The 57,671-nt window shown below is 35.7% G+C and carries 47 protein-coding genes and 5 tRNA genes (1 of these 52 running past the window's edge); 40 read left to right on the forward strand and 12 right to left on the reverse strand.

The window, feature by feature from the left end; genetic code table 11:
* The coding region (locus tag ACFFU9_RS00840) for a beta-galactosidase small subunit-related protein (protein ID WP_512699410.1) at positions 1-435 on the forward strand (435 nt) is incomplete at its 5' end.
* 742 nt (positions 436-1,177) lie between these two features.
* Here ACFFU9_RS00840 and rho read toward each other — a convergent pair.
* Entirely contained in the window at positions 1,178-2,857 is a 1,680-nt protein-coding gene (gene rho, locus ACFFU9_RS00845) for a transcription termination factor Rho (RefSeq protein ID WP_379859465.1), read from the reverse strand.
* Positions 2,858-3,041: 184 nt separating this feature from the next.
* Between rho and ACFFU9_RS00850 the strand changes: the two genes are divergently transcribed.
* On the forward strand, positions 3,042-3,452 hold the full coding sequence (locus ACFFU9_RS00850; protein ID WP_379859466.1) for a DUF4293 domain-containing protein: 411 nt from the start codon (positions 3,042-3,044) through the stop codon (positions 3,450-3,452).
* Between the two features lie 124 nt (positions 3,453-3,576).
* Here ACFFU9_RS00850 and ACFFU9_RS00855 read toward each other — a convergent pair whose 3' ends face one another.
* Together ACFFU9_RS00855 and purU are read right to left on the reverse strand one after the other, a co-directional pair.
* Positions 3,577-4,284 (reverse strand): DUF4197 domain-containing protein, encoded by a 708-nt coding sequence (locus ACFFU9_RS00855; RefSeq protein ID WP_379859467.1) that lies wholly within the window; start codon positions 4,282-4,284, stop codon positions 3,577-3,579.
* A gap of 158 nt (positions 4,285-4,442) precedes the next feature.
* A complete protein-coding gene (gene purU, locus ACFFU9_RS00860; protein ID WP_379859468.1) occupies positions 4,443-5,297 on the reverse strand; it encodes a formyltetrahydrofolate deformylase in 855 nt (284 codons plus the stop codon).
* Positions 5,298-5,809: 512 nt separating this feature from the next.
* Between purU and ACFFU9_RS00865 the strand changes: the two genes are divergently transcribed.
* The gene (locus ACFFU9_RS00865) at positions 5,810-7,498 is read left to right on the forward strand and encodes a histidinol-phosphatase HisJ family protein (protein WP_379859469.1); all 1,689 of its coding nucleotides are present in this window, start codon (positions 5,810-5,812) and stop codon (positions 7,496-7,498) included.
* A 113-nt stretch (positions 7,499-7,611) separates the two neighbouring features.
* Here ACFFU9_RS00865 and ACFFU9_RS00870 read toward each other — a convergent pair whose 3' ends face one another.
* Positions 7,612-7,764, reverse strand: a complete 153-nt coding sequence (locus ACFFU9_RS00870) for an SsrA-binding protein (protein WP_379859470.1) — start codon at positions 7,762-7,764, stop codon at positions 7,612-7,614.
* A gap of 390 nt (positions 7,765-8,154) precedes the next feature.
* On the opposite strand from ACFFU9_RS00870, the gene ACFFU9_RS00875 reads away from it, so the two are divergent.
* Positions 8,155-9,105 carry a calcium/sodium antiporter gene (locus ACFFU9_RS00875; protein WP_379859471.1) on the forward strand — a complete coding sequence of 317 codons (951 nt, stop codon included), beginning with the start codon at positions 8,155-8,157 and terminating at the stop codon, positions 9,103-9,105.
* Between the two features lie 80 nt (positions 9,106-9,185).
* Here ACFFU9_RS00875 and ACFFU9_RS00880 read toward each other — a convergent pair whose 3' ends face one another.
* The gene (locus ACFFU9_RS00880) at positions 9,186-10,208 is read right to left on the reverse strand and encodes a glutamine synthetase beta-grasp domain-containing protein (RefSeq protein WP_379859472.1); all 1,023 of its coding nucleotides are present in this window, start codon (positions 10,206-10,208) and stop codon (positions 9,186-9,188) included.
* A gap of 257 nt (positions 10,209-10,465) precedes the next feature.
* On the opposite strand from ACFFU9_RS00880, the gene ACFFU9_RS00885 reads away from it, so the two are divergent.
* From ACFFU9_RS00885 to ACFFU9_RS00905, 5 genes are all read left to right on the forward strand, one after another.
* Positions 10,466-12,652, forward strand: coding sequence for a glutamine synthetase III family protein (locus ACFFU9_RS00885; protein ID WP_379859473.1), 2,187 nt, complete (start codon positions 10,466-10,468; stop codon positions 12,650-12,652).
* Positions 12,653-12,733: 81 nt separating this feature from the next.
* On the forward strand, positions 12,734-13,912 hold the full coding sequence (locus tag ACFFU9_RS00890) for an AIR synthase related protein (RefSeq protein ID WP_379859474.1): 1,179 nt from the start codon (positions 12,734-12,736) through the stop codon (positions 13,910-13,912).
* Between the two features lie 67 nt (positions 13,913-13,979).
* On the forward strand, positions 13,980-14,945 hold the full coding sequence (locus ACFFU9_RS00895) for a DUF3078 domain-containing protein (RefSeq protein WP_379859475.1): 966 nt from the start codon (positions 13,980-13,982) through the stop codon (positions 14,943-14,945).
* 121 nt (positions 14,946-15,066) lie between these two features.
* A complete protein-coding gene (locus ACFFU9_RS00900; protein ID WP_379859476.1) occupies positions 15,067-17,337 on the forward strand; it encodes a TonB-dependent receptor in 2,271 nt (756 codons plus the stop codon).
* A gap of 12 nt (positions 17,338-17,349) precedes the next feature.
* Entirely contained in the window at positions 17,350-18,189 is an 840-nt protein-coding gene (locus tag ACFFU9_RS00905; RefSeq protein WP_379859477.1) for a DUF4249 family protein, read from the forward strand.
* 86 nt (positions 18,190-18,275) lie between these two features.
* On the opposite strand, the gene ACFFU9_RS00910 is transcribed toward ACFFU9_RS00905, so the two are convergent.
* Complete coding sequence (locus ACFFU9_RS00910) at positions 18,276-19,499, reverse strand: hypothetical protein (protein ID WP_379859478.1); 1,224 nt, start codon at positions 19,497-19,499, stop codon at positions 18,276-18,278.
* A 427-nt stretch (positions 19,500-19,926) separates the two neighbouring features.
* Here ACFFU9_RS00910 and ACFFU9_RS00915 point away from each other — a divergent pair, with 427 nt between their 5' ends.
* The 4 genes from ACFFU9_RS00915 to ACFFU9_RS00930 all read left to right on the forward strand — a co-directional run bounded on the left by ACFFU9_RS00915 (position 19,927) and on the right by ACFFU9_RS00930 (position 25,191).
* Positions 19,927-22,482 (forward strand): adenosylcobalamin-dependent ribonucleoside-diphosphate reductase, encoded by a 2,556-nt coding sequence (locus ACFFU9_RS00915; RefSeq protein WP_379859479.1) that lies wholly within the window; start codon positions 19,927-19,929, stop codon positions 22,480-22,482.
* Positions 22,483-22,632: 150 nt separating this feature from the next.
* Positions 22,633-23,709, forward strand: coding sequence for a peptide chain release factor 1 (gene prfA, locus ACFFU9_RS00920; RefSeq protein ID WP_379859480.1), 1,077 nt, complete (start codon positions 22,633-22,635; stop codon positions 23,707-23,709).
* Between the two features lie 112 nt (positions 23,710-23,821).
* On the forward strand, positions 23,822-24,637 hold the full coding sequence (pyrF, locus tag ACFFU9_RS00925; protein WP_379859481.1) for an orotidine-5'-phosphate decarboxylase: 816 nt from the start codon (positions 23,822-23,824) through the stop codon (positions 24,635-24,637).
* A 338-nt stretch (positions 24,638-24,975) separates the two neighbouring features.
* Entirely contained in the window at positions 24,976-25,191 is a 216-nt protein-coding gene (locus ACFFU9_RS00930) for a hypothetical protein (protein ID WP_379859482.1), read from the forward strand.
* A gap of 95 nt (positions 25,192-25,286) precedes the next feature.
* On the opposite strand, the gene secA is transcribed toward ACFFU9_RS00930, so the two are convergent.
* The 3 genes from secA to ACFFU9_RS00945 form a co-directional block, all read right to left on the reverse strand.
* Positions 25,287-28,643, reverse strand: a complete 3,357-nt coding sequence (gene secA, locus ACFFU9_RS00935) for a preprotein translocase subunit SecA (protein ID WP_379859483.1) — start codon at positions 28,641-28,643, stop codon at positions 25,287-25,289.
* A gap of 148 nt (positions 28,644-28,791) precedes the next feature.
* Positions 28,792-29,013, reverse strand: a complete 222-nt coding sequence (locus ACFFU9_RS00940) for a DUF2795 domain-containing protein (protein WP_019387375.1) — start codon at positions 29,011-29,013, stop codon at positions 28,792-28,794.
* A 183-nt stretch (positions 29,014-29,196) separates the two neighbouring features.
* Positions 29,197-29,769: a cob(I)yrinic acid a,c-diamide adenosyltransferase gene (locus ACFFU9_RS00945; protein ID WP_379859484.1), complete on the reverse strand. Its 573-nt coding sequence runs from the start codon at positions 29,767-29,769 to the stop codon at positions 29,197-29,199.
* 444 nt (positions 29,770-30,213) lie between these two features.
* On the opposite strand from ACFFU9_RS00945, the gene ACFFU9_RS00950 reads away from it, so the two are divergent.
* The 4 genes from ACFFU9_RS00950 (at position 30,214) to ACFFU9_RS00965 (ending at position 34,316) form a co-directional block, all read left to right on the forward strand.
* A complete protein-coding gene (locus tag ACFFU9_RS00950; RefSeq protein WP_379859485.1) occupies positions 30,214-32,322 on the forward strand; it encodes a DUF5723 family protein in 2,109 nt (702 codons plus the stop codon).
* A 200-nt stretch (positions 32,323-32,522) separates the two neighbouring features.
* Positions 32,523-32,858, forward strand: a complete 336-nt coding sequence (locus ACFFU9_RS00955; protein WP_379859486.1) for an ArsR/SmtB family transcription factor — start codon at positions 32,523-32,525, stop codon at positions 32,856-32,858.
* A 98-nt stretch (positions 32,859-32,956) separates the two neighbouring features.
* Positions 32,957-33,964, forward strand: a complete 1,008-nt coding sequence (locus tag ACFFU9_RS00960; protein ID WP_379859487.1) for a permease — start codon at positions 32,957-32,959, stop codon at positions 33,962-33,964.
* A gap of 10 nt (positions 33,965-33,974) precedes the next feature.
* The gene (locus ACFFU9_RS00965) at positions 33,975-34,316 is read left to right on the forward strand and encodes a hypothetical protein (protein WP_379859488.1); all 342 of its coding nucleotides are present in this window, start codon (positions 33,975-33,977) and stop codon (positions 34,314-34,316) included.
* A 133-nt stretch (positions 34,317-34,449) separates the two neighbouring features.
* On the opposite strand, the gene ACFFU9_RS00970 is transcribed toward ACFFU9_RS00965, so the two are convergent.
* Positions 34,450-34,632, reverse strand: a complete 183-nt coding sequence (locus tag ACFFU9_RS00970; RefSeq protein WP_379859489.1) for a hypothetical protein — start codon at positions 34,630-34,632, stop codon at positions 34,450-34,452.
* A 309-nt stretch (positions 34,633-34,941) separates the two neighbouring features.
* Between ACFFU9_RS00970 and ACFFU9_RS00975 the strand changes: the two genes are divergently transcribed.
* Positions 34,942-35,412 (forward strand): Hsp20/alpha crystallin family protein, encoded by a 471-nt coding sequence (locus tag ACFFU9_RS00975; protein ID WP_379859490.1) that lies wholly within the window; start codon positions 34,942-34,944, stop codon positions 35,410-35,412.
* A gap of 67 nt (positions 35,413-35,479) precedes the next feature.
* Here ACFFU9_RS00975 and ACFFU9_RS00980 read toward each other — a convergent pair whose 3' ends face one another.
* Both ACFFU9_RS00980 and ACFFU9_RS00985 read right to left on the reverse strand, forming a co-directional pair.
* Complete coding sequence (locus tag ACFFU9_RS00980) at positions 35,480-37,588, reverse strand: M3 family metallopeptidase (RefSeq protein WP_379859491.1); 2,109 nt, start codon at positions 37,586-37,588, stop codon at positions 35,480-35,482.
* Positions 37,589-37,787: 199 nt separating this feature from the next.
* Complete coding sequence (locus ACFFU9_RS00985) at positions 37,788-38,183, reverse strand: DUF2721 domain-containing protein (protein ID WP_379859492.1); 396 nt, start codon at positions 38,181-38,183, stop codon at positions 37,788-37,790.
* 99 nt (positions 38,184-38,282) lie between these two features.
* On the opposite strand from ACFFU9_RS00985, the gene ACFFU9_RS00990 reads away from it, so the two are divergent.
* The 22 genes from ACFFU9_RS00990 to rpoC all read left to right on the forward strand — a co-directional run.
* The gene (locus ACFFU9_RS00990; RefSeq protein ID WP_379859493.1) at positions 38,283-39,554 is read left to right on the forward strand and encodes a DUF2851 family protein; all 1,272 of its coding nucleotides are present in this window, start codon (positions 38,283-38,285) and stop codon (positions 39,552-39,554) included.
* 15 nt (positions 39,555-39,569) lie between these two features.
* Positions 39,570-39,797, forward strand: coding sequence for a PspC domain-containing protein (locus tag ACFFU9_RS00995; protein WP_379859494.1), 228 nt, complete (start codon positions 39,570-39,572; stop codon positions 39,795-39,797).
* 416 nt (positions 39,798-40,213) lie between these two features.
* Complete coding sequence (locus ACFFU9_RS01000) at positions 40,214-41,836, forward strand: alanine/glycine:cation symporter family protein (protein ID WP_379859495.1); 1,623 nt, start codon at positions 40,214-40,216, stop codon at positions 41,834-41,836.
* Between the two features lie 23 nt (positions 41,837-41,859).
* Positions 41,860-42,729 (forward strand): ComEA family DNA-binding protein, encoded by an 870-nt coding sequence (locus ACFFU9_RS01005; protein ID WP_379859496.1) that lies wholly within the window; start codon positions 41,860-41,862, stop codon positions 42,727-42,729.
* 13 nt (positions 42,730-42,742) lie between these two features.
* The gene (locus ACFFU9_RS01010; protein ID WP_379859497.1) at positions 42,743-43,909 is read left to right on the forward strand and encodes an acyl-CoA dehydrogenase family protein; all 1,167 of its coding nucleotides are present in this window, start codon (positions 42,743-42,745) and stop codon (positions 43,907-43,909) included.
* An 84-nt stretch (positions 43,910-43,993) separates the two neighbouring features.
* Positions 43,994-44,188: a 30S ribosomal protein S21 gene (gene rpsU, locus ACFFU9_RS01015; protein ID WP_379859498.1), complete on the forward strand. Its 195-nt coding sequence runs from the start codon at positions 43,994-43,996 to the stop codon at positions 44,186-44,188.
* 116 nt (positions 44,189-44,304) lie between these two features.
* Positions 44,305-45,195, forward strand: coding sequence for a tyrosine-type recombinase/integrase (locus tag ACFFU9_RS01020; RefSeq protein ID WP_379859499.1), 891 nt, complete (start codon positions 44,305-44,307; stop codon positions 45,193-45,195).
* 39 nt (positions 45,196-45,234) lie between these two features.
* On the forward strand, positions 45,235-45,537 hold the full coding sequence (gene hpf, locus ACFFU9_RS01025) for a ribosome hibernation-promoting factor, HPF/YfiA family (RefSeq protein ID WP_379859500.1): 303 nt from the start codon (positions 45,235-45,237) through the stop codon (positions 45,535-45,537).
* Between the two features lie 101 nt (positions 45,538-45,638).
* Positions 45,639-45,712, forward strand: a tRNA-Thr gene (locus tag ACFFU9_RS01030).
* Between the two features lie 61 nt (positions 45,713-45,773).
* A tRNA-Tyr gene (locus tag ACFFU9_RS01035) sits at positions 45,774-45,855 on the forward strand.
* A gap of 123 nt (positions 45,856-45,978) precedes the next feature.
* Positions 45,979-46,051: transfer RNA gene (locus tag ACFFU9_RS01040), tRNA-Gly, on the forward strand.
* A 69-nt stretch (positions 46,052-46,120) separates the two neighbouring features.
* Positions 46,121-46,192: transfer RNA gene (locus tag ACFFU9_RS01045), tRNA-Thr, on the forward strand.
* Positions 46,193-46,258: 66 nt separating this feature from the next.
* Positions 46,259-47,446, forward strand: coding sequence for an elongation factor Tu (tuf, locus tag ACFFU9_RS01050; protein WP_379859501.1), 1,188 nt, complete (start codon positions 46,259-46,261; stop codon positions 47,444-47,446).
* Between the two features lie 77 nt (positions 47,447-47,523).
* A tRNA-Trp gene (locus ACFFU9_RS01055) sits at positions 47,524-47,596 on the forward strand.
* A 56-nt stretch (positions 47,597-47,652) separates the two neighbouring features.
* Positions 47,653-47,850, forward strand: a complete 198-nt coding sequence (gene secE / locus ACFFU9_RS01060) for a preprotein translocase subunit SecE (RefSeq protein ID WP_379859502.1) — start codon at positions 47,653-47,655, stop codon at positions 47,848-47,850.
* 11 nt (positions 47,851-47,861) lie between these two features.
* Complete coding sequence (gene nusG / locus ACFFU9_RS01065; RefSeq protein WP_379859503.1) at positions 47,862-48,416, forward strand: transcription termination/antitermination protein NusG; 555 nt, start codon at positions 47,862-47,864, stop codon at positions 48,414-48,416.
* Between the two features lie 71 nt (positions 48,417-48,487).
* Positions 48,488-48,925 (forward strand): 50S ribosomal protein L11, encoded by a 438-nt coding sequence (gene rplK, locus ACFFU9_RS01070; RefSeq protein WP_379859504.1) that lies wholly within the window; start codon positions 48,488-48,490, stop codon positions 48,923-48,925.
* A 20-nt stretch (positions 48,926-48,945) separates the two neighbouring features.
* A complete protein-coding gene (rplA, locus tag ACFFU9_RS01075; RefSeq protein WP_379859505.1) occupies positions 48,946-49,635 on the forward strand; it encodes a 50S ribosomal protein L1 in 690 nt (229 codons plus the stop codon).
* 19 nt (positions 49,636-49,654) lie between these two features.
* Positions 49,655-50,176, forward strand: coding sequence for a 50S ribosomal protein L10 (gene rplJ, locus ACFFU9_RS01080; RefSeq protein ID WP_379859506.1), 522 nt, complete (start codon positions 49,655-49,657; stop codon positions 50,174-50,176).
* 66 nt (positions 50,177-50,242) lie between these two features.
* Complete coding sequence (gene rplL, locus ACFFU9_RS01085; RefSeq protein WP_379859507.1) at positions 50,243-50,620, forward strand: 50S ribosomal protein L7/L12; 378 nt, start codon at positions 50,243-50,245, stop codon at positions 50,618-50,620.
* Between the two features lie 193 nt (positions 50,621-50,813).
* Complete coding sequence (gene rpoB, locus ACFFU9_RS01090) at positions 50,814-54,626, forward strand: DNA-directed RNA polymerase subunit beta (protein ID WP_379859508.1); 3,813 nt, start codon at positions 50,814-50,816, stop codon at positions 54,624-54,626.
* Between the two features lie 79 nt (positions 54,627-54,705).
* A protein-coding gene (gene rpoC / locus ACFFU9_RS01095; protein ID WP_379859509.1) for a DNA-directed RNA polymerase subunit beta' crosses the window boundary here: on the forward strand, positions 54,706-57,671 show its 5' portion. The gene runs 1,336 nt beyond the window's last position; the window shows 2,966 of its 4,302 coding nt (coding positions 1-2,966); its start codon is at positions 54,706-54,708; its stop codon lies beyond the right edge, outside the window.

A 57,671-nucleotide genomic window follows, 5' to 3' on the forward strand; every position in this document is an offset into this window, starting at 1 on the left:
GTAAACTGGTTTGGTAGAGGCCCTCATGAAAACTATCAAGATAGAAATACGGCGGCTCTGGTAGGAGATTATAAAGCATCGGTTGAAGAATTGTATTTCCCTTACATCCGTCCACAAGAAAATGGCTACAAAACAGATACACGTTGGGTAACATTTACCAACACAACTGGAAATGGTATAAAAGTAACAGCTACCGATTTAATATCATTTAGTGCTCACCATCAATATAATGATGATTTTGATGCAGGCGACAAAAAACAACAACGTCACACTACCGATATTAAAAAACGTGATTTTGTAAATATTAATATCGATTACAAACAAATGGGTGTTGGTGGCGATAACAGTTGGGGAAGAATGCCTCATGAAACATATCAAATTAAAGCTAATAATTTAAGTTATAGTTACGTCATTGAGGCTGTAACTAATGAATAAGCAATTTCTAATTAAGGTTTAACATATCGAAACCTGATATCAACTGGAAATTTATTCCAAAGGTATAGCGTTCTCCATGAAGCATAATAAAATGTTTCTGGAGAACGCTTAATTTATTATACGATTGGAGTATAGAAGGCAATTAAATAAAAATAATGCCATGAAAGACCAAAAAGACTATTTGATAGTTTTTTTGGAAGGTCTTGAAAAGGTCATAAAAATTTTTAAAAAATAAAAGCACATATGTTCTTGATTTTGATGCAAACACATATCTATATCTCGGTTTTGATAACGATAGGAAGGGGGCATAATAGATGTTGAGTTTATCGATACAAATCGTCCAAGGGTTTTTAAAACTCCTTGTTGTTGAGGTTAGTAAGAGTTTGTGGTTAAGGATTCATTTATTCCTTTTTTAAATAGATGAATTTTCAGAATTTGATTCCCGATTCCCACGTTATGTCTATAATGTTGTTAATATAAAAAGGCCTTTCATGAATAAGAAGAGGTGTTTCAAGTTTAAACTTTTAAAGAGTTTTGAATTCTTTGATTTTGAAATTAAAATATTCTGAAAGTGCATTAATATACTTCAAAATAGGACAATATCTAATGTTAGGGTATAAAGATTGAAGTGGATAACCCTTGTTTTTCAGTTAAAAAAACAGAACACAGCATCCTCTATTTGTTTTCATAAAAAAGCCCCTACAGAAATGTAGAGGCCTAAGTGTATCATTAATTTAGAGTTTTATCCGTTCATGGAGATTAAAAACTCTTCATTATTTCTAGTTTGTCTAAAACGGTCGTTTATAAATTCCATAGCTTCTACAGGGTTCATGTCTGCAAGGTATTTACGCATCACCCACATACGTTGTATGGTGTTCTCATCCAATAATAAGTCATCACGACGCGTGCTTGAAGAAGTAAGGTCGATAGCAGGGAATATTCTACGGTTGGAAATTTTTCTATCCAATTGCAGCTCCATGTTACCAGTTCCTTTAAATTCCTCAAAAATAACCTCGTCCATTTTAGAGCCGGTTTCCGTTAGTGCTGTTGCAATAATGGTTAAAGAGCCTCCATTTTCAATATTTCTTGCTGCACCAAAAAAGCGTTTTGGTTTATGTAGCGCATTGGCATCTACACCACCACTTAATATTTTTCCAGATGCTGGTTGTACGGTATTGTAAGCTCTTGCTAAACGTGTAATAGAGTCTAGAAGAATCACGACATCATGGCCACATTCTACCAAGCGCTTTGCTTTTTCCAATACGATATCTGCAATTTTCACGTGTTCATGTGCTTCTTTATCGAAGGTTGAAGAAATAACCTCGCCACGTACATTACGTTGCATGTCTGTTACCTCTTCAGGACGTTCGTCAATTAAAAGAATCATTAAATAAACTTCAGGATGATTTGCAGCAATAGCATTGGCCACATCCTTTAACAACATGGTTTTACCTGTTTTAGGCTGTGAAACGATCATGCCACGTTGTCCTTTTCCTATAGGAGAAAACAAATCCATAATTCGCGTAGATATGGTGCTTTGTTTTTCTGCAAGGTTAAATTTTTCTGTTGGGAACAACGGTGTTAAGTGTTCGAAGGATACACGATCTCTTACCACTTCTGGTTTTTGCCCATTAATTCTAATCACTTTTATTAAGGGAAAGTATTTTTCACCTTCTTTTGGTGGGCGTACATGTCCTAAAACAGTATCGCCTTTTTTTAAGCCAAATAATCTTATTTGCGATTGTGAAACATAGATGTCATCTGGTGATGATAGGTAGTTGTAATCTGACGAACGTAAAAAGCCATAACCATCTTGCATGATGTCTAAAACCCCTTCACTTTCAATAATAGCATCAAATTCAAAGTCGGGTTCACGGTAGCGATTTCTATTATCTTTATTTCCAGCATCTACTTGTCCGCTTTTTTGATTCTTATGCTGATTCTTTTGGGGGTTGTGTTCCCTTTTTGGATGAGGCTTTGGCGGATTATCGTTTTGTTTTTTCGGTTTGTTCTCTTGCTTTTGTTCTACTTTATTTTGTTGGGGAGTAGGCGGTGTTGCTTTTCTCTCTTGGATACCGCTGTTTTCTGGAGCAACCGTTTTTTCTATGGGTTTAGTAACCTTTTGAACGCGTTGTCTTGGTTTTTTGTCCACTTGTGGTTTGGGCGTTTTGTCCACCTGTGAAGTCGTTTTTTTGTCGACCTCTGGATTAAGCTTTTGTTCTGTTTCCTGGTCTTTGTTTTTGGTGGCTTCGGTAGTTTCCACCACGGAAGTCACAACTTTTGGATCTGTTGCTTGCCGATCTAATATTTGATATACTAAATCTAATTTTTTTAATGAACGATATTTAGGAACGCTCAGTTTTTTTGCAATCTCTTGTAGTTCAGAGAGTTTTTTTTCTTTTAGTTGTGAAATTTCAAACATAAATGTTTATTGGCTATGTGTTTTGAATATAAAATTTGAATAATTCTGAAAAAATAGGTTTTTATAAGAAGAGATAACAACCTATGATATAGGATTGTTATGAATTATTACTGCAATTATACGACTTTATTTTAATTTTAATAAAAGAAACCATTATTTTTGTGTTTTATTTTTAAATATATATATGATACAGCGTATTCAAACCTTATACCTATTATTGGCTGCAGTCGTTTCTGGAGGCCTAATTTTTGTTTTTCATTTATGGATCACGGAAGAAGGTCCCCATGTGTTTGCTAAAGATAATATTACTTTTTTAGCTTTGTTTTTAATTTCGACATTGTTATCTTTGGTGTCTATTTTTATGTATAAAAACAGGAAGTTCCAGTTTGTTTTGGGGCGACTTAACATCATATTGAACTTTATTTTATTAGGATTATTTGTATATCAATCGCTAAATGTATCTGGAGAAACGGCGGTTTCTGAGAAAGGTATTGGGATGCTTCTTCCTATTGTTTCTATCGTGTTATTGGCATTAGCCAATAAGGCCATCAAAAAGGATGAAGAACTTGTAAAATCTGTTGATAGATTGCGATAGACCTAAAATCTTAGTAGTATTAGTGCGTTAAAACCCAAAGTGAGAACTTTGGGTTTTTTTATTTTTATAGGCCTTCAGTGATTTTTTTTAAGAGAGGATGTTCTAACTCTTGGCGAACGGTCTTTTAGTCTTGCAAAGCAAAAACTTTTCGTAATAAATCTGTTGTTCTTGAAGCCGCTTGAGACCTAATGTCTTTTTCTTCAACCGCAATCATCGTATAAACCCCCTTTAGAGCTTCACCCGTAACATAATCTGTTAGATCTGGATTAACATCTGCTGTAAACGGTAAGGAATTGTATTTGTTAATAAGGTTATTCCATATTTGGTCTGCACCTACTTTACTAAAAGAGTTTTTGATAACAGGATTGAACTTGCTATATAAAGCTGTTTCCGTTTTAGAGTTTAAATATTGCGTGGCTGCATCATCATTACCTAAAAGGATGGTTTTGGCATCTGCAAAAGTAATTCCCTTTACGGCATCAACAAATATAGGGGTCGCTTCTTTTACAGCATCTTCAGCAGCTCTATTAAGAACTTTTAAGCCTTCATCTGCCAAATTACCTAATCCTATGTCACGCAGGGCTTTATCTACTTTTTGAAGTTCTTGTGGCAATACAATCTTAACCAATTCATTTTTAAAAAAACCATCTTCTTGTGTTAACTTGGTCACTTGCTTGTCAATACCAAAGTCTAAGGCTTGGCGTAAGGCTGAAGCAATTTCAGTATTGCCAATTCCTCCAGTTTGTTGGGGTAATTGATTAACGACTTGTTGTAGTTCTGCACAAGCACTAAGGTTGAAAATTAAAATAAAGACTAAAATGTTACGAATCATAATGTTTTGAGTTTTGAAATTAAAGTAAATATACCTTTTTATAATAAAAAGAGGGTGTGATATATGGGCTGTAGCGATTATATTAAATAGCTGTATTAAAATCAGGTGCCGTTTTATTCTGTTACACAAATAAAATAGAGCCCAGATTTAGTATATGGTCAATAAAAAATAACCGTTTTATTTTTATAAACCAGAACTTTTCGTTTGATATGTAATTTAATGGCGTTTGCAAGTACTATTTTTTCTAGATCTCTGCCTTTTGCTATTAAATCTTCTATGGTTTGGGTATGGGATATATGGGCAACATCTTGCTCGATAATAGGTCCTGCATCTAATTCTTCGGTAACATAATGACTTGTTGCTCCTATAATTTTAACGCCGCGTTTATATGCAGAATGGTAAGGTTTCGCCCCCACAAAAGCAGGTAAGAAGGAGTGGTGGATGTTTATAATTTTATTTGGGTATTTGGAAATTAAATTATTAGAAACGATTTGCATGTATCGGGCTAATACTATAAAATCGATTTTAAAGGAGTTGAGTAGCTCCAATTGCTTTTGTTCGGCTTCCTCTTTCGTGTCTTTGGTTACTGGAATATGATGAAACGGAATATTAAAACTATCTGCAATGGGTTTTAAATCCATGTGGTTACTAATGATAAAAGGAATCTCAACATGTAGTTCTCCAGAGTTATACCGGCCTAAAATGTCATAAAGGCAATGGTCGAATTTCGAAACGAACAAGGCCATTTTAGGTTTTCTTAAAGAAGAGTAAATGCGCCATTTCATGCCGTATGTCTCAACCAATGTTTTTTTGAATAAGCTCTTAAAGGCTTCTAATGAAAAATGTTCCGAACTGAATTCGCTTTCCAACCGGATAAAGAATATGTCCTGTACCCGGTCTACATGTTGGTCTATATATACAATGTTTCCGTGATTTACAGCAATAAAATTGGTGACAGAAGCAATAATATTGGGACGATCTTTGCAATGAATCAGTATAGTGATTTTATTCATGTTTTTTTAAGCTTGTAAGGGGCCGAAATTAAACTAAATATACGAAACTGCATAATAGAATATTTTTTTAAAAATCTATAAATAAGAGTAGTTTAATTTTAATATGAGGCTATGCCAAGCTCTTTTGGTGTGGTTTCCATTAAAGAGCTATAACTTTATAAACCCATGGTAAAAGTTAAACAAAGGGTTTGCGTTATGCTATTGTGTTATGGAAACCACCAATTAAAGTATTTTTAATCTTTAGAGCAAAATAAGTGTCTGCAACCTATAAATGGAACCCTTTTTTTTAATGGAGACTTCTATAAAAACAGCAATAAAAAGAGTCCGTCCTGTTATGTTAAAACATGAAACGCACTTGTTGAATTCATAAAATTTAATGCATATTGGCCTGTTTTTAATGGGAATAAAGTTTCATTCTTAAAAAAAGTTGAAATCCAATTGATTTTGGCTAATAATTACAATGCAATGGTTAAATTTGAATTTTAAAAGCGCAAATTAAAGTATAGTAATTGATGAGAAAACTCAACGAATTTATTTGGGAAACACACGGCATCCACGCAGGTACAGAGCAAGACCACGTTAAACACGGTATTGACAAGCTGGAAGATATTATTGATAAGGCGATAGAGGCCAAAAACCCTAGTATTACCTTTATAATCCATTCGCCTCGGTTAACGGGTTTTCGTTATATCGCAGAGCGGGACACTAATGTGAAATTTATTAGAGGTAATAGATCATATTTGAACTATCCGAAACGCATCGCTAACCTTCGTGAGAAATATGAGGGCCAAATTAATATTAAGTATGGTGTAGAACTGGAATGGATGGGGCCAGATTTAGGCTTGCAATGGAGCCGCTCTAAAATATTTCAGGCAGAAGACGCCGATTATGTTATTGGCTCGGTTCATTTTGCCCCAGAAGGATTGCCTTATGATGGGTCTAAAGAAGAAGCGTTGGAGTTGTTGAGATTACGGGGCAGCTTAGAGGCATATTGGGAGGGTTATTTTAACGAAATGATCCAGATGATAGAATGCTTTGGCGATATGATCCAGATTATCGGACATATCGATTTGCCAAAGCTAAATGTAGATATGCCAGAGGCTTTAGTAAATTTTGAAACCAGCGCGCATCCTTTAGCCAATAAGTTTAGAACGCTTTTAGAGCTTATTGCCGATCGTAACCTGTCTCTAGACGTGAATATGGCCGGTAAGTTTAAAGGAGTGGGGGTTTACCCTGTTCAGAGTATATTGCGAAGGGCCAATGAGCTTCAAATTCCAGTATGTGTAGGCACAGATACTCATCACGTGCGTTATTATGGCTTAAATTATAAAGAAAGCTTAGAGTATATACAAGAGGCAGGTTACGAAAGTTATGTGAGTTATTCTAAACTTATCCCAGAAAACCGCACCATTTTTGATGATCATGAATTAAAGGTAAAATATACGGTTTTAAATAAAGGGATTGAATTGCTTAACCAAAGATTGGATAATGCACAAAGAAGGATTATCCCAGATTTTTCTTTTGGAGGGTCATTCTCTGAATTTGTAGATATTTATAAAAATGCTACAGGAATGGGAGATTATAATGCCATACGAATTCGGAAATGGGGCAAATCGGTTACGGTAACCAATGAGGTGCCAAAAGGGTCTGATATTAAAGTAAATGGTCTGTTCTCAGAACATTTAGATGAACCGGGCGTAATCTCTTCACTGTTTAACACCTTGGCATCAGAGGGTATAAATGTAGAGACGGCACGGTTAAAATCTAATAACGATGGTACGGCAGTTGCTTTTTTATCCTTAGGAAGTGGTAATCGAAACGTTCAAAGTGCTATAGATTTTATAAAAGGCACCGATACAGGTCTCTTTAATAAATTGATTTATAAAGAAAATGCCGAATTACCAAATTATTATAGAGAAGGGGTGTACTTGTTGGAAATGGATGGTGTGGATTTGAAATTGGCACTTAGCGAAAAGGTCATTCTTACAAAACACCACAATGCTCCAGGGGTTTTATTGATATTGCTCTCGGCTCTGGCTTCAAAACATATTAACATTATAGATTTAAGATTGGGAAAATTAAATGATACAGGATATTCTGCAATAGCAGTAGACGGGGATAGTAATGTGATTAAGGCTTTACTTACGAAGCTAGGTGAGCAATATTACGAAGCCAATTTAATTGAATTCCATAGTATGTAGTAGGAATAAGTATGAGAGAGGTCTGAAAAGTAGTTGAAAAATAGGGGGGGGTGAGCCGAGTGAAACGTCTCAATGAAGTAAATTGTTTTTCAGGCCTTTTCTTTTAATAAATTTTAATCCAAGGCATTTTTGGTCACAAACCAGCGCCAGCCTATAATGGCCATTTGTACTTTTGTTGCTTTTGCTAAATCCAAATGGCGTTTTGAGTAGCTTGGAAGCAGTTTTTTATTAAGCTTTGCTAAAACCTGGAACACTTTCTTTTTCATACTTGCAGATATTCATTTGATAACAAAAATAGGAAAACTTATTTTAGACTTAAAAAGTACGGGTATATAGGGTTTTTAGAAATAATTTGATTGCTTTTAGTTGCAATCTGCATATTTTAAAAAGTATTCCTGTAATCCCGTTTGGAATAAACGTCTATAAGCGGCCTCTATTATCAGATTTAAAAAACGACACTGTAGGGCTTGTCTTTATAAGCTTAAAGGTGTGTTGCTTTATTATGTCATTTTATTTCAATGCTGTTATTCTATAGATGTACAGTTAAAATGGTAGTTTTTTTTTGAGCTATTTTGACTTTTTATAGGGTTTAAAATAGATAAATCAAAAATCGTAAATCGTAAATTCTTATATTATCTTCGCAAAAAAAAAAAATTATGAGTATAGTTTGGGTCGTTCTTGGGTTTATATTGTTGGTTGTAGGGGGGGAGTTTTTGGTTCGTTCTTCAGTAGCGTTATCCTTTAAGTTTAAAATTTCAAAAATGGTTATAGGGATGACTGTCGTCTCTTTTGCTACTTCAGCACCAGAATTGTTAGTGAGTCTTCAGGCAGCTTTGTCTGGGTCTCCGGCCATTGCTATAAATAATGTTGTAGGGTCTAACATTGCAAATATTGGATTGGTATTGGGTATTACGGCTATGGTAAGCGCTATTGCGGTTGACAAATCTTTTTATAAGTTGAATTGGCCTGTAATGATGATTTTTTCTATGGTCCTTTATTATTTCTTAAAAAACGACCATGTGCTTTCTCGTATAGAAGGTCTAATATTGTTTGTTGGAATTGTTGTCTTTCTAATCATATTGATTAAGAATGCGAAAAATGAAGAAATGATTGAAGAGGTTGATGAGTCATTGGCGGTGGTGTCTAATTTTAAAATTATACTTTGGCTGCTTATTGGAGCATCGGCACTTTATTTTGGAAGTGATTGGTTGGTTTTAGGGGCTAAAGATATTGCGCTTTCAATTGGGGTAAGTGAAGCTGTAATTGGTGTGTCGCTTATAGCAATAGGGACTAGTGTTCCTGAATTGGCAGCATCGGTTATTGCTGCTGCAAAACAAGAAAAAGCGATTTCCTTAGGGAATTTAATTGGGTCTAATATTTTTAATATTGCATCGGTCTTGGGGTTAACAGCTATGATAAAGCCTATCCCAGTAACAGAGCCACAAATTCTTAGCAGTGATATGTTTTGGATGCTTGGTTTTGCTTTTCTTTTACTGCCGTTGGCGTTTTTGCCCAAACGCTGGCTAATAGGTAGGGTAAAAGGTTTTTTACTTGTAATAGCTTATGGCGTATTTATGTTTTTGGTTTTTAGTGGAGATAAGTTTTAAACAGAAGAATTTCATAAATTAAAAAGTCCTGCAAATGTCAATTACAGGACTTTTTTATTAAATTATGACTAAAGTTTTTTTTAAATTTTTGCAGAATTAACCGTTTTAATAATTCTACCGGCAATTTTATAAGGATCACCGTTTGAAGCAGGTCTTCTGTCTTCTAGCCAGCCTTTCCAACCTTTTTCTACAGTAGCGATTGGAATACGTATGGAAGCACCACGATCGGAAACTCCATAACTAAAATCATGGATAGACGCGGTTTCATGCTTTCCTGTTAAACGTTGGTCATTATAAGCGCCGTAAACAGCAATATGTTCGGCAGTTAAAGGACGGAAGGCTTCGCATATTTTTTCATAAGTAGCTTTGTCTCCACAAGTTCTTAATGTGGTGTTGGAGAAGTTAGCATGCATACCAGAACCGTTCCAATCGGTGTCGCCAAGGGGTTTTGGATGATATTCAATGTAATAATCATATTTTTCAGTTAGTCTGTCCAGTAAATAACGTGCAATCCAGATTTCATCTCCAGCTTTTTTGGCGCTCTTGGCAAACAATTGAAACTCCCATTGGCCACAAGCCACCTCTTGATTGATTCCTTCAAAGTTTAAGCCCGTAGCGATACATAGATCGGCGTGTTCTTCAACAATTTCACGACCGTGTGTGTTTAAGCCACCAACAGAACAATAGTACATGCCTTGAGGTTTTGGGTAACCGCCTCTAGGGAATCCTAATGGTAATTCTGTTTTAACATCCATGATAAAGTATTCTTGCTCAAAACCAAACCAGAAATCAGTATCATCTTCATCACTAATAGTTGCTCGTCCATTAGAAGGGTGGGGCGTTCCATCTGGGTTCATCACTTCGTTCATTACCAAATACCCGTTAATGCGTTCTGGATCTGGATATATGGCAACCGGTTTTAATATACAGTCAGAAGAGTCTCCAATAGCTTGTCTGGTAGACGATCCATCAAAAGACCAATTTCCTATTTCTTCAAGTGTGCCTTGAAAGTTTTCGTGTTCCTCAACTTTGGTTTTACTTCTCATGTTTTGAGTAGGTTTGTAACCATCCAACCAAATGTATTCTAGTTTAATTTTAGCCATAATGTTTTTTTAAAAATTGAAAATAATTTATACAAATATACGATGTAATGGTTTTTGTTGATTATTTTAAGGGGTGTTTTGATAGTTTTGATGTTTATTTTTGTTTACACCCTATTTTTTTAGGGTGTATTTTAAATATATGTATTATTTTTTTTTAAAAAATCGAAATATTGTTAATAAGAATTTATCCCTTTTTGATAATGCTACAGGTTTACTGTTTATTTTTGCAACTCATTTATAATTAAATATTAAAACATATGGCCATATTAAGATTTCACGCTATTAAAGAATCTCTTGCTTATAATTCAATTACTATCGATGAAACAGAACGTCGCTCAGATTTATTTGGTCGAAACGTGTTTAATGAGAGTTCTATGCGTCAATTTTTGACAAAAGATGCTTTTAAAGGTGTTATGAATGCCATTCAGCATAGTAAAAAAATAGATAGAAATATAGCCGATCAGGTGGCCTCATCGATGAAGGATTGGGCACTTTCAAAAGGTGCTACACATTATTCGCATTGGTTTCAGCCTTTAACAGGGGTTACAGCAGAAAAACATGATGCTTTTTTTGAAACTATTGGAGATGGTGTGGCTATTGAGAAATTTGGAGGAGATCAATTGGTTCAGCAAGAGCCAGATGCATCCAGTTTTCCTAATGGAGGGATAAGGAATACTTTTGAAGCTCGTGGTTATACCGCATGGGATCCAACGTCGCCTGCCTTTATTTATGAAAACACATTATGTATACCCACCATTTTCGTGGCTTATACAGGAGAGGCCTTAGATTATAAAACACCATTGTTAAGAGCATTAAGTGCAATAGATATCGCTGCTACAGATGTGTGTAAATATTTTGATAAAAATGTTAAAAAAGTAACGTCTTCTTTGGGGTGGGAGCAGGAATATTTTTTAGTGGATAAGCTATTGGCTTCTTGTAGACCAGACATTATGTTAACAGGAAGAACGCTTTTGGGGCATTCGCCTGCAAAAGGACAGCAGTTGGATGATCATTATTTTGGATCGATACCAAGAAGAGCGTTGAATTTTATGAGGGATTTAGAAAAGGAATGTATGTTGTTAGGTATCCCTGCAAAAACACGACATAATGAGGTTGCTCCAAACCAGTTTGAGTTGGCGCCTATTTATGAAGAGGCTAATTTAGCAGTAGATCATAACTCGTTATTAATGGATGTTATGGGGCATGTGGCATCAAGGCATAATTTTAAATTGTTACTTCACGAAAAACCTTTTGCCAATATTAATGGTTCGGGAAAACATAATAACTGGTCGCTGTCTACAGATACAGGAGTAAATTTATTGGGACCGGGGAAAACGCCCATGAGCAACCTTCAGTTTTTAACATTTTTTGTAAATACTATTAAAGCAGTACATGAGCATGAAGCGCTTTTAAGGGCTAGTATTGCTACGGCTAGTAATGAGCATAGGTTAGGGGCGAACGAAGCGCCACCGGCCATCATGTCTGTGTTTATTGGAGAGCAACTTACAAAGGTTTTAGAAGAATTGGAAGGTGTTACCAAAGGGAAGCTATCTCCAAAGGAGAAAACAGATCTTAAGCTTAATGTGGTAGGTAAGATACCGTATGTTTTATTGGATAATACCGATAGGAATAGAACGTCTTCTTTTGCTTTTACAGGTAATAAGTTTGAGTTTAGGGCGGTAGGCTCAACGGCGAATTGTGGCAACCCTATGACCATTTTAAATACTATTGTGGCGAAGCAACTAAAAGATTTTAAAATAGAAGTAGATGCTTTAATATTGAAAAAGGGTTTAAAAAAGGACGAAGCCATCTTTAATGTTATTAGAGAGTATATTAAGTCTAGTAGAAATATCCTTTTTGAAGGTAATGGTTATGGTGAAGCGTGGGAGCGAGAAGCAGAAAAAAGAGGGTTGAGCAATCATAAATCGACTCCTGAAGCATTAAAAGCTAAAATCTCTAAAAAAACACTTGCTTTGTTTGAAGAAATGAAGATAATGGGAAAAGTGGAAGCGCAAGCCCGTTATGAGATTGAAGTAGAAACTTATATCATGCATATTCAAATTGAAAGCCGTGTATTAGGGGATATCGCTAGGAATCACGTGGTTCCAACGGCAGTGAAATATCAAAACATATTGATTGAAAATGTTAAAGGCTTAAAAGAAATCTTTGAAGATGGTTATAAAGCTTTGGCAAAAGAACAAATGCTTCTTATTCAAGAAATATCAGGACATATTGAAAGTATAAATGCAAATGTAACTAAAATGACCAATGAGCGTAAAAAGCTTAACGGACTGGCCGATATGGAGATAAAAGCACATGGTTATAACAAGAATGTTAAATCGCTTTTTGATGACATTAGGTACCATTGCGATAAATTGGAGCTGTTGGTGGACGATGAAATTTGGCCGCTAACAAAATATCGCGAGCTATTGTTTACCAGATAGTTTTTAAAACATCTAAAATCCTGCTCTAAAAAGCAGGATTTTTTCATTCAAAGAGGTAAATTTGCAAATCAATTAGAAATTATGAGTCAAGAAGTTTCAAAACGTTATGCCCAACGTGGTGTATCGGCATCAAAAGAAGATGTGCACAATGCTATAAAAAATATAGATAAAGGCTTGTTCCCTAAAGCATTTTGTAAAATTGTTCCAGATTACCTCACTGGAGATGAGGCGTATTGTTTGATCATGCATGCAGATGGGGCGGGTACAAAATCGTCTTTAGCCTATATGTACTGGAAAGAAACAGGCGATATATCTGTATGGAAAGGTATTGCACAAGATGCTTTGATTATGAATATTGACGACCTGCTATGTGTAGGGGCGACAGATAATATTATGTTGTCCTCCACCATTGGACGTAATAAGAATGTGATACCAGGTGAAGTGCTTTCGGCAATTATTAATGGTACAGAGGAGTTGCTGGAGGACCTGAAGTCTTACGGTGTTACCATTCACTCTACTGGAGGCGAAACAGCAGATGTGGGGGATTTGGTGCGTACCATTATTGTAGACTCTACCGTAACGGCAAGAATGAAACGTAGCGATGTAATTGATAATGCCAATATCCAAGCAGGCGATGTTATTGTGGGCTTGGAAAGTTTTGGACAAGCAACTTACGAGAAAGCATATAATGGGGGCATGGGAAGTAACGGGCTAACTTCTGCAAGGCATGATGTGTTTGGTAAGTATTTGGCGAGTAAATACCCTGAAAGCTTTGATGCCGCAGTGCCTGGGGATCTCGTGTATTCTGGAGCTGTTAAGTTAACAGATGCGGTAAAAGATTCGCCTATAGATGCAGGGAAACTGATATTGTCTCCAACACGTACCTATGCGCCTATTATTAAATCTATTTTGTCCAAGTATACAAATGATGTGCTTCATGGTATGGTGCATTGTTCGGGAGGGGCACAAACAAAGATTCTTCATTTTGTGGATCAGTTTCATATAATTAAAGACAATATGTTTCCTATTCCGCCGCTTTTTAAATTAATACAGGAGCAATCTAAAACCGATTGGAAAGAAATGTACCAGGTCTTTAATTGTGGCCATAGAATGGAGCTTTATGTATCCCCAGAAATAGCGGAAGATATTATCAAAATTTCAAAATCATTCCGAGTAAATGCCCAAATTATTGGTAGGGTAGAGCCTTCAGAAAAGAAGAAGCTTACTATTACATCAGAGTTTGGTACGTTTCATTATTAACATTTCTTTTTGTTGTATGGAAACGGAACACTTTTTGATATAAAATCCTTTTTAATATAGTCATAGCATGAGAAAAAGTTTAGTTTTATTAATGTTGTTCTTGGTACAAGGTGTAATGGCACAACCCGATTCTCTTTATATTAAATTCCATCCTGATAAAGAGAAAATGGAAAGACCAGAATGGAAGCAGAAAAATAAGCTGGGCATAGACATAAATGAGGTGGCTTTCGTGAACTGGAGTTCAGGGGGAAGTAATTCTATATCGGGTTTGTTGGGGTATGAATATTCTGCAGATTATAAAGACCCTTTTTTTTATTGGAAGAACAACCTCAATATAAGATATGGTATCAATAAACAAGAGAGTAGGGAGCAAAGAAAAACAGACGATTTATTTGAAATAAACTCAAATCTAGGGTATCAGGCCGATAAATTCTCTTATTGGTTTTATTCGGCACGTCTTAATTTTAAGACCCAATTGACCGATGGTTTTAAATATCCTAATAAAGAAACGGCTATATCGAGACTTATGGCGCCAGGATATTTGTTTTTTGGTGGTGGTATGGAATATGGTAAACAAGTAGACGAACTGTCTTTTTACTTCTCTCCATTAACGCTTAAGGCTACTTTTGTTCTCGATGACGAATTAGCTAATAAAGGGGCGTTTGGTGTAACGCCTGCGGTACTAGACTCGGAAGGGAATGTTGTTGTTAAAGGGGATCAATTAAAAGCTGAAGTGGGAATCCTATTAACAAATAGCTATGAAATGGAAGTGGCACAAAACATTAAAATGAAACATCAGGTAAGCCTCTATTCGGATTATATTAATAATTTTGGAAACGTAGATGTAGATTGGCGAATTGATTTTAACTTTAAGGTCAATAGTTTTGCTAGAGCTACCTTTGGTTCTCATTTAAAATATGACGACGATGTGAAAATATCGGTACCATCAGATGTGGAAGGAGAAAATGAAGATGGGGGCTCGAGAGTGCAATGGAAACAATTTTTAGGGGTTGGTTTTGCTTTTGATTTTTAATTGATCTAAGAAAAAGAAATGTTTTAAAAAATCAATTATAATTTTGGCTAATATTTAATTGTGCTTAAATTCGTCTTTTTATTTAACCCCAGATATATTTTGATTAAGGATTTAGCCTAAGATGAGTAACAATAAATTAGTATGTCTACTATTCATCTTTCTGTTTTTAGGTAATAAAATTATAGCACAGAAAACAGTAACGTCTAGAATACTGGATTTTGAGAAAGCGGAACCTGTACAAGATGTTTCTGTAAGATTAATAAACATCAATAAAGGGGCTTATTCAGATGAAAATGGTGTTTTTACACTCGATAATGTTTCAGATACCGATATTTTGGTTTTATCAAAAATAGGATATGCAACCATTTCTATAACTGTTAGGGATGTGGAAGAAGATGTTTATTTATCTCCAGAATTTAGCGCGTTAAAAGAAGTGGTAATTAGAAGCTTTTCTAGTAGTCAATTGAAAAGAACCGTTCCAGATCAGATTTATTTTTCACAAAAGGATATAGAACGCCTTCCTTTTATTTTAGGGGAGAAAGATGTTATAAAGTTAATTCAATATACCCCAGGGGTACAGCAAGCTACAGAAGGCCAATCTGGACTTTTGGTTCGGGGCGGAAATGGGAGCATGAATTTAACCTTACTGGATAATATATACCTTCATAATACGGCGCATTTAGGGGGGCTTTTTTCTGCAATAAACTCAGATTTCGTGGAGTCTTTAGAGTTTTCCAAAGCTGGATTTGATGCAGCACATGGCGGACGATTGTCTTCTATAACAGATATTAAAACATTGAAAAGTGCCGATACCACCTATTTTGAAGGCAGTATAGGGTTGTTGTCTGCTAAATTAACTGGAAATATAAAATTAAATAAAAAAAACAGTCTATTGGTTTCTGGAAGAAGGACTTACTTAGAGATGTTTAAGCCTTTATTTGGAGATGATAATTCTATTTTGGGTAAGAATAAAAACTATTTTCTGTATGATTTCTTAACCAAACATACTTTAAAGCTTTCAAAAAAAAGCAATATAGAAACAACGCTTTATATGACTCATGATAATTTTAAGGATCAAACCAAAGGAAGAAATAGAAGATTGAAATGGGGAAATGTGTTATTGGGTACAACACTCCGTCACCAGTTTTCTTCTGTTTTAAGTTCTCAGACTACCATTTCAAATAGTTTTTATGAATTTTCTTTTTCAGATAATGATTTTCCTTTTAATTATAATGCGACTAGCACATTTAATGTTTTCAGCTTAAAACATCATTTTTTATGGGATAGATCTGCATATCTTTTAAAAACTGGTGCTGAATATAATAAAAACAAAACACTTCCCAAACAGGTAGAGGCCAGCGTAGACAGTACGCCTCTAGTGGTTTTAAATCAAGAGACCTATCATTATGATGATGTAAGCGTGTTTGGCGACTTAGAGCTTCCTGTTACCGATAAGATAAAGCTTAAAATGGGTTTACGTTGGGCTACTTTTTTTGCAAAAGCTAACGCCTTGCTAGAGGCTAATGTTTTTACTAGCTTGGAACCTAGAATAAGTATTAAATATCAGATTTTAGACGATCAAGCCTTTAAATTTAGTTATCAGAGATTAGAGCAGTTTGTTCATCAGGCGTCAATCAGTTCGTTTAGTTTGCCTGCCGATTTTTTTGTGATAAGCTCTAATACATTGCGCCCACAAGCGGTAAATCAAGTGAGTTTGGGGTATGCGTATGAGGAAAATGGATTGCAAATAAATAGTGGGCTGTATTTTAAAAACGTTTCTCATTATACAGAATTTGAAAATGGTTCAGTTAATAATCTGTTTTCAAATAACATATATAACGATATTTTAACTGGAAAATTTAATTCTTATGGATTAGAGGTTAGTGTGAATAAAAAAGTGAACAGCCTTACGGTTCAGGGTGCTATAACCTTATCTAAAACGCGTGCTCAGTTTGATGGCATAAATCAGGGCAACTATTTTCCAGCAACTTTTGATAGGCCTATAAATATCAATACGATTATGCATTATAGACTGAATAATAGGCTAGAGTTAGGGGCGTTGTTTTTGTTTACCAGTGGGCAAAACTATACAAGACCCCTGGATATAAGAGTTATAGACGAGAAGCCGATACTTAATTTTGGAGCTAAAAATGGAGCGAGATTTCCTAATTATCACCGATTGGATTTGTCGTGTACTTATGCTTTTAAAAAGAAAGAGCGATGGAGTTCAAAATTAAATCTAACGTTATATAATGTTTATAATAATAAAAATCCATTTCAAATTTACTTCACTACAGAGGGCGCTGCAGATGATACATTTATAGAAATTACAGAAAACAAGGATACGCTGTTTCCTTTTTTGCCTACTGTGAATTGGGTGTTTTCTTTTTAAATTAAAATTTATATGAAGAAATTTCTTTTTGTATGTATGCTAATTTGCAGTTGTACAGACTATGATACTGAAACTTGGAACTCGGATAGCCTTACTGTGGAAGGACAAATAGAAACAGATAAATTTGCTGTAATTCGCTTAACTAATAGTTTGCCATTTAAAGGGATTATAGATTCTATGGAAGTAGCAAAATCTATGGAGACCAAAGCTAAAGTAGAACTTTTTGATGGTGAGCACACCGAAATTCTAACTTTAAAACGCGATGATTCTAGTTTTCCTTTTTTGTATTATAGAAGTAACATTATAAAAGGCGAAATAGGAAAAGAATACCAGTTATCTATAAGTATTAGGGGGAAAGAGTTTTTATCTAAAACAACCGTTCCGGAAAAGGCCAATGTGCTGGATATTGGTTTTTCTGAATGGACTGAAGATGGTATTGTGTTTCCGGACTTTAAGGATATAAAGATAATTATTGATAATAAAACTTTAAAAAACAAATATTTTAAAATTCTTATTAAAAATGAAAAGGAAAATAAATTTGAATTTGCACGCCCTTTTATATTTAATACAGAAAATATTTATACAGAAAATTTCCCTGTAGTTGTATCATATGTAAAATTTGATGATGATGGCAAAAAAGAGAATCAGCTAAGAGTTGGAGAAATTATCGAGCTAAAGATTGTCGCTATTACAAAAGCGCAATTCGATTTCTGGAAATCTGTTAAAGGAGACGCTACGAGTCTTTTGGAAGGGGCTTCTTTAGCAAATCAGGTACCAACAAACATAAGCAATGGGGCGTTTGGTTATTGGTCGGGAGAAAACGCGGTGTCTTATAGGGTTCAAATACCTTAAAAAAAAGACTATCTTATACATGGTATAAGATAGTCTTTTTCAGATTAGCTTTAAGACGGACTATCTATCTTAAAGCAGTTTTTTAATTAGTCTAAAGAAATTCCACCAAAAAGGTTTTCGTATGCTTCAAAAACAGTATCAAATTTGTTTTCAATGCTTGTAAAAGAACCGTCGATATAGGTGTCAAAATCGTTTGTAGTGCCGTCTTCAAATAAAAATCTTACATTAACGCTATCTTCGGTTACTTCTCTTTCTTCGTATTGTCCTGTATTTGTATTGTAGAAATAGTTCGTATACGTGATTTGGTCTTTGTAAAATTCGCTTTTTGCAATAGATTTGGTATTAATGCTTAGCTCTGCATAGATATTGCTGTTTAATAAATCAATTTGTTCATTAATAGATAATGATTTGTTAGAATCAAAATTAGTGTCTTTGGCATTTACTTGCAAGACAGCGTTTAAAAACTCAAATGAGATATCTGCATGGTCAACAATGTCTTCTATTTCTCCGTTTTCGTTATTAAAATCGCCATTAGCGGTATAGTTGTATCCAATAATGGTTTCACTTCCTATTTTAAAATTAAAGGATTGTGTTATAGATTGATTGTTTTTATTGGTATACACAGTCGTAAAGGCGAAATCTGCAATAGTTGTGGTGTTGCTAATTTTGACTGGAATTAATTGTCCATTTTGAAATGTAGCAGAATATTCTTGAGAAAAAACTACTATATTATCTATTTTTAGGTTTGCTTTTATTAAAGTAGGCAGTTCTTCGTTATTGTTGCTTCCAGCAAAAGAGGTGTTAAAATCGGTAAAGCTGAAAATAGCATGTTTTCCGTTGTTATAATGTATGTGGTAAATGATGTCGTCGCTATCGCCGGTTCTTTCAAACTCCTCAGTATTAGCATTCCACTCGTAGGTGCCTTTTTCTTCATTAAACTCGTCTAAGAGTGTTGGTTCAGATAGGATAGTGATGGCTTGTTTGGCACTAAAAGCAGCAAGACCTTGGGTAGAGGCTTGTGCTTCCGATATGTTTGATATGGTGTTAAGTGAGGTTTTTTTAAAAGTATTGGATTTAGAACTATTTGAAGGCTTAAGGTATTCGGCTAACTCAATTATTTCTTCTAAAGCATCACTGTCTTTAAAATTATCGATTTTTTCCAGTAATAGAACGGTGTTGTCTTCTAATTGTTTTTTACCTTCTTCTACGCTTAAAGTTCCCGTAATTTCGTCTTTCGGGCTGTCATCTTTGCTGCATGAGTAGGTGGTTAGTAGGGTTAAGCATAAAGATAGGGCATAAATTGTTTTCATTTTTATTTTATTTTTAGTTTGGCCAAAGATACATTATTTTTATAATTGATCCTGAAAAAGCCTCTGTGATTGTAGTTTTATTCAACACGTTTTGAGGGGCTAGTCTTTCTGTTGAAATGGTCGTCTTTTTATTTATATTTTTTAAACCATAAGGGAGTGTTTTTATGCTTAAAAAACAAATGAATTTATCCTGATTGATAGATTATTAAGGGTTAATTATAAGCTGTCTGGCTTAATTTTTTCAAATAAATGAGTGTTGGTTTGTTTTAAAAACTTGTGAACTTTATGCTGTTCACAAGTTTTTATTTTACTGATAATTAGTGTTTTGTGTTTTTTGTATGAAAACTTTGTGGTTTTAATTATGTTCTAAGTTGTTTATTTTTTTGTTTCTTTGCATATTAAAGCTAATTTAAAATAGTTTCTGATAATGAAAATAGATTTTACCAAAACCCCTCCTAAAACATATACTCAGGAAGAAGCGTTTGCTGCTGCCTTAGCTTATTTTAAAAACGATGATTTAGCTGCACGCGTATGGCTAAATAAGTATGCGCTTAAAGATTCTGATGGGAATATTTATGAGTTGACTCCAGATGATATGCATCGCCGTATTGCTAAAGAATTGGCAAGAGTTGAACTTAAATATGCAAACCCATTTACTGAAGACGATTTTTTTAACCTTATAAAAGATTTCAAGTACATTGTGCCGCAAGGCAGTCCAATGGCAGGTATTGGAAATCCTTTCCAGATTGCTTCCTTGTCCAATTGTTTTGTTATTGGAAACTCAGGGGAGTCAGATTCCTATGGAGGCGTTATGAAAATCGATCAAGAGCAAGTGCAGCTCATGAAACGTCGTGGCGGGGTGGGACATGACTTGTCGCACATTCGTCCTAAAGGGTCTGCTGTTAAAAACTCTGCATTAACATCAACCGGTATCGTGCCTTTTATGGAGCGCTATTCGAACTCAACTAGAGAAGTAGCGCAAGATGGTAGACGGGGAGCACTTATGCTTTCTGTTTCTATCAACCATCCGGACTCAGAAGACTTTATAAATGCAAAATTAGAGCAAGGAAAAGTTACGGGGGCCAACGTATCTGTAAGAATTGATGATGGCTTTATGGAAGCGGTTAAAAATAAAACACCATACACTCAAAAATACCCTGTCTTTAGTGCCCAACCTAAAGTTTCTAGGTCTATTGATGCCAATACGCTTTGGGAAAAAATCGTACATAATGCATGGCAATCTGCAGAACCAGGCATCTTGTTTTGGGATACTATAATAAATGAGTCTATCCCAGATTGCTATGCCGATTTAGGGTATAAAACGGTGTCTACCAATCCATGTGGCGAAATTCCATTGTGTCCTTATGATTCATGTCGTTTGTTAGCTATAAACCTGTTTTCGTATGTGGATAATCCTTTTACAAAACAGGCTGCCTTTGATTTTAAATTATTTAAAAAACATATTGCAGCAGCACAACGGATTATGGATAATATTATTGATTTAGAATTAGAGAAAATCGATAATATTTTGCAAAAAATTGCTGCCGATCCAGAATTGGATGAGGTGAAGGCCACAGAACGTAATTTATGGTTAAATATCCAGAGGAAAGCCGAAGAAGGGCGCAGAACAGGTATTGGCATAACGGCTGAAGGCGACATGCTTGCGGCTATGGGCATCCAGTATGGTAGTGAGGAAGGAAACGCCTTTGCTTTAGAGGTGCATAAAACCATAGCTATTGAAGCTTATCGTGGCTCTGTACACTTAGCCAAAGAGCGTGGTGCGTTTTCCATTTTTGATGCCGCACGTGAAAAAGACAATCCTTTTATTCAGCGTTTAAAAGAGGCAGACGGAAAGCTTTATTACGACATGCTAGAACATGGTAGAAGAAATATAGCCCTGTTAACTATTGCGCCTACAGGAACAACAAGTTTAATGACGCAAACAACCTCGGGGATAGAACCTGTGTTTATGCCGGTATATAAACGGAGAAGGAAAGTGAATCCTAATGATCAAGAGGCTCGGGTCGATTTTGTTGATGAATTGGGAGATTCTTGGGAAGAATACGTCGTGTTTCATCATAAGTTTAAAATGTGGATGGACGTGAACGGCATGGATAGTTCAAAAAATTATTCGCAAAACGAAATTGACGAATTGATTAAAAAGTCGCCTTATTTTAAAGCAACGTCTAACGATGTGGATTGGATGAGTAAGGTGAGCATGCAAGGGGCTATCCAAAAATGGGTAGACCATTCCATTAGCGTAACCATCAACTTGCCTCATGATGTTTCTGAAGAATTAGTGGGCGATTTGTATATGAAAGCATGGGAAGTAGGTTGTAAAGGGGTAACGGTATATAGAGATGGTTCGCGTTCTGGAGTTTTGATTTCTAATGAAGAAAAAAAAGAGGATAAGCCTCAGGGCATTTTAACATCGTTCCCAACAAAACGGCCACAAACCTTAGAGGCCAATGTGGTGCGTTTTCAAAATAATAAAGAGAAATGGATTGCATTTGTTGGCTTAATTGACGACAAACCTTATGAAGTTTTTACAGGATTGACCGATGATGAAGATGGTATTTTAATTCCGAGATGGGTAAATAAGGGCTTGATTATAAAAAATAAAAATGAAGACGGCAGTACGCGATATGACTTTCAATATAAAAATAGAAGAGGGTATAAAACGACTATTGAAGGCTTGTCGCATAAATTTAATCCAGAATTTTGGAATTATGCTAAACTAATCTCCAGCACCTTGCGCCATGGTATGCCTATTGATAAAATTGTAGACCTGATTAATAGCTTGCAGCTAGATACCGAGTCGATAAATACTTGGAAAAACGGTGTTGTACGTGCTTTAAAACATTATGTAGAAGATGGTACTAAAGCAAAAGGGCAACAGTGCGACAGTTGTAAATCGCAAAATTTAATCTATCAAGAAGGTTGTTTAACCTGCAAGGACTGCGGTTCTTCAAAATGTGGGTAAATAGGCACTTGAGCAAAATAATGTTCAAAAGGAGGTTGGCTTTTTAGGCTGGCCTCCTTTTTTTTGTTGATGTTTGAAAAGAAGACTTTATTTGAATATATTAAAAATCCATAAATTATCGTATTTTTGAGTCCCAATTTAAAAAAGTAGATGTTAGATAAATTACAGATAGTAAAGCAGCGTTTTGATGAGGTTAGCGATTTGATTATCCAGCCTGATATCATGACGGATCAAAAGCGTTATATAGAACTCAATAGAGAATACAAAGACTTGCGTGCCCTTATGGATAAGCGTGAGCTGTATATGGCGTTTAAGGATAATTTGGAAGAAGCTGAAGCTATTATTGCCGACGGTAGTGATGCGGAAATGGTGGATATGGCAAAGATGCAATACGACGAGGCTAAGGAAGGTATCCCTAAATTGGAAGAGGAGATAAAAATGCTCTTAATCCCTAAAGATCCTGAAGATTCTAAAAATGCAGTAGTAGAATTGCGTGCTGGAACAGGAGGAGACGAGGCTAGTATATTTGCTGGTGATTTATTCAGAATGTACAGTAAATATTGCGAAAGTAAGGGATGGAAGGTCGATACTGTAGATTTTAGTGAAGGAACAAACGGCGGATTTAAAGAAATTCAATTTGAGGTTTCAGGAGAAAATGTTTACGGAACTTTAAAGTTCGAGGCGGGTGTACACCGTGTGCAACGTGTGCCACAAACAGAAACACAAGGACGTGTGCATACTAGTGCTGCTACTGTAATGGTGTTTCCAGAAGCTGAAGAGTTTGATGTGGAAATAAACCCTAAAGATGTTCGGATTGATTATTTCTGTTCCTCAGGACCTGGTGGGCAATCGGTAAACACTACTTATTCGGCAGTTCGATTAACCCACACACCAACAGGCTTGGTGGCGCAATGTCAAGATCAAAAATCGCAACATAAAAATAAGGAAAAAGCTTTTAAGGTTTTGCGTTCTCGTTTATACGAAATGGAATTGGCTAAAAAGAATGAGGCAGATGCTGCCAAACGGGGAAGTATGGTGTCTTCTGGAGATAGAAGTGCTAAAATTAGAACCTATAATTATTCACAAGGACGTGTTACCGATCATAGAATAGGTTTAACGCTTTATGATCTTTCAAATATTGTTAATGGCGACATCCAAAGGATTATCGATGAATTGCAATTGGCAGAAAACACCGAGAAGCTAAAGGCGAATACAGATATGATTTAATAGGCTCCTATTTGTAGGAGAGTGAATTTTTTGCATTCAAATTTAAAACAGTTAATAATGGATTCCTTTCCCTGTAATACTTAGGATGTATTGGAACAGCAAAGCATAAGACGTGACAACAGACCAGCTTATCTTACAGATAAAACAAAAAAAATCCTTTCTCTGTATTGGATTGGATGTGGATTTAGATAAAATTCCACAGCACCTTCTAAAAGAAGAGGATCCCATTTTTGCTTTCAATAAGGCGATAATCGATGCTACTCACCATTTATGTGTGGCCTATAAGCCTAACACTGCATTTTATGAGGCCTATGGAATTAGAGGATGGAAAGCTTTGGAAAAAACGATTGCATATCTAAATGAAAAGCATCCAGAAATTTTTACCATTGCAGATGCCAAGCGTGGCGATATTGGTAATACGAGTACTATGTATGCTAAAGCGTTTTTCGAGGATTTAGCTTTCGATTCTGTTACTGTGGCTCCTTATATGGGCAAAGATTCTGTAGAGCCTTTTTTGGCCTTTAAGAATAAACATACTATTTTGTTGGCTTTAACCTCAAATAAAGGCGCATTTGATTTTCAGACGCAAGAAGTTGATGGAAAGGAATTATATAAGCATGTGCTAGAAACATCAAAACGTTGGAAAAATTCTCAAAATTTAATGTATGTAGTTGGAGCAACCAAAGCAGAGTATTTAGCAGAGATTAGAAAAATTATTCCTGAGGCTTTTTTATTGGTACCTGGAGTTGGTGCTCAAGGTGGTAATCTGCAAGAGGTATGTAAATATGGGAGGACTGCAAATATAGGTTTGCTTATTAATTCTTCACGAGGTATTATTTACGCTTCTAAAAATGAAGACTTTGCAAAAGCTGCAGCTTTAAATGCAGAAGCGCTTCAAAAAGAAATGGCGGCAATCATGAGCCGTTAGTATGTGGGCCACTAATTCTTTAAATAGTTGTTTTGTGAAACCACTACGTTGTGCTGGTAATAAAGTAAAGTGACTTCTTTTGCCTATTCTATTTGACGGTTCTTTACTTAAAATCAATATTTGTTTGATAGGTTTTTCGCATTTCAAAAAGTTAAAATGTTTCTAAATCAAGACTTTACATATAGTTTAGCTTGGCGACTTCTGTATTTCCGTTCAAAACTAGTGTTGATATTTTTTAAATATGTATGGTAATTGTATAACGTATAATAAAACTATTGTAATGCTGTTAGCGCTATAAGCTTGTACCTTGCGTTTATAAATTAATTAACACTATAACCATGAAAAACGTAATATTTATTCTAACGAGTTTTGCTATTTTAGTAGGGGTAAGCTGTCGTGAAGAAAAAACAAAAACAGAAAAAATTATTATAGAAAAACAAGTTGAAACGCCTAAGCCAGAGAATAGCGATGGTACGTCCTTTAGCATAGATAAGGAAGGTGTAGAGTTTTCTAATAAGAAAGGAGATAAGAAAACAGAAATCAATATTAATTAGAGTTTATAAACTCATCAATTTTAAATAAAACCCCTGATAGATATGATATCTATCAGGGGTTTTTTATGGAATTCTTTTTTACAGTAAAGATTTTTCTAATCTTCAACCAAAACCCAATCGCCACTTTGCAATAAAGGTTCAGCTTGTTTATATTTCACTGTTTTATTTTCTCCTTTCATAACATGTTTTATGGTAACCCGATCATTACGGCCAATTTTAGGGCGATCGCGTACAATGGTTTCTACCACCTCATGCTGTTGTTGCGTGTTGCCTGCAGCTCTGTTTTGTGCAGAACGCTCATCCAGATTAGGAATTTCGTCTTTTTGTGTTTGTAAATTTTCTTTTTTAGGGGTTTGTTTCGCTTCTTGTATCGTGTTTTGTGTTTCTTGAGGCAATTCCCCTTTAAACAAGAAAGAGATAACCTCCTTATTTACTTGGTCAATCATACCTTTAAACAGTTCAAAAGCTTCAAACTTATAAATAAGTAATGGATCCTTTTGCTCATGTACGGCCAGCTGTACTGATTGCTTTAGCTCGTCCATTTTACGTAAATGCGTTTTCCAGGCATCATCTATAATAGCGAGCGTAATATTCTTTTCAAAATCTGTTATTAATTGTTTTCCATTGGTTTCGTAAGCTTTTTCAAGATCGGTAACTACATTAAGGGTTTTAATGCCATCTGTAAAAGGAACCACAATACGTTTAAATTTATCGCGCTGTGTTTCATATACGTTTTTAATCACAGGAAAAGCTATGTCTGCATTACGTGCCATTTTTGTTTTGTAATGTTCGAATGCAGCTTTGTAAATTTTAGAAGTGATGTCTTGTGCCGATAATTTACCAAATTCGGCTTGGGTAATAGGCGAGCTCATAGAGAAATAACGAATTAATTCAAATTCGAAATTTTTATAATCATTAGCACCTTTGTTGGTATCTGAAATGCCTTCGGAAGTATCAAAAATCATGTTTGCTAAATCTACTCGCAGACGTTCTCCGTGCAAAGCATGACGACGACGCTTGTAAACTACCTCACGTTGCGCATTCATAACATCATCATATTCCAATAATCGTTTACGAACACCAAAGTTGTTTTCCTCTACTTTTTTCTGTGCACGTTCAATGGATTTTGAAATCATAGAGTGTTGGATGACTTCGCCTTCCTTCAATCCCATTTTATCCATCATTTTTGCAATACGTTCGCTACCAAATAAACGCATTAAATTATCTTCCAATGACACGTAAAATTGCGAGCTTCCTGGATCCCCCTGACGACCGGCACGACCACGTAACTGTCTATCTACACGACGCGAGTCATGGCGTTCTGTACCTACAATAGCCAAACCACCTGCTTTTTTAACAGCTGCAGATAATTTAATATCGGTACCACGTCCTGCCATATTGGTGGCAATGGTTACCTGTCCTGAATTCCCTGCTTCGGCAACAATATCTGCTTCTTTTTTATGTTGTTTAGCATTTAATACGTTGTGCGAAATTTTTCTTAGCGTCAACATTTTACCTAAAAGTTCACTAATTTCAACAGATGTTGTTCCTATAAGTACAGGGCGTCCTGCTTGCGATAATTGTGTAACTTCATCAATAACAGCATTGTATTTTTCTCGCTTGGTCTTAAATACCAAATCCTCTCTGTCATGTCGAGCAATGGGGTGATTGGTAGGGATTTCAACCACGTCCAATTTGTATATTTCCCAAAACTCACCTGCTTCTGTTACCGCTGTTCCTGTCATACCAGATAGCTTACGGTACATTCTGAAGTAATTTTGAAGTGTTACCGTAGCAAAAGTTTGGGTTGCATCTTCAATTTTCACATTTTCCTTGGCCTCTATTGCTTGATGAAGCCCGTCGCTATAACGACGCCCGTCCATAATACGTCCGGTTTGTTCATCTACAATCATAACTTTATTATCCATTACCACATACTGGGTGTCTTTTTCAAATAAAGCATAGGCTTTTAATAATTGATTTAGAGTATGGATACGCTCCGATTTTACACCAAATTCTTTAAATAGTTCTTCTTTAAGATTGGCTTCTTCTTCAGCAGAGAGCCCTTGTGCTTCAATTTTTCCAATTTCGATGCCTATTTCTGGCATTACGAAAAAGTTCGGATTATCTTTTCCGGAAAGGTATTCAATCCCTTTATCGGTAAGTTCTATTTGATTGTTTTTTTCTTCAATAACATAGTACAGCTCCGCATCGATTTTTGGCATTTCGCGGTTGTTGTCCTGCATATAGTGATTTTCTGTTTTTTGGAGTAATTGTTTTACACCATCTTCAGATAAAAACTTAATCAGTGCTTTATTTTTTGGAATACCACGATAGACACGAAGCAATTGGAATCCACCTTCTTTGGTATCTCCTTCATGGATTAATTTTTTAGCTTCTGCTAAAACACCAGTTAAATATTTACGTTGTACGTTAACAATATCATCAACTTTAGGCTTTAGCTCATTGAACTCGTGGCGTTCTCCTTGTGGAATCGGGCCAGATATAATCAATGGGGTACGTGCATCATCTACTAAAACGGAATCCACCTCATCCACTATGGCGAAATGATGTGGGCGTTGCACTAAGTCTTCAGGAGAATGTGACATGTTATCGCGTAGATAATCAAAACCAAATTCGTTATTAGTCCCATAAGTGATATCGGCATTATAAGCTTTTATACGTTCTGGTGAGTTTGGTCTGTGGTAATCAATACAATCTACAGTTAAGCCATGAAATTGAAAAATAGGGGCCATCCATGCACTATCACGTTTGGCCAAATAGTCGTTAACAGTTACTAGATGTACACCTTTTCCAGATAAAGCATTTAAGTACATGGGTAAGGTAGCAACCAAGGTTTTACCTTCACCTGTTTGCATTTCGGCAATTTTACCTTGATGCATTGCAACACCTCCAATAAGTTGTACATCGTAATGTACCATATCCCAAGTAATGGGTTTTCCTGCGGCATCCCAAGAGTTTGACCATGTAGCTTGATCGCCATTTAGGGTTACATACTCTTTTGTTCCCGACAATTCTCTATCGAAAGACGATGCAGAGACGGTAATGGAAGTGTTGTTGGTAAAACGTTTTGCTGTTTCCTTAATTACAGCAAATGCTTCTGGTAAAATAGTATTTAAAACATCTTCGGTTTTAGTATAAGCGTCGTCTTTTAATTTATCGACGCTTTGATAGATGTCCTCCCGTCTATCAATATCTTCTGTATTTTCCGCTTCAGTTAGTAGCTTCGCTATTTCGTCGTTAATAGGTTGGATGGCTTTGGCGATAGTAGCTTTAAACTCGGCTGTTTTAGCTCTTAACTCGTCATGAGAAAGGTTAGAAATACTACTCTCTACGGCTTTAATCTTCTCAACAATGGGAGTGATGGCCTGTATATCTTGTTTCGATTTGTCTCCTACAAATATTTTTAAGACCGAATTTAAAAAATTCATGCGTATATGTTTTATGTTTTAACTAGGAATATCCTAGATGTTTTTGTTTTTAAATATGATCAAAGATACGTTTTGTTGTGATTTTATAAAGATTTGGGTACAAAAAAAAGCCTCAAATCGAGACTTTTTTTAATTTCTTTATGCTTTATTAATATTCATCCTCATTCCAGAGGTAGTCTTCATCTGTTGGGTAATCCGACCAAATCTCCTCAATGGAGTCATAAGAGTCGCCTTCATCTTCAATAGACTGTAGATTCTCTACAACTTCAAGCGGTGCGCCTGTTCTAATTGCATAATCTATAAGTTCGTCTTTTGTTGCTGGCCAAGGCGCATCACTTAAATAAGATGCTAATTCTAAAGTCCAATACATGTTTTTGTGCGTTTAATTTTTTGCAAAAATAAAATTTTTGTTTAAACACACAAGGAAAAAATGAATTATTTAATCATTAATTTTAAGAACGTTTTTTTTTTACGATAAACAAGCTAAAGTTATGCTAGTTAAAGCATTGATTTCACTAAGAAATAAAGCCTTTAAAGTATTCCAAGAGTAGGTTTAACTTTTTTCTGGAATCCACTTTATTTCCGCAGCTTGTAAGTCGTAAGTCAACTTTCGTGCCAATACAAAAAGATAATCGGAAAGGCGGTTTAAATAAGTTAATGCCTCGGGCTCAAAAGGCTCTAAATCATTCAGTGCAGAAGCCAAACGTTCTGCCCTTCGGCACACACAACGCGCAATATGACAGAATGACACGGTTTGGTGCCCTCCTGGTAATACAAAGTGTGTCATTGGTGGTAAAACTTCATTCATGGTGTCTATCTCTCGTTCCAGTTTCTCTATGTTTTCAGTAGTGATTTTAGCAATATTTAAGCGTTCTTTTCCATTTTTTAAAATGGCTTTTTGGGGATCGGTCGCTAAAATAGCGCCTATTATGAATAGCCTGTCTTGAATATGTATAATTAAATCTTTGTAATCTTGGTGAATGTTTTGGTCGCGTATTAATCCTAAATGTGAATTCAATTCATCTATGGTGCCATAACTTTCAATACGGATATGGTGTTTGGGTACGCGTGTACCGCCAAATAATGCCGTGGTGCCTTTATCGCCGGTTTTGGTGTAAATTTTCATGTCAGTTTTTTTTGCCAGTTGTACATTACTGTATCATATTTAATTTACGATAGTAATATGGTACATTTGTTTTATCTGACGAAGTTAAAAGTTAAAATTTACATGCTAAAGATTTTTCTTTTGAATTGATTAATACTCTTTTAATTATTACAATACAATCCTACTTTATAGAAGTCTGTATGGATTTGGAACAGCTGTTTTTATTTGAGTTGTATCTCTTTATTGATTTGTCGCATCAAATTCTAATTTTAAAAAAACAGCTCGTTATCTTTTTATGTGATGCCTCTGTTTTTAAATTTTAGACGATTAGGCGCCATGTGTGTTTTATAGACTTAAGCTATTTGTTAAAGGGATATGGTTTAATGACAAATTAATATGTTTTTAACACAATGCCGATAAAAACGCTATTTTTGCCCTTATAGATTTTTAACCAAGACTACAATTATGAAAAAAATTACTTTAACTAGTTTGTTTCTTTTAAGCATTTTTTGTGCTCAGGCACAGTCGTATATCGGTTACCTTAGCGATAATTACAGTGGCGTAAACAGTGTGATTTCAAACCCAGCAAATATTGCAGATTCTCGTTTTAAAGTGGATATCAATTTGGCGGGCGTTAGTGCATTTGGCGGTAATGATTATTATGGTGTGAACATTATGGATGCTATTAAATCCGATTATGATTTTGACCTGAGTGCAAAAAAACACCCTTCTTCAGATAATAATATAGGACTTAATGTGGATATCATGGGGCCGTCATTTATGTTTAACCTGAATGAAAAGAGCTCTTTAGCCATTTTTACTAGAGCGCGCTCTTTTGTTAATATAAATGAAATTAATGGAGAGGCAATTGATGCTATTGATAATGACAATTCAGACGATTTTAATTTCAATGAAGGTGATTTTAACGCCATTGGTCATGCTTGGGCAGAGTTAGGGGTAACGTATGCCAGAGTGTTGATGAACAAAGATGAACACTTTTTAAAAGGAGGGCTTACTTTAAAATATTTACAAGGTGTTGGAAGCGCTTATGCTGTAGGGAAGAACCTTACAGTTGATTACGATGCTGATGGTACCCTTTTAGGAGGGGGGCAAACTACAGGGCGACTAACCTCTACAGGAGAGGTGTCTTACGGTCGGTTTGATGAGTTTGATAATGATAATTACGATTATGATCTTCCAGATGCTACAGGATTTGGAGCAGATTTAGGTTTTGTTTATGAATGGCGACCAAACCATGCTGATTATACTACGAGTAACGCAGATGGTTCTTCTTACACACATAAGCATGAAAATAAGTATAAATTGAAAATAGGGCTGTCTTTAACAGATTTAGGACAAATTAAATACAAAAACGGATTAGAGGAAGTTTTTGATGTTACTAATACTGTAAGTGAAGATGATATCGATAGTGAAGACGATGTTAATGGTATTTTGAATAATTTATATACCTTAACAAGCTCCAAAATAGGTTATAAAGCTAATTTACCAACGGCATTGCATTTTAATGCCGATTGGAGTTTTAGCAAAAGGTTTTATGTGAATTTGAATACCGACTTTTCACTTGTTTCAAAAACAAAAACAACAGCTAGTCATATTTCAAACGTCGTATCGTTAACGCCTCGTTTTGAAAGTAAGTGGTTTAGTTTTTATATTCCTGCTAGTATTATAGAGCATAATGGTTTTCAGGTTGGAGCAGGTTTACGAGCTGGACCGTTATACATTGGCTCAGGATCGGTGTTATCTGTTTTATCGGGTGACGATAGCCAAGGGGCAGACGTATATGCTGGTTTGAAAATTCCTATTTATCAAGGAAAACCAAGAGATAGGGATAATGATGGTGTTATTGATAAACTGGATTTGTGTCCAAAAGAATCAGGCCCTCTGGAAAACAATGGATGCCCGTGGGGAGACAAAGATGGTGATACGGTATTAGATCATGTCGATGAGTGTCCGGATCAAGCTGGTCCTGTAGAGGACAACGGTTGCCCTTGGGGAGACAAAGATGGTGACACGGTGTTAGACAATATAGATAAGTGCCCAGAAGTTGCAGGTCCAATAGAAAACTATGGTTGTCCATGGCCCGATACGGATGGCGATTCGGTACCAGATAAAGACGATGAGTGCCCAGAAGAAGCAGGTACAGTTGCCAATAACGGATGTCCTGAAGTCGTTGTTGTTGAAGCACCTGTAGTTACAGAAGAGGTTCAAAAGACTTTAAATAGCTACGCTAAAACAATTTTGTTTAATACTGGAAAATCGACTATAAGATCGGTATCTAATGGTGTTTTAAAAGATATTATCGATATTTTAAATGAATATCCTACAGCTAAGTTTTCTATAGAAGGTCATACCGATAGTTCTGGAAGTGATGCGTTAAATCAGAAATTATCAGATGCTAGAGCGAATGCCGTTAAACGCTACTTAATTGAAAATGGTATTGATCCCTTTAGGTTATCTGCAATAGGTTATGGTGAAAGCAAGCCTATTGCCACTAATGATACCAATGAGGGTAAGGCTCAGAATAGACGTGTCGAAATTAATTTAGTAAAGTAATTTTTTTTTAAATCATAATATGTAAAACCTAGAGCCTAACCCCTCTAGGTTTTTTTATGTTTAAAAATAAGGGGGTATTGTCCGTGTGTTTTAGTTCTTTTTAAGAAAAGATATAAAAGTATGTTTATGGTTTGATATATTTTATATATTTGCACCTGTTTAAATATGTGTAAAAACACATATGTTAAAACTTGTAGATTATGGATGACCAAATTAAAACATTTAAAGCCTTATCGGATGCAACCAGGCTAAAGATAGTCTGGCTACTTACCAATATAAATGAAAAGATTTGTGTTTCAGAAATTGTAGAGGTGTTGGGTGAGCATCAATATAATGTGTCACGTCATTTAAAATTATTAAAAAACGCGAAACTAGTAGAGGAGGTAAAAGAAGGCAAGTGGGTGTTTTACTATTTAACTCCGATTAAAAATGAATTCAGGCAGCTCATTCAAGAAGCCATAAAAACAATACCAGAATCTCAGATGAATAACGAAATACATAAATGTAAAATATTATTGGCAGCACGTGATAAATAAAATCATTAGCGAAACAATGAAAAAAAATAAGCATTAGCTTTTTTTTACAATAACATATGTGGATTTTCACATATATACTATAAATAATAATAAATATCATGAACGAAAAATTAAATTTAGCATTAAACGAATTTCTACATGTAGGAGTAGTGTTAGTACTCATAATAGCCCTTGTGTCTATAATTACAGGTTTAATAAGAGCTTTTATTCCCCAAGAAAAACTTCAAAAAAGGTTGTCGAAAACTGGAAAATATAGTGGTTTAATGGGGGCTTTATTAGGGATACCTACCCCTTTTTGTAGTGCTTCTATGGTTCCCGTATCTATGGGGATGATCGAAATGGGGGCGCCTTTTGCTATGGTGTTTTCTTTTTTAATTTCTGCTCCACTAGCTAATTTTGTTGTAGTGGGGTTTATTTTTGGGGTTTTTGGATGGGAAGTGGCATTGGTTTATTTTCTTATTGTATTTATTGGTGCGGTTCTTTTTGGCACTATTGCAGGAAAGACGTCCATTAGGCATAGTGTAAAAAGAATGGAGCTAAACTTAAAAACACACCCACCCACCTGTGCCTCTCAACCAGTCGTTAATAGTGGTACAGGTTTAAATAATTTAACAGACTCTTGCGGTGTTGCTCAAAACCCGATTAATGATCCTAGTAATAACTTTAGGGGTTTATGTGGACAAACGAGTGCGTCTAATCAAAAGCTTACAGAGGCTTTTAACTTTGGCTGGAGTTTATTTAAACGTATTTTTCCGTATGTTTTGCTTGGAGCGGTTATAAGTGCTGTTTCTGCCGTATTTGTGCCAGATGCATGGGTGGAAAAATATTTAGGAAACGATAGTCCTTTCGCTATTCCTATAGCGGCAACGGTTGGGATTCCATTATACCTGCGAATTGAAATGGCTATACCTATATTAAAAGCGCTTATCGTTAAAGGTATGAGTATGGGGGCGGCTATGGCTTTAATTATCGGAGGTACAGGAGCCAGTCTACCAGAAATAGCTATTATTTCTTCTATGTTAAAACCTAAAGCCATAATCGCATTTATTTTTTCTGTTTTAACTATGGCTATAGTGGGTGGTTTTATCTTTTATTTTTTATTTTAAAACCTAGTATATGAAATATTTAAGTCATTTTTTTAAATCTATTGTCCGAGCATGTCCTTATTCTCTTATCGGGAGAAAATGTATGGATGTTGTTCATGGTAAACCAAAAACCACTAAAAAATCAAGTGATAAAATACAAGCATTAAAGAAGGGTGTAAAAACAGGACGTAACATATCGTTAGTTGGCGTTTTTTGCCCTTTTTTTTGGTATGCTATACTATCAGGAGCTAGTAAAGATTTTATAATATTTAATGCGATACATTCGGGAATTGTTGTAGGGCTTGGGCTTGTGGTTCTTAGTGTTAATTATTTGGCATTATATGCTTATACAAAACCTAAAGAAAATAACTAAGGCGATTGTGTAATTTCTTGAAATACTTGCGAGACCGTAAATAGGCTCCTTTTCTTCTGTAAAAAAAAAGCTGTTTCAGAGTGATTGAAACAGCTTTTTTCTACATTAATACAGCTCATGGCGTCTTTTTTAGTTATGAGGCGTTTGCTTTTGAAATAGCGCTATTATCGTTATGAAATTGATAGGCATTACTATGTTTCATTTTAAGATACAGCTGCTTATTTACAGACACCGGTATTTTTAAGTTAGGAAACTTGATGTAGTAACGTGTTCCTTCTTTTTTTATAAGTTGAACTTTAACAGGTTGTTTCTCCATAATCTAAAAACGAATTAATTAAACTATAAAAATGAACTTAAAGTACAATAAGATTTGATTTCAAAATAAATAAAATCATGATATAAAAACAAGAGCTGAATTGTAAAAAATAAATGAAAATGTGTCAGATTATCAGGGGGTTATGGTGAAATATCGTCATATTTAAAAGTATGAAAATGAACTATTGACAGTTAGGTGTTAAATAATTTCTAAAATAATAAGGAGAAACTCGAAAAAATGCTTTTGGTATTTTTTTTGACTATTTGCATTATGAAAATCAATAATGTTTAACTTAAAAAAATTAAGACTATGAGCAATTTAATAACCGTTCCTAGAAATGGAAATTTAGCAAAGAAAAGTTCTAATTATCCTTCAAGGTCATCTTGGTTTGATGATTTCTTTTTAAATGATTTTCCAACCGTATTCTCATCAAATTTTAATACAGGGATTTCATTGCCTAAAGTAAATATAAAAGAAACTTCAGACGATTTTGTAGTGGAAATGGCCGTGCCAGGATTAAAAAAATCTGATTTTAAAATCGATTTAGATAATTACGTGCTTTCCATTTCTGCAGAAATAGAAGAGGATAAGGAAGCTAATGATGAAGGGTATACACGTAGAGAATTTGGATATGCTTCATTTAAAAGAACATTTACCTTGCCCGAAACAATAGATGAAGCAAAAATAAATGCCAGCTATAACGAAGGCGTTTTAAAAATCCATTTACCAAAGCGTGAAGAAGCCAAACAAAAACCGGCTAGAAGTATTGAAATATCGTAATAAAAAGGAGGGCTTTTAAGCCCTCCTTTTATGTTTGTAAATACGATTAAGATTTTTTATAAAAATTTTATTCTGTAGTTACAGGAAAACCTCTATCTCTCATGAGCGCTTCAATTTTCGCATCACGTCCTCTAAATAATCTATAAGCTTCTGCAGGATCTATAGAGTTGCTGGGCGCAAATAAATATGTAATCAACTTATCGGCCATTTCTTTGTCGTAAAAGCCTCCAGGAGCCTCTACAAAAGCTTCTGTTGCATCGGCCGTTAATACATCGGCCCACATATATCCATAGTAAGCTGTGGCATAGCCTTCACCAGAGAATACATGGCTAAAATGAGGGGTTCTGTGCCGCATTGGCAATTCTTTTGGCATATGCAGCGCTGCAAGTGTTTCGCGTTCAAATGCATCCACATCGATATCGGTAGGGTCTGCAAGATGTAATTTCATGTCCATAATAGCCGATGCCAAATATTCTGTAGTTGCAAACCCTTTATTAAATGTGGCTGCATTTTTTATTTTTGAAACTAACTCTGCTGGCATGGGCAGACCTGTTTCTTGATGTACTAAAAAAGTGTTGATAACCTCGTCTGTAGATAGCCAGCGTTCCAATAATTGCGATTGGAATTCTGTATAATCCCTAACACCACTGTTTAACGTAGGGTATTTAACATTGGAAGAAAAGAAATGGAGGGCATGGCCAAATTCATGGAAAAATGTAATAGCATCGTCCCACGATACAAGTAAGGCCTCCCCAGGAGCAGGTTTAATAAAATTTGAATTGTTAGAAGCCAATACATTTTTTTTACCGTCAAAGGTGGTATGGCTTCTGTAGGAGGTTGCCCAGGCACCAGAGCGCTTCCCTTCTCTAGCATAGGGGTCTAAATACCAAAGTCCGATGTTTTCGCCAGAAGTTTGGTCGGTTACCTCCCATACTTTTACATCCTCATGAAATACGGGCACAGTGCCTTCAGGAACCGGCGTGAATTTATAATTAAATAATCTTCCAGCTACGTAATGCATCGCTTCGGTTAGTTTGTCCAATTGTAAATACTGTTTTATTAGGTCAGAATCTAGATTGTATTTCTCTTTCCTAACCATTTCAGCATAAAAACGGTAATCCCAAGGCTCGATGGTAATACGGTCTCCATGCTTATCAGCAATGGCTTGCATGTCTTTAACCTCTTCTGCAACACGAGCAATGGCAGCAGGCCAGACAGCCTCCATCAAATCCATGGCATTTTCTGGAGTTTTAGCCATTCTGTCTTGTAGGCGCCATTCCGCATAATTATTATACCCTAAAAGGGCCACACGTTCACGCCGTAGCTTTAAAATTTCAGCAATCAGTTCATTATTGTCATATACATCGCCATTATCACCTCTAGAATAGTAATTTGTAAAGACCTGTTTGCGTAAAGCTCTTTCTTTGGAATAGGTTAAGAACGGATCTATTGAGGATCGTGTATTGGTAATCGCATATTTTCCATCTTGCCCTTTGTCTGTGGCTATTTTTGCAGCAGATTTAATATACCCTTGTGAAAGGCCTTCTAATTGGTTTTCATTTAGATAGGTCACATAGTTTTCCTCATCGTGCAAAACGTTGTTTGAGAATTTAGTATATAAACTCGATAATTCTTTGTTTATGGCTGCATACCTTGCTTTCTTTTGAGCATCTAATGCGGCACCATTCATTTCGAATTTTTTATAAGTAAGTTCAGTAACACGTTGTTGATCGGCGGGGAGTGGGTTTTTTAAAGAAGCATCATAAATTGTTTTTATACGTTCGAATAGTTTTTTATTTTGGGAAATTTTAGATTGAAATTCGGAAAATAAAGGCGCCAATTCTGTTTCAATGTCCCTAAACTCGGAAGAGGACATATTGCTGCTTAAAACACCATAATAGGCAAATCCTCTATTTAATTCTGAGCCAGCACGCTCCATGGCTTCAATGGTATTCTCGAAGGTAGGAGGGGCTGTATGGTTTGCTATGGCTTCAATTTCTTTAAGTTGAAGAGCCATGCCTTGAATCATAGCGGGTTTCACATCTTCAATTTCCATGTGGTCGAAAGCGGGAACACCGCCATAGGGCCCGGTCCATGGTTTTAATAATACATTATCATTCATAGGAGATTGTTCTTTTTCTTGTTTACAACTAGCGAATGCCATTATAATGAGCATAAAGATCATGAATTGTTTTGTTCGGGGGAGATTTTCCATCATAAAGTAGTTTAAATTAAAAGAGAAATGCAAAATATTGGATTTAATTATAAGGTTATGAGGCCTTTTTTATGGTAAAATAGCGGTTTAGATAATTTGATATGTATGTTGATGATATTATGTGGTTTTGTTTTTAAAATAATATAGAAAACACTGTTTTTTAATTGTTTTCTATATCGCGAATATGATGCTCCAAAGCTTTTACCGAAATCTGAATTTCTACAATTAAAACGGCTAAGGATAAGATTAATAAAATAAGTGCCGCACCAAAAACCCATATCGCTATAGTGTGCAGTTGTACATATATTAAAAACATGGTGAGTACACAGAGCAACAAGCTAGATATTCCAAAAATTTGCATCGATCGGGTAAGGTAAAGCCTTTGTTTTATATTTTTAATCTGCTCTATTAAAAGGGAGTCTTTTTTTTCTAAATACTTATCGTGTAAACTCCGTATTACAGCTGCATAGGCCAAAAATCTATTGGTATAGGCTAGCATGATTAATGAAATGGCTGAAAATAAAAGAGCGGGAGTCGTTAACGTTAATTGTTCCATAAAAAAAAACTAAGGCGTTTAAAAAGCAAATTTAACCAATTACTGAAGAATAATGATTTTGAATTTGGTGTTTTTGCAAGGGTATTCTATATTTAACAGATGCAAGAAGACTTTTTACATTATATATGGAAGCACAAAAAATTTGATGCTTCTAGTTTAGAGACTACCGAGAAGGAAACTATTTCCCTAGTTTCGGTTGGGCAGCATAATCTTAATAGCGGGCCCGATTTTTTTAATGCACAACTTAAAATCGACAATCAACTTTGGGCAGGTAATGTAGAAATCCACGTGAAATCTAGCGACTGGTTTTTGCATAACCATGAAACCGATGCCCATTATGATACTGTAATATTACATGTGGTTTGGGAGCATGATAGCGAAGTGTTTAGAAAAGATAATACGGCCATACCGGTATTGGAACTAAAAGAAATTGTATCCAAACAAGCTATGGAGCATTATAAAAAGCTTTTTTCCAAAGGGCAAAAATGGATTAATTGTGAAGCAGATTTTGCTGATGTTGCTGATTTTAAAATTAAAAATTGGTTGGAACGTTTATATTTTGAACGGCTTGAAAGGAAATCGAATGCTATTGATCTTCTATTGAAGAATTCAAAAAATGATTGGGAAGCTGTATTGTTTAAGATGTTAGCCAAAAATTTCGGGTTGAAAGTAAATGGTGAGGCCTTTTTGAGCATGGCGAATGCCATAGACTTTTCGGTTGTTAGGAAAATACAGTCGAATCGGACGGCTTTAGAGGCGTTGTTCTTTGGCCAGTCGCATTTGTTGGAGAAGCCTGTAGAACATGGGTATTTTCAAGAACTTTCGAATACTTATAGTTTTCTTAGCACTAAATTTAAGCTTTCTAATAAAGACGTCGTGCCTGTTCAGTTTTTTAGATTACGTCCTCCAAATTTCCCTACCATTAGGCTGGCACATCTGGCCAGTTTTTATAATGAGTACCAAAATAGTTTCTCGAAAATTATGGAAACCAATACTATCGAAGCATTTTATGAAATGTTTGCGTTAAGCACCTCGTCTTTTTGGGAATCGCATTACACTTTCTCGAAAGCCTCAAAACCTTCAAAAAAAATACTCACTCATGCCTTTGTGGATCTTTTGTTGATAAATACCATTATCCCCTTGAAATTTAGCTATGCGAAGTATCAAGGTAAAGAAATAGATGATACTATCATTCAGCTCATCCAACAGGTGCCTTCAGAAAAAAACAGTATTATTGAAAAATTCAATTCCTTAAAAAAAGTTTCCGAAAATGCATTGCAATCCCAAGGATTACTTCAGTTAAAAAACAATTATTGCGATTATAATAAATGTTTGCAATGTGTTATCGGTAGTTCACTTTTACATAAATAAATGGTACATTGCAATATGAATATTTTTTATAGAGCTTTATTGTTTTTTCAGAAACGCGGTTTTTATGTTTGCCAACGTATTGCAGATCGCATAGGTATTAGAGCAAAAGTAGTGCGTATCTCTTTTATGTATCTAACTTTTGTAACCGTGGGTTTTGGGTTTGCTCTATACTTGTTTATGGCTTTCTGGATGCATATTAAAGATATGGTTTACACCAAACGGTCCTCTGTTTTTGATTTGTAATCCGTACTAGCCTAATTTTTCTGCATAAACTATATGGCAATGTGGTGTTTTTCTCTTTCATAAAAATCAATATTTGAATGTCATTCGTTGTATGCTGATACTCTTTAATACAGGGGTTTGCTATGCGATTTTGTTTTCGGCCATAGCTTATATATAGTTTGTAGACGTTTGTTTAACAATTTGAAATTCAAATGTTAACCACGATAAAAAATAAATGAAAGTTTTTTCACACTCAAATAGGTCAATCTCACTGTTTTACTAGATTTATAACAGCCTACAACAAGAAATAAGGTAAGAAAAATGGTTGTTAGAAAAGTATATTTAACTTCATTTGTTTTAAAAAATGATTTATTTTTAGCATATTGCTGTGTTTTTAACAAAAGTTTCACACTATATCAATATATAATAAGATTTATATGAAGAAGCGTCTTCTTTTAATGATTACCTTTTTACTTCCTTTTTTAATATTTGCACAAGAATCCACTTCACAAAAAATCGATAGAATTTTTAAAGACTATACAGGTTGGTTTGTGGAAGCTATTTTTTATGAAATTCCTTTTTCTAATACCTATAAAATTCCTTGGGTGCTTATTGTACTTGTAGGGGGAGCGATTTACTTTACCCTTTATTTTAAGTTTATTAATATCACAGGGTTTCGTACAGCGATTAGGGTTGTTAGAGGAAAGTATGAAGATATAGAAAAGCACGGTGCAGATACCTTGTACGGGGATCCTACACCAAATGAGGGACAGGATATTCTTGAAACCTTAAGAGATGATAGTGTAGATGGTGAGGTATCCCATTTTCAAGCATTAACTGCAGCGCTATCCGCAACGGTTGGTTTAGGCAATATTGCAGGGGTTGCAGTGGCATTGTCCATTGGGGGACCGGGTGCTACTTTTTGGATGATAATGGTGGGGTTTTTAGGAATGGCATCTAAATTTGCGGAATGCACATTGGGTGTTAAATTTAGAGATGTAGGTAAAGATGGAACCATATATGGTGGCCCTATGTATTATTTAACTAAAGGTCTTAAACAAAAGGGTATGGGCGGTTTTGGAAAGATACTGGCTATTTTGTTTTCTATTTTTGTTATTGGAGGGTCTTTTGGCGGAGGCAATATGTTTCAAGCCAATCAAGCAGCGGCACAGTTCGTGAAGTTGTTTAACCTTCAGGGGTCGAATGCAGGCTTATATTTTGGTCTTTTTATGGCTACTATAGTAGCTATTGTGATTATTGGGGGCATAAAAAGAATAGCAAAGGTTACTGAAAAAATCGTGCCTTTTATGGCAGGTATTTATGTATTGGGTGCACTTGTTATTTTGGGGGCTAATTTTTCTCTTATTGATGATGCTTTATTACTGATCTATGAAGGGGCTTTTTCAGGTCTGGGAATCGCTGGAGGATTAGTAGGGGTTATGATACAGGGAATTCGTAGAGGAGCATTTTCTAATGAAGCTGGTGTAGGGTCGGCAGCTATTGCGCATTCTGCGGTACGCACCATTTACCCTGCAAGCGAAGGGATAGTAGCGCTTTTAGAGCCTTTTGTAGACACTGTGGTTATTTGCACCATGACGGCTTTGGTTATTGTGATTACTAATTTTGATGGGTCTGTGATGCAATATGGCGTAGAGGTTAAAGAGGGGGTGCAGATTACGGCACAAGCTTTTGATTCGGTAATTCCGCATTTTTCTATCGTACTAACAATTGCCGTTATCTTATTTGCACTCTCCACTATGATTTCATGGTCTTATTACGGCTTGCAAGGTTGGGTGTTTCTTTTTGGAAAAGGGAAAGTGTCAGATTTGGTTTATAAGGTTTTGTTCTTGTTTTTTGTGGTAGTTGGTGCGTCCATTAGTTTAGGGGCAGTAATCAATTTTTCAGATGCCATGATTTTCGCCATGGTGGTTCCTAATATTATTGGTGTGGTGTTGTTATCTCCCATAATTAGTAAAGAGCTTAAAAGGTACAATAACGCTATCAAAACAAAACATGAAGCCATAGAGGAAGGAGCAGAAGATTTAAATGAACATTTATAAAGCGCAACTATGAAGCTTGTTTTATGAAATCCCAAGTTTTGTTTTCTAAACAGCAACGTTTGGCTATCTTGTTGTTAATAGCTATGGTTATTGCATTGCAATGTGTTTATTTCTTTATGAGCACTGCTTCAGAAGACCTTACTGTTAATACCGTAGCATATCATCGGTTTCAAAAGGAAATGGATGCTTTACGTGCCATAGAAATTGAAAAGCGAAAACCTAAAGTATATCCTTTCAACCCTAATTACATGACCGATTATAAAGGCGCTTCTTTGGGAATGAGCAATGAGGAAATTGATAAGTTACTGGCGTTTAGGGAGCAGAATAAATGGATTAACTCGGTAGCGCAGTTTCAGCAAGTAACAGGTGTTTCAGATTCACTTTTAAATCAGATTTCTGTATATTTTAAATTTCCGGAATGGGTAAAAAACACCAATAAAAAACAATCATTTTTAAGCCAAAAGAACGACATATCAAAACCATTTGTCCAAAAACGAGATTTGAATACAGCAACAGCAATTGAGCTTCAGAGCATTCACGGTATAGGGGTGCATTATTCTGAACGTATCGTAAAATTTAGAAATCGTTTTTTGGGAGGCTTTATTGCCGATATTCAATTACAGGATGTTTCTGGGCTTACTCCAGAACTTATAGCGAAAATTACAAAAGAATTTACAGTAAAAACACCCCGAGCCGTACAAAAAATTGACTTAAATACTGCTACAAAACATGAGCTTGTAACGATACAACATATTGATTACAATCTGGCGCACCGCATATTGGAATATCGCCAATTGCACCAAGGGTTTCAGGCTTTAGATGAATTAGGGAAAGTTAAAGACTTTCCTATAAATAAAATTGATATAATTAAATTATATTTGTCCCTTGATTGAAAAAGGAAAATGAATGAATAACATGTACTTCACGGAAGAACATAATCTTTTTAGAAAGAGTCTTCAAGACTTTTTAAAAAAAGAGGTGGTGCCACATATTGAAGCTTGGGAAAAAGCAGGGAAAATTGATAAATCTATATGGAAAAAATTTGGAGATATGGGCTATTTTGGTCTAGCCTATCCAGAAGCATATGGGGGGGTAAATTTAGATCTTTTTTATACTGTAATTCTTTTAGAGGAACTTCAAAAAATAAATTCAGGAGGTTTTGCTGCTGCCGTTTGGGCACATGTTTATTTAGCAATGACCCATTTAAACAAGGAAGGGGATGAGGCATTGAAAAAGCAATATTTAGAACCTAGTATAACAGGCGATAAAATTGGTTGTTTATGTATTTCGGAACCTTTTGGAGGCAGTGATGTTGCAGGGATGCGAACTACCGCTGTTAAAAAAGGCGACCATTATATAATTAATGGTTCTAAAACGTTTATTACTAATGGTGTGTATAGCGATTACTTAATTGTAGCTGTAAAAACAAGCCCGGAAAAGGGCAATAAAGGCATTAGTATTTTTGTTTTAGATAGGGATGTTGAAGGGGTTTCTGCTACAAAATTAGATAAATTGGGATGGCGGGCTTCCGATACGGGCGAAATTGCTTTCGATAATGTAGAAGTGCCTGCAAGCCAGTTATTGGGCGAGCAAGACAAGGGCTTTTCATATATTGTACAGCATTTTGCGTTAGAGCGTTTGATTATGGGCGTTAATGCGCATGCTAGAGCCGAGTTTGCTCTGGAATATGCCTTACAATACATGTCTGAACGTTATGCTTTTGGGAAATCTATCAATCAGTTTCAGGCATTAAGACATACGCTTGTGGATGCCTACACCGATATGGAAATGTGTAAAGCTTTTAATTATGCCATTGCCTTTAGGCTAAATAGGGGAGAGTATGTTGTAAAAGAAGCAACGATGTCTAAACTAAAATCTACAAAAATGGCAGATGATGTCATTTATCAATGTCTTCAATTTTTAGGGGGCTATGGTTATATGGAAGACTACCCTATGGCAAGATTGTTTCGGGACAGTAGATTGGGGCCTATTGGTGGCGGAACTTCAGAAATTCTCCGAGAGATTTTGGCTAAAATCATCATCGACAAAAAAGAATATAAACCAGTGACTTAAAAAAAAATATAAAACGCAAATTCTAAATCAAAAATTATTTTATATTTGCACCCGAAAATCTAAAAGAGAGGAGGTTAAGGCACTATGTTAATAATACCAATTAAAGAAGGAGAAAATATCGATAGAGCGCTCAAGCGTTATAAGAGAAAGTTTGATAGAACTGGAACGAAACGTCAATTACAAGAACGTAAGCAGTTTAACAAACCGTCTGTGGTTTTTAGGGTCAAAATCCAAAAAGCACAATATGTACAAAGTTTAAGAGATGCAGAGAATTTATAGAACATCTGAATCTAAAACAAGACTAAATTCCCGTTTTACACGGGAATTTTTTTTTGCTATAAAGCCAAATGCAATAAAACATTGTATCTTGTACATTGAATCTTTAAGTTTTTTATATGGACTTTACTTCTTTTTCAGATTATCTATTATTGGAGAAAAAATACTCTCCACTTACTGTAAAAGCATATCTTAAAGATTTGGAAGATTTTAAGGGGTTTATCTGGAGAACATATCAAACAGAACCCCTTACTGAGGTTAATTATTCTCAGATAAGAAGTTGGATTGTTTTTTTAGTAGAAGAGCGCATATCCAACAGAACAATCAATAGAAAGGTGTCGGCCTTAAGCACGTATTATAAATTTCTTTTAAAAACAGGGGGCATTACTCAAAATCCCTTGGCCAATCACCGTGCTTTAAAAACAAGTAAAACCATACAGGTCCCTTTTTCGGAATCTGAAGTGAAAATGGCTTTAAATGATTTGAATTTTGGTGAAGACTTCGAAAGTGTTCGCAATAAGCTTATTATAGAACTGTTTTATTCAACAGGGATACGGAGAATAGAATTGGTACAGCTTAAGCTTTCCAATTTCGATTTAGCCAATAAAACGTTAAAAGTGTTAGGTAAAAGAAATAAAGAGCGCATCATTCCGTTATTAAAGCCTGTAGTGCACAGTATAAACAGTTATTTACATTTAAGAAATGAATTGGCGTTAACCGAAGCTCCTCAAACTTTCTTTTTAACCAAAAAAGGAGGTGAAATATACGAAACGCTTGTTTACAGAATAATAAATGATTATTTTAGTATAGCATCTTCAAAAGTTAAAAAGAGCCCTCACATACTAAGGCATTCTTTTGCAACACATTTGTTGAACCAAGGTGCAGATTTAAACGCTGTAAAGGAACTTTTAGGACATTCAAGTTTGGCTGCTACCCAGGTATACACCCATAATAGTATTGCCGATTTGAAGAAAGTACACATTAATGCGCACCCTAGGAGTAAAAAATAATAGAATATTAAAATTATTGTTTAACCAAAAAATTAAAGTATGAAAGTAAACATGCAGTCCGTTAATTTTAGTGCAGATCAAAAATTACTTAACTTCATTCAAAAACGTATGGATAAGTTAGATGTATTTTATGATAAGGTCATTCAATCGGATGTCTATTTAAAATTGGAAAACACCAGTGATAAAGAAAATAAGGTTTTTGAAGCACGGGTAAGTGTCCCCGGAAACCGTTTTGTGGTAAAAAAACAATCAAAAACTTTTGAAGAGAGTGCAGATATTGCAATATCGTCCTTAGAAAGGCAACTTAAAAAGCAAAAAGAGAAATTAAGATCACATTTATGATAAAATTTATAAAAAAATGTTTTGATTAAAAAAATAAATCTATACATTTGCAGTCCGTTAGAAATAGCGGGCTTTTTTTTGTAAAAAAAGAAGTATTAAAAGCCGATGTAGCTCAGCTGGCTAGAGCAGCTGATTTGTAATCAGCAGGTCGTGGGTTCGAGTCCCTCTATCGGCTCTTGAAATTTTGAAAGTAACATTTGGGATTTAAAACATGATTTTAAATTTTCAATTGGTTTGGGGAGATACTCAAGCGGCCAACGAGGGCAGACTGTAAATCTGCTGACTACGTCTTCGCAGGTTCGAATCCTGCTCTCCCCACAAAACAATTTGCGAAAGCAGAGGGTTCAAAACTCATATTTTAAAAAAAAGAGATGTGGTTTTGAAAATGTTCATTAAAGAATTGGAGTTTAGGATTTTCTGGATAAGATTTTCTATAAAAATGCGAGAGTAGCTCAGTTGGTAGAGCGTCAGCCTTCCAAGCTGAATGTCGCCGGTTCGAACCCGGTCTCTCGCTCTAAAATTTACGGGTTATGATCTGCGATTTTCGAATCGTAAATTTAAAATCGGCAATCGTAAATGAAAAGCCGGTGTAGCTCAGGGGTAGAGCGCTTCCTTGGTAAGGAAGAGGTCACGAGTTCAATTCTCGTCATTGGCTCAAATTTTGAATAAAATTTAGAATACACTAATATTATTATATAACTAAGATTAAATCATTAAAAACATGGCAAAGGCAACTTTCGATCGTTCAAAACCACACTTAAATATAGGTACAATTGGACACGTGGATCACGGTAAAACAACTACGACTGCAGCTATTACTAAAGTATTAGCTGATGCAGGTTTCTCAGAAGCAAGATCTTTTGATCAAATTGATAACGCTCCAGAAGAAAAAGAAAGAGGTATTACAATTAATACATCTCACGTAGAATATGCAACAGCTAATCGTCACTATGCTCACGTTGACTGTCCAGGTCACGCGGATTACGTAAAGAACATGGTAACTGGTGCAGCTCAAATGGATGGTGCTATTCTTGTGGTTGCGGCTACAGATGGTCCAATGCCACAAACTCGTGAGCACATTCTTTTAGGACGTCAAGTAGGGATTCCTAGAATTGTTGTATTTATGAATAAAGTTGACTTGGTTGATGACGAAGAGTTATTGGAACTAGTTGAAATGGAAATCAGAGATTTATTATCTTTTTACGAATATGATGGTGATAATGGTCCTGTTGTTCAAGGTTCTGCTTTAGGCGCACTTAATGGTGAGCAAAAATGGGTAGATGCTCTTCTTAAATTAATGGAAGAAGTTGACGCTTGGATTGAAGAGCCAGTTCGTGATATGGACAAGCCTTTCTTAATGCCTATAGAAGATGTTTTCTCTATTACTGGTCGTGGAACTGTTGCTACAGGTCGTATCGAAACAGGTATTGGTAAAACAGGAGATCCAGTAGAAATTATTGGTATGGGTGCTGAGAAGTTAACATCTACTATTACTGGAATCGAAATGTTCCGTCAAATATTAGATAGAGGTGAAGCTGGTGATAATGCAGGTATCTTGTTAAGAGGTATTGAAAAATCTCAAATTACAAGAGGAATGGTTATTGTTAAGCCTGGATCTGTAACACCACATGCTAAATTTAAAGCTGAGGTTTATATCTTGAAAAAAGAAGAAGGTGGACGTCATACTCCATTCCATAACAACTACCGTCCTCAGTTCTACGTACGTACAACTGACGTAACTGGGAACATTATGCTTCCAGAAGGAGTTGAAATGGTTATGCCAGGAGACAACTTAACTATCACTGTTGAGCTTATTCAGAAAATTGCAATGAACGTTGGTTTACGTTTTGCAATCCGTGAAGGTGGACGTACAGTTGGTGCAGGTCAAGTTACTGAGATTTTAGAATAATTAAAGTCTAATAAAAATTGAGTTAAGGTGTTCCTCCCTGAAACGATTGGGATTTAGGAATACCTTGACTTATATTTACGGGTTTAGCTCAGTTGGTAGAGCACTGGTCTCCAAAACCAGGTGTCGTGAGTTCGAGTCTCTCAACCCGTGCAAGAATTAAAAGTTTAGGAAATGAAAATGTTCATTCCTATTAAAAATTATTATAAATGGCTGGAATTGTAAATTATATAAAGGAATCGTTTGGCGAACTAAAAAACAACGTAAGCTGGCCAACCTGGCCTGAGGCACAAAGCATGACCATTTTAGTTGCTGTATTTTCAATTATATTCTCGCTTGCAATTTGGGGAATTGATACTGTGTTTAGTAAAGTTATTACTTTTTACTTTGAAAAGATTATCGGTTAAAAATAAACAATATGTCTGAAATAAGTGAAAAAAAATGGTATGTTGTTAGAGCCGTTAGTGGTCAAGAGAACAAAATCAAAACCTATATTGAAAATGAAATAGCACGATTAGGACTTCAAGATTATGTAGATCAAGTGCTAGTCCCCACAGAGCGTGTGGTACAAATCCGAAATGGAAAAAAAATTAATAAAGAAAAAGTATTCTTCCCTGGTTATATTATGGTTCAGGCCAATTTAACAGGCGAAGTTCCACATATTATAAGATCGGTAACTAATGTTATTGGGTTTTTAGGAGAAACAAAAGGTGGCGATCCTGTGCCTTTAAGACAATCTGAAGTAAATAGAATGTTAGGGAAAGTGGATGAACTTTCTGTAGATGAAAATGCCAATGTGGTAATTCCGTTTACAAAAGGTGAAACCGTAAAAGTTATCGATGGGCCATTCAATGGATTTGATGGAACAATTGAAAAGATAAACGAAGAGAAGCGTAAGCTTGAAGTAATGGTTAAGATTTTCGGAAGAAAAACCCCATTGGAATTGAGTTATATGCAAGTTGAAAAAGTATAAGAGTGTTACATTAAGATAGGTGAGTCTGTCGCTTCCTTTAGAGAGATATCATCAAAATTAAATCATTAAAAATGGCAAAAGAATTAAGTAAAGTAGTTAAGTTACAAGTTCGGGGAGGTGCTGCGAATCCGTCGCCACCGGTTGGACCCGCTTTAGGAGCCGCAGGTGTTAACATCATGGAGTTCTGTAAGCAATTCAATGCCAGAACCCAAGATAAGCCAGGTAAAGTTTTACCAGTTGTTATCTCTGTTTACAAAGACAAATCATTTGACTTTGTAATCAAAACTCCTCCAGCGGCAGTCCAGTTAATGGAAATCGCTAAGTTGAAGAAGGGTTCAGGAGAACCAAACCGAAAAAAAGTAGCTAAAGTTTCATGGGATCAGATTAAAACAATAGCAGAAGACAAAATGGTAGATTTAAATGCATTTACTATTGAATCCGCTATGAAAATGGTAGCTGGTACCGCAAGGTCTATGGGAATATCTGTAACCGGAAACGCACCAAATTAATCTATTAAAGACATTAGAAAATGGCAAGATTAACAAAAAAGCAAAAAGAAGCTTTAGCAAAAATCGAAAAAGGAAGAGTTTATTCTCTTAATGAAGCATCTTCATTAATCAAAGAAGTTACCAATACAAAATTTGATTCATCTGTAGACATTGCAGTACGTTTAGGAGTTGATCCACGTAAAGCAAACCAAATGGTAAGAGGTGTAGTGTCGCTTCCACATGGTACAGGTAAAGATGTTAAAGTATTAGCATTGGTAACACCAGATAAAGAATCCGAAGCAAAAGAAGCAGGAGCCGATTACGTTGGTTTGGATGAGTATCTTGATAAAATCAAGAGCGGATGGACCGATGTAGACGTTATCATCACCATGCCAAGTGTTATGGGTAAGTTAGGCCCATTAGGACGTATTTTAGGCCCTAGAGGCTTAATGCCTAACCCAAAAACAGGTACGGTAACTATGGACGTTGCTAAAGCAGTAGAAGAAGTAAAAGCTGGTAAAATCGACTTTAAAGTTGATAAAACAGGTATTGTACACGCTGCTATAGGTAAAGCATCATTTAGTGCTGATAAAATTGCGGACAATGCAAATGAATTATTACAAACATTAATGAAACTAAAACCGACAACGGCTAAAGGCATTTATGTAAAAAGCATATTTATGTCTTCTACAATGAGTCCAAGTATAGCTATTGATCCTAAAATTGGTTAATTAAGTTAAAACTTTTATTATGACAAGAGAAGAAAAATCACAAGTAATTGAGGACTTAACTGCAGAATTAGCAACTAATGCAAATATCTATTTAGCTGATATTTCAGGATTAAACGCAAAAATAACCTCAGATTTTCGTCGTGCAGCTTACAAGGCAGACGTGAAAATTGCAGTTGTTAAGAATACATTACTTGCAAAAGCAATGGAAGCATCCGATAGAGATTTTGGAGACCTTTCATCTGTTTTAAAAGGAAATACATCTGTATTGTACTCTGAAACAGGTAATGTGCCAGCTAAACTAATAAAAACATTCCGTAAAAAAGCAGAAAAGCCATTATTAAAAGGCGCTTTTATTGAAGAATGTGTTTATATCGGAGATGATCAGTTAGATATGCTAATTGATATCAAATCTAAAGAAGAATTGGTAGGCGAGATTATAGGCTTATTACAATCTCCTGCTAAAAATGTTATATCTGCACTTAAATCAAGTGGCGGAAAACTGGCTGGAATTCTTAAAACACTATCTGAAAAAGAAGGATAGTATTTATTTAGTACGCACTTAATTACAATTATATTATTTTAAAAAATTATTAAAAACGATAGAAAAATGGCAGATTTAAAAGATTTCGCAGAACAATTGGTTAACCTTACTGTAAAAGAAGTAAATGAGTTAGCAACTATATTAAAAGATGAATATGGCATTGAGCCTGCTGCTGCTGCTGTGGTAGCTGCTGCTGGTCCAGCTGGTGGTGGTGATGATGCTGCTGAAGCTCAAACTGAATTTGACGTTATATTGAAAGCTGCAGGTGGCTCTAAATTAGCAGTAGTTAAATTGGTGAAAGAATTAACTGGTCTTGGTTTGAAAGAAGCTAAAGAATTAGTTGATAGTGCACCAAGCCCAGTAAAAGAAGCTGTAACTAAAGATGAAGCTGAAGCATTAAAAGCGCAGTTAGAAGAAGCAGGAGCTGAGGTTGAACTTAAATAAGTTTAGCAACTCAACAATACAAAGGTTTAGGTCTGGAGATCGTTCTCTCAGACCTAGACCATTTTGCGTATATAATGATTATACCAAATAAATTACAAAAACGGCTGATAAATAGATATGATTTATTTTTGCTGTTTTCATTAGTGTTTTAATACGCTATCACTATTTTTTTTAATCATAATTCCGTCCATTGATGTTATCAACACAAGCTGAAAGATTAAATTTCTCGTCTATTGTTAATAGAACAGAATATCCGGATTTCTTGGATATTCAGATTAAATCCTTTCAGGATTTTTTCCAATTAGAAACAAAGTCTGAAGAAAGAGGTGACGAAGGTCTTTACAATACCTTCATGGAAAACTTTCCAATCACAGATTCACGTAATCAATTTGTTTTAGAATTTTTAGATTATTTCGTAGATCCACCAAGATACACCATAGAAGAGTGTATTGAAAGAGGACTTACCTATAGCGTTCCGCTAAAAGCAAGGTTAAAGCTTTATTGTACCGATCCAGAACATGAGGATTTCGAAACTATTGTTCAAGATGTGTATTTAGGTACTATACCTTACATGACCCCAAGTGGTACGTTTTGTATAAATGGGGCAGAACGCGTTGTGGTGTCTCAGTTGCACCGTTCTCCAGGCGTATTTTTTGGTCAGTCTTTCCATGCCAACGGTACTAAATTGTATTCAGCAAGAGTTATTCCATTCAAAGGATCTTGGATTGAATTTGCTACAGATATCAATCAAGTGATGTACGCTTATATTGATAGAAAGAAAAAATTACCTGTTACCACCCTTTTTCGTGCAATAGGTTTCGAACGGGATAAAGATATTCTTGAGATTTTTGATCTTGCAGAAGAGGTTAAGGTTTCTAAAACAGGTTTAAAGAAATATTTAGGACGAAAATTAGCTGCACGTGTATTAAACACATGGCATGAGGATTTTGTTGATGAAGATACGGGTGAAGTAGTTTCTATCGAGCGTAATGAAATTGTGCTTGATCGTGATACGATTTTAGATAAAGATAATATTGAAGAAATTATTGAAGCCGATGTTAAGACTATTCTTTTACATAAAGAAAGTACTGAACAAGGAGATTATGCTATTATTCATAATACACTTCAAAAAGATCCAACAAACTCAGAAAAAGAGGCTGTTGAACATATATATAGACAATTACGTAATGCAGAGCCGCCAGATGAGGAAACGGCACGTGGTATTATCGATAAATTGTTCTTTAGTGACCAACGTTACTCTTTAGGGGAAGTTGGACGTTATAGAATGAATAAAAAACTTGGTCTTGATATAGGAATGGATAAGCAGGTGCTTACCAAAGAGGATATCATTACCATTATTAAATATTTAATCGAGCTGATCAACTCTAAAGCAGAGATTGATGATATTGACCATTTATCTAACCGTCGTGTACGTACAGTAGGTGAGCAATTATCTCAACAATTTGGTGTTGGTTTAGCACGTATGGCACGTACGATCCGTGAGCGTATGAACGTTCGTGACAATGAGGTCTTTACACCAATAGATTTAATTAATGCGAAAACTTTATCGTCTGTAATTAACTCGTTCTTTGGAACCAATCAGTTGTCGCAATTTATGGACCAAACCAATCCGTTAGCAGAGATTACGCATAAGCGTCGACTGTCTGCTCTAGGACCAGGAGGTCTGTCTCGTGAAAGAGCTGGTTTTGAGGTGCGTGACGTTCATTATACACACTATGGTCGTTTATGCCCTATTGAAACACCAGAGGGACCAAATATTGGTTTAATCTCGTCCCTTTCTGTATACGCTAAGGTAAACGCTATGGGCTTCATCGAGACGCCATATAGAAAAGTAACGGACGGTGTGGTGGATATTAAAAACGAGCCTGTTTATTTAAGTGCAGAAGAAGAAGAAGATAAGTTAATTGCTCAAGCTACTGTTAAAGTTGATGAGGATGGCAAAATCTTACATGATAAAGTTATTGCTAGAATGGAAGGTGACTTCCCGGTAATAGATCCTTCTGCTTTACATTATACAGATGTTGCGCCTAATCAAATTTCCTCTATCTCCGCATCTTTAATTCCGTTTTTGGAACATGATGATGCAAATAGAGCCTTGATGGGATCTAACATGATGCGTCAAGCTGTGCCTTTATTGCTGCCACAAGCTCCAATTGTGGGTACAGGTCTGGAACGCCAAGTGGCTTCAGATTCTAGAGTATTAATAAATGCTGAAGGAAACGGTATTGTTCAATATGTAGATGCTACTGAAATTATTATTAAGTACGACCGTACTGAAGATGAAGCTAAAGTAAGTTTTGATAGCGATATTAAAACCTACCCACTGGTAAAATTCAGAAAAACCAATCAAGGGACATCTATCAACCTAAAACCTATTGTTGTTAAGGGAGATAAAGTAACTAAAGGTCAGGTATTGTGTGAAGGCTATGCCACTCAAAAAGGAGAGCTCGCTCTAGGACGAAACATGAAAGTTGCCTTTATGCCTTGGAAAGGTTATAACTTTGAAGATGCTATCGTAATTTCTGAAAAAGTAGTTCGTGAAGACATCTTTACATCTATTCATATCGATGAGTATTCTTTAGAGGTTAGAGACACTAAACTGGGTAACGAAGAGTTAACCAACGATATCCCGAACGTTTCTGAAGAGGCTACTAAAGATTTAGATGAGAACGGTATGATCCGTGTTGGAGCCGAGGTAAAACCTGGCGATATCCTTATCGGTAAGATTACACCAAAAGGAGAGTCGGATCCAACGCCAGAAGAGAAATTATTACGCGCTATTTTTGGTGATAAAGCTGGTGATGTGAAAGATGCATCATTAAAAGCATCGCCTTCTTTAAACGGTGTTGTTATTGAGAAAAAATTATTCGCAAGGGCAGTAAAAGATAAACGTAAGAGAGCTCAGGATAAAGATGATATTATTGCTTTAGAGGCGCAGTATGATAGAAAATTTGATGAGTTAAAAGATGTTTTAATCGAAAAACTTTTCAATATCGTTAATGGTAAAACCGCACAAGGTATTTTTAATGATTTAGGTGAGGAAGTATTACCAAAAGGTAAAAAATTCACTTTAAAGATGTTAAATGCCGTAGATGATTATGCGCATTTAATATCTGGGAAATGGACAACAGACGATCATACTAATCAATTGGTGGCAGATTTGATCCATAATTATAAAATTAAGGAAAACGACCTTCAAGGTGCTTTACGCCGTGAGAAGTTTACCATTTCTGTAGGAGATGAGTTGCCAGCAGGTATTATCAAATTAGCTAAAGTTTATATTGCTAAAAAACGTAAACTTAAAGTAGGCGATAAGATGGCAGGACGTCACGGTAACAAAGGTATCGTAGCGCGTATTGTACGTCAAGAAGACATGCCATTCTTAGAAGATGGAACTCCTGTTGACATTGTATTAAACCCATTAGGTGTACCATCTCGTATGAACATTGGGCAGATTTATGAAACTGTTCTAGGATGGGCAGGTCAAAAACTAGGACGCAATTATGCGACACCAATTTTTGATGGTGCTGAAATCGATCAGATTAATGCGCTTACCGATGAAGCTGGAATTCCAAGATACGGACATACGTACTTGTATGATGGTGGTACTGGAAACCGTTTTGACCAACCAGCAACAGTAGGGGTTATCTATATGTTGAAACTAGGACATATGGTGGATGATAAGATGCACGCACGTTCTATTGGACCATACTCATTGATTACGCAGCAACCACTAGGTGGTAAAGCACAATTTGGTGGTCAGCGTTTTGGAGAGATGGAAGTTTGGGCACTTGAAGCTTATGGAGCATCAAGTACTTTACGTGAAATTTTAACTGTAAAATCTGATGATGTTATTGGTAGAGCTAAAACATACGAGGCAATCGTAAAAGGCGAACCAATGCCAGAACCTGGTTTACCAGAATCGTTCAATGTGCTTATGCATGAATTGAAAGGTTTAGGTTTAGATATTAGATTAGAAGAATAAAAATAGTATACAGTGGCAGTATTCAGTTGGCAGTAAATGCTTAACTGAATACTGAGACTGAGACTGAATACTAAAAGAAATGGCAAGAAAACAAGATAAGAATACAGTAAAGAGGTTTAATAAAATCTCCATTGGTTTGGCATCACCAGAGTCTATTTTAGCAGAATCTAGAGGTGAGGTTTTAAAACCAGAAACTATCAATTATCGAACACACAAACCAGAAAGGGATGGTTTGTTCTGTGAGCGTATTTTTGGTCCTGTAAAGGATTATGAATGTGCTTGTGGAAAATATAAAAGAATCCGTTACAAGGGAATCGTTTGCGACCGTTGTGGCGTTGAAGTAACAGAAAAGAAAGTACGTCGTGACCGTGTTGGGCATATCAATTTGGTAGTGCCTGTAGCACACATTTGGTATTTCCGTTCTTTACCGAACAAAATAGGCTACTTATTAGGTTTGCCATCCAAGAAATTGGATATGATCATTTACTATGAAAGGTATGTGGTTATCCAACCAGGAAATGCTAAAAATGAAGAAGGCGAACCTTTACAAAAACTGGATTTCCTAACAGAGGAAGAGTATTTGAATATTTTAGAGTCTCTTCCACAGGACAATCAGTATTTAGATGATAGCGACCCTAACAAGTTTCTTGCTAAAATGGGAGCGGAGTGCTTGATCGATTTATTATCAAGAATCGACTTAGATGCTTTATCATACGAATTGCGTCATAAAGCAAATACAGAAACGTCTAAACAACGTAAAACAGAGGCATTAAAACGCTTACAGGTTGTGGGAGCACTTCGAGATTCTAACAATAATAGAGAGAATAGACCGGAGTGGATGATCATGAAAGTGGTTCCAATTATTCCGCCAGAATTACGTCCGTTAGTGCCGTTGGATGGGGGACGTTTTGCTACTTCAGATTTAAATGATCTTTACAGAAGGGTAATCATTCGTAACAACCGTTTAAAACGTTTGGTGGAGATTAAAGCACCAGAAGTTATTTTACGTAATGAAAAACGTATGTTGCAAGAATCTGTAGATTCATTGTTTGATAACACCCGTAAGTCTTCGGCAGTAAAAACAGACTCTAATAGACCATTAAAATCATTATCAGATTCACTTAAAGGTAAGCAAGGCCGTTTCCGTCAAAACTTACTTGGTAAGCGTGTGGATTATTCTGCACGTTCTGTAATTGTTGTAGGTCCAGAATTAAAATTACATGAATGTGGATTGCCAAAAAATATGGCAGCAGAACTTTATAAGCCTTTTGTAATTAGAAAGCTAATCGAAAGAGGTATCGTAAAAACTGTAAAATCTGCAAAGAAAATTATAGATAAGAGAGAGCCAGTAGTTTGGGATATTTTGGAAAATGTGCTTAAAGGCCATCCTGTATTATTAAACCGTGCACCAACATTGCACAGACTAGGTATTCAGGCTTTTCAACCCAAATTAATAGAAGGAAAAGCAATCCAATTGCACCCCTTGGTGTGTACCGCTTTTAACGCGGATTTTGATGGGGATCAGATGGCTGTGCATTTACCTCTAGGACCAGAGGCTATTTTAGAATGTCAATTATTAATGTTGGCTTCTCATAACATATTAAATCCTGCGAATGGTTCCCCAGTAACGGTTCCATCTCAGGATATGGTACTTGGTCTGTATTATATGACTAAGCTACGTACCTCAACACCCGAAGCTAAGGTAAAAGGGGAAGGCTTGACTTTTTATTCACCTGAAGAGGTAGAGATTGCTTTTAACGAGCAAAAGGTTGATTTGAACGCAGGTATAAAAGTAAGAACGCTTGGTATTAACGAAGATGGTAAGCTTGCTCCAATGATTATCGAAACAACTGTTGGGCGTGTATTATTTAATCAACACGTTCCTCAAGCTGCTGGATATATCAACCAAGTTTTAAACAAAAAATCATTAAGGGATATTATTGGTGAAATCCTTAAAGCAACGTCTGTTCCTGAAACAGCCGATTTCTTAGATGCCATTAGAACTTTAGGTTTTAAATTTGCTTTCCAAGGTGGTTTATCCTTTAGTTTAGGAGATATTATTATTCCGCCAGAAAAGCAGTCTATGATTGATAAAGCAAATGGTTTAGTTGATGGGATTACCGGTAACTATAACATGGGGCTTATTACTAATAACGAACGTTACAACCAAGTTATTGATATTTGGACGTCTACAAATGCGGAATTGACAGAATTGTCAATGAAACGTATTCGTGAAGATCAACAAGGATTTAACTCGGTGTTTATGATGCTTGACTCGGGAGCTAGGGGATCTAAAGAACAGATTCGCCAGTTGACCGGTATGCGTGGATTGATGGCGAAGCCTAAAAAATCGAACGCAGGTGGTGGAGAGATTATTGAAAACCCAATTCTTTCTAACTTTAAGGAAGGGCTTTCCATTTTAGAATACTTTATTTCTACTCACGGTGCCCGTAAAGGATTAGCGGATACGGCTCTTAAAACTGCCGATGCAGGTTACTTAACCCGTCGTTTGGTAGATGTTTCTCAAGATGTTATTATCAATACAGAAGATTGTGGTACATTAAGAGGTGTAGAAGTGGAATCATTAAAGAAAAATGATGAGATTGTTGAAAAATTAGGAGAGCGAATTGTAGGTCGAGTATCTTTAAACGATGTTCATAATCCTTTAACCGACGAACTATTAGTATCTGCAGGACAGCTTATAGAGGATAAAATTGCAAAAGCAATTGAAGACTCTCCAATTGATGCCGTAGAAGTACGCTCTGCATTAACGTGTGAAGCTCTTCAAGGTATTTGTGCAAAATGTTATGGTCGTAATTTAGCGACAGGCAAAATGGTGCAACGAGGAGAAGCTGTTGGTGTTGTTGCAGCACAGTCTATTGGAGAGCCAGGAACACAGTTAACCTTGCGTACATTCCACGTAGGAGGTATTGCAGGTAACATTTCTGAGGAAAACAAATTGGCTGTTAAGTTTAACGGTATCGCAGAAATAGAAGATTTAAAAACCGTAAAAGGTGAAGACAATGAAGGCAATCCTGCAGACGT

It is taken from the genome of Mariniflexile ostreae, from assembly GCF_042427585.1.
GTDB classification, from domain to species: domain Bacteria; phylum Bacteroidota; class Bacteroidia; order Flavobacteriales; family Flavobacteriaceae; genus Pseudalgibacter; species Pseudalgibacter ostreae.

Bases quoted from the DNA above. Each gene is read 5' to 3' on its own strand.
- rho (WP_379859465.1), bottom strand. From the start codon at position 2,857: ATGTTTGAAATTTCACAACTAAAAGAAAAAAAACTCTCTGAACTACAA.
- ACFFU9_RS00850 (WP_379859466.1), top strand. From the start codon at position 3,042: ATGATACAGCGTATTCAAACCTTATACCTATTATTGGCTGCAGTCGTT.
- ACFFU9_RS00855 (WP_379859467.1), bottom strand. From the start codon at position 4,284: ATGATTCGTAACATTTTAGTCTTTATTTTAATTTTCAACCTTAGTGCT.
- purU (WP_379859468.1), bottom strand. From the start codon at position 5,297: ATGAATAAAATCACTATACTGATTCATTGCAAAGATCGTCCCAATATT.
- ACFFU9_RS00865 (WP_379859469.1), top strand. From the start codon at position 5,810: ATGAGAAAACTCAACGAATTTATTTGGGAAACACACGGCATCCACGCA.
- ACFFU9_RS00870 (WP_379859470.1), bottom strand. From the start codon at position 7,764: ATGAAAAAGAAAGTGTTCCAGGTTTTAGCAAAGCTTAATAAAAAACTG.
- ACFFU9_RS00875 (WP_379859471.1), top strand. From the start codon at position 8,155: ATGAGTATAGTTTGGGTCGTTCTTGGGTTTATATTGTTGGTTGTAGGG.
- ACFFU9_RS00880 (WP_379859472.1), bottom strand. From the start codon at position 10,208: ATGGCTAAAATTAAACTAGAATACATTTGGTTGGATGGTTACAAACCT.
- ACFFU9_RS00885 (WP_379859473.1), top strand. From the start codon at position 10,466: ATGGCCATATTAAGATTTCACGCTATTAAAGAATCTCTTGCTTATAAT.
- ACFFU9_RS00890 (WP_379859474.1), top strand. From the start codon at position 12,734: ATGAGTCAAGAAGTTTCAAAACGTTATGCCCAACGTGGTGTATCGGCA.
- ACFFU9_RS00895 (WP_379859475.1), top strand. From the start codon at position 13,980: ATGAGAAAAAGTTTAGTTTTATTAATGTTGTTCTTGGTACAAGGTGTA.
- ACFFU9_RS00900 (WP_379859476.1), top strand. From the start codon at position 15,067: ATGAGTAACAATAAATTAGTATGTCTACTATTCATCTTTCTGTTTTTA.
- ACFFU9_RS00905 (WP_379859477.1), top strand. From the start codon at position 17,350: ATGAAGAAATTTCTTTTTGTATGTATGCTAATTTGCAGTTGTACAGAC.
- ACFFU9_RS00910 (WP_379859478.1), bottom strand. From the start codon at position 19,499: ATGAAAACAATTTATGCCCTATCTTTATGCTTAACCCTACTAACCACC.
- ACFFU9_RS00915 (WP_379859479.1), top strand. From the start codon at position 19,927: ATGAAAATAGATTTTACCAAAACCCCTCCTAAAACATATACTCAGGAA.
- prfA (WP_379859480.1), top strand. From the start codon at position 22,633: ATGTTAGATAAATTACAGATAGTAAAGCAGCGTTTTGATGAGGTTAGC.
- ACFFU9_RS00930 (WP_379859482.1), top strand. From the start codon at position 24,976: ATGAAAAACGTAATATTTATTCTAACGAGTTTTGCTATTTTAGTAGGG.
- secA (WP_379859483.1), bottom strand. From the start codon at position 28,643: ATGAATTTTTTAAATTCGGTCTTAAAAATATTTGTAGGAGACAAATCG.
- ACFFU9_RS00940 (WP_019387375.1), bottom strand. From the start codon at position 29,013: ATGTATTGGACTTTAGAATTAGCATCTTATTTAAGTGATGCGCCTTGG.
- ACFFU9_RS00945 (WP_379859484.1), bottom strand. From the start codon at position 29,769: ATGAAAATTTACACCAAAACCGGCGATAAAGGCACCACGGCATTATTT.
- ACFFU9_RS00950 (WP_379859485.1), top strand. From the start codon at position 30,214: ATGAAAAAAATTACTTTAACTAGTTTGTTTCTTTTAAGCATTTTTTGT.
- ACFFU9_RS00955 (WP_379859486.1), top strand. From the start codon at position 32,523: ATGGATGACCAAATTAAAACATTTAAAGCCTTATCGGATGCAACCAGG.
- ACFFU9_RS00960 (WP_379859487.1), top strand. From the start codon at position 32,957: ATGAACGAAAAATTAAATTTAGCATTAAACGAATTTCTACATGTAGGA.
- ACFFU9_RS00965 (WP_379859488.1), top strand. From the start codon at position 33,975: ATGAAATATTTAAGTCATTTTTTTAAATCTATTGTCCGAGCATGTCCT.
- ACFFU9_RS00970 (WP_379859489.1), bottom strand. From the start codon at position 34,632: ATGGAGAAACAACCTGTTAAAGTTCAACTTATAAAAAAAGAAGGAACA.
- ACFFU9_RS00975 (WP_379859490.1), top strand. From the start codon at position 34,942: ATGAGCAATTTAATAACCGTTCCTAGAAATGGAAATTTAGCAAAGAAA.
- ACFFU9_RS00980 (WP_379859491.1), bottom strand. From the start codon at position 37,588: ATGCTCATTATAATGGCATTCGCTAGTTGTAAACAAGAAAAAGAACAA.
- ACFFU9_RS00985 (WP_379859492.1), bottom strand. From the start codon at position 38,183: ATGGAACAATTAACGTTAACGACTCCCGCTCTTTTATTTTCAGCCATT.
- ACFFU9_RS00990 (WP_379859493.1), top strand. From the start codon at position 38,283: ATGCAAGAAGACTTTTTACATTATATATGGAAGCACAAAAAATTTGAT.
- ACFFU9_RS00995 (WP_379859494.1), top strand. From the start codon at position 39,570: ATGAATATTTTTTATAGAGCTTTATTGTTTTTTCAGAAACGCGGTTTT.
- ACFFU9_RS01000 (WP_379859495.1), top strand. From the start codon at position 40,214: ATGAAGAAGCGTCTTCTTTTAATGATTACCTTTTTACTTCCTTTTTTA.
- ACFFU9_RS01005 (WP_379859496.1), top strand. From the start codon at position 41,860: ATGAAATCCCAAGTTTTGTTTTCTAAACAGCAACGTTTGGCTATCTTG.
- ACFFU9_RS01010 (WP_379859497.1), top strand. From the start codon at position 42,743: ATGAATAACATGTACTTCACGGAAGAACATAATCTTTTTAGAAAGAGT.
- rpsU (WP_379859498.1), top strand. From the start codon at position 43,994: ATGTTAATAATACCAATTAAAGAAGGAGAAAATATCGATAGAGCGCTC.
- ACFFU9_RS01020 (WP_379859499.1), top strand. From the start codon at position 44,305: ATGGACTTTACTTCTTTTTCAGATTATCTATTATTGGAGAAAAAATAC.
- hpf (WP_379859500.1), top strand. From the start codon at position 45,235: ATGAAAGTAAACATGCAGTCCGTTAATTTTAGTGCAGATCAAAAATTA.
- tuf (WP_379859501.1), top strand. From the start codon at position 46,259: ATGGCAAAGGCAACTTTCGATCGTTCAAAACCACACTTAAATATAGGT.
- secE (WP_379859502.1), top strand. From the start codon at position 47,653: ATGGCTGGAATTGTAAATTATATAAAGGAATCGTTTGGCGAACTAAAA.
- nusG (WP_379859503.1), top strand. From the start codon at position 47,862: ATGTCTGAAATAAGTGAAAAAAAATGGTATGTTGTTAGAGCCGTTAGT.
- rplK (WP_379859504.1), top strand. From the start codon at position 48,488: ATGGCAAAAGAATTAAGTAAAGTAGTTAAGTTACAAGTTCGGGGAGGT.
- rplA (WP_379859505.1), top strand. From the start codon at position 48,946: ATGGCAAGATTAACAAAAAAGCAAAAAGAAGCTTTAGCAAAAATCGAA.
- rplJ (WP_379859506.1), top strand. From the start codon at position 49,655: ATGACAAGAGAAGAAAAATCACAAGTAATTGAGGACTTAACTGCAGAA.
- rplL (WP_379859507.1), top strand. From the start codon at position 50,243: ATGGCAGATTTAAAAGATTTCGCAGAACAATTGGTTAACCTTACTGTA.
- rpoB (WP_379859508.1), top strand. From the start codon at position 50,814: ATGTTATCAACACAAGCTGAAAGATTAAATTTCTCGTCTATTGTTAAT.